The sequence below is a fragment of the Leucogemmata humicola genome (genome assembly GCF_055379415.1).
The window spans coordinates 1,205,527-1,263,197 of sequence record NZ_AP040875.1; the positions used below are offsets into that span (position 1 = coordinate 1,205,527).

Here is a 57,671-nt window from a genome sequence, read left to right on the forward strand (position 1 = left end):
GACGTTGCAAGACGGTCTCGAGGAACTCGGTGCCGTGGTCGATCACATCGTGATGTATCGCTCGACGGTCGACGGTGAGGGTGCGGCGACGCTCCGCGACCGTCTGCTGAATGGTGACGTCGACCTGGTGACGTTCACGTCGGCGTCGTCGGTCAATGCATTCGTGGATGCCGTAGGTGCTGACGCGGCTCAACGCGCGCCGGCCGTCACCATCGGACCGATCACGACTGCTGCGGCACGCGCTCGCGGCCTCGAAGTGCGAGCGGAAGCCGTGCATTCGACCATCTCTGGACTCGTTGATGCCACGCGATCATAGTCCGTTAATTATCGCGACGCGTGCGTCGGAGCTGGCGCTGCGGCAGGCGCGTCAGGTGCAGCGCGCACTCGACGCGCGTGGGATTGCGTCGGAGCTCAAGACCTACAACACAGTTGGCGATACGAAGCTCGACGTGCCGCTGAGCGCCATCGGCGGCAAGGGACTGTTTACCCGCGAGCTCGAGGTGGATCTGGCGAATGGCCGCGTGCACTGTTGCGTGCATTCGCTCAAGGATCTGCCCACGGAAATGCCGAGTGGTCTCGAGATCGTAGCGCTGCTGAAACGCGAAGACCCGCGCGACGTTCTCGTGGTGAATGGCGACATCAGCGCCGCCTCGATCGCCGAACTTCCGGCAGGCTCGCGTGTGGGGACGTCGAGCCTTCGCCGTCGCGCGCAGCTCGTGGCAACGCGCCGAGATCTCGACGTCGTCGAGCTGCGCGGTAACGTGCCGACGCGGATCAAGAAGGTCGATGACGGACGCGTTCACGCGGCGATTCTCGCTGCGGCCGGACTGCATCGCCTCGACGTAGCGCAGCGCATCACCGCGTATCTCGACGCGCCCCAATGGCTACCGGCTGCGGGGCAGGGCGCCATCGCGATTCAGATCCGCAGCGACGACGCGGAATCGCGCGCCGTGTTCGAAGCACTCGCCGACCGCGACACGATGATCGACACCACGGCCGAGCGTGCGTTCCTTGCGGGGCTCGAGGGCGGGTGTCAGGTGCCGATTGGCGCGCTGGTCGTTGGCGCCGGCACGTCGCGCGTGCTTCACGGCTTCATCGCCGACGTAAATGGCGAGCAGTCTTTGCGAGGCGAGTTGGCGGTCGACATCGCCCATCCGGAAATTACTGGAGCGCGACTCGCGAAAGATCTGCGTGAGCGCGGCGCCGCGGGGATTCTCGCCGGGCTACATCGGGCCGAGCAGGTGCCGTCGCCGCAGCCGGAGTAGCTAGCGAACGAAAACCGTTCGCGTTTCGATGGGCATGAGCGAGCCAAATACGCCCGTTGCTCCGTCGAGGTGCACGATCAGCCCTTCGCCGGTGAAGAAATCGCTGCCCTTTCGAAAGAAGTCGTAATAGTTGCGATCGACGGCGCTGACGACCACGCGATGCGTGATTCCCGCGTAGAACACCGGCTGATCTGATCCGCGCGCGGTTCCGGGAATCGTGATCGACGTGTCGGCGAAGAGATTGTACGTCGCACGACTCGACGACACCGTCACTTCGTATCCGATCGCACCAGCTACCCTGGGCCAGTTCAGGGACAGGGAGTCGCGCGCATGATCGAGTGAATCGACGACGCCCGAAGTCGCCACGGGCCCGCGCTGAGGCACCGTCGTGCTGCCGCTGACCTTTCGGCCGTCGGGCAGCGTGATCTTCAACGCGTAGGTGCCGCCGGGGATGATCGCGACGCCATATGCCGAGAGCGAAATGCGATAGACTGACGTAACGCGCGGCTCCGTCGAACGCACCGCGATGAGTGTGCTATCCTGGATCTCCTCGGCGACGAGCGCCCGCCCATCCGGTGCAAAGATGGTGACGGATGCGCCACTGACGGCCTTTTGCAGCCGAATGGCGCCGGTGGTCGTCTGAACGATGATGTATTGATCGCTCACCGACGGATCGAGCACCGCCTGCACGATGATCGCGTTCGCGCTGGGAGAAATGAACTCCTGATCGACACACCCCACGGCGATCAGCGACGCGAGAACGAGCATCGCGCCCCGCCAGTGACTAGTAGACAATGCGCACCCCGAACGTTGGAACGAACGGAAGATTCGGAAACGACGCTCGATCTGGTCGGCCAGTGAACGAATAGACGTAGGCTGCTGGATTGTGCGCGTTGAGAACGTTCATGACGCTCAGGTACGGCGCGACCGATGCGCCAAACGCGTGACCTGAGCGGGTGACGCTGAAGTCGATGCGGTCGTACCAGGGCAAGCGCGCCGAGTTACGTGCGCCCGGAAGGCTCTGCTCGTCCGTGTTGATTGGGTCGACGACCCACCGATGCGTCGCGGCGTCGTATCGCGGCCGCGCGAAATTGCCGAGCACCGGCGTCGTCGGAAGCCCGCTCGCGATGTTCGCTCGCGCGCCAATCGTGTACGAACCGGCGAGCCAGCTGCCCACGAGATTCAGGTTGTGTCGCCGGTCTTGTGTCGGGAAATATCGCCTACCATCGGGGTCGATCCGCGTATTGAAGGAATATGAATACGAGATCCATCCGCTGAACGGACCTCCGTCGAGCTGACGCAGAAGAACGTCCAAACCGTACGACGAGCCCTGAGTTGGGACAAACTCGTCGTTGGCGATTCGCGGATCGTCGTCGGTGTTCGGTGTGAGTAAATCGTGAAAGCGCTTGTAGAACGCTTCGACATGGAACAATCGCGTCGGCGTAGCCCATCGCTCGAGACCAACGGACACGTCCTGAGCGCGCGAGACCGGCGTGGCCGAGTCGCTGCCCACCCAGTACGAGAACGGCTGGATCGGCTCCTCCTCGCGTCCGAGCGAGTGGATCCACTGCGCGTAGCTTCCCGCTGCAGCGGTCACTGCCGTCGTAGGCGATACGAAGTACTTGGCCGAGAGGCGCGGCGACAATCCCGCCCATCCCACCGGGCTCACCGCATCGAAACGCAGCCCACCCTCGATGAGCAATGACGGCTTTGCGCGCCAGAGCTCATCGACGAATACACTCGCCGACTTGTCGATCATCGCGAGGGAGTCCGTCGGAATCAATCCGCCGAGATCTGAGAGTCCGACGGCGGAGTGATAGGCGATGTCCTGACGCCCAAGCTCGTAACCAACCGTATGCGTTAGCGTCTTGCTGTAGAACGTCGCGCTGCCTGCCACGCGATCGTCCGTAACGGCGTCGGACGCAAACGCCAACGAATTCCAGATGTCCGCACCATTCGCAAACCGCGTGTGCGAGAAACGCTGCTCGAGTTTGCTGCTGTCGAAGGCAAAGCCAAAGATGCGAGCATTGGCGGTCGACTTCGCGAGCGTCGCTCCAACGACGCTGTTGCCCCAATTGCCGCCCGTCGCTTTGCCCAGCGTGTCCGTCGACGCGGCGACGTCTAGGCCATCGTACGCAGTCAGCGAGAAGCGAAGTCCGTCGTCAAACCGCCGCGTCAGATGCCCTGGATATCCTGGAAGTGATACGGAAACCCATCCTTCTGGAAGAGATTGACGACTGCATCCGCGTAGGTGCGTCGACCCGCGACCATCCAGGTGCCGCGACCATCGGCGAAAGTGCGGCCGGTCGACCCGGTCGCCGAGGCGAGCGATACCTCCATCGTGCCGTGGTAGTCCGCGCTCGTCGGCTCGGCGGACGAGACGTCGAGCACGCTCGATAGTCGTCCGCCGAATCGCGCCGGGAGACCACCTTTGCGGAGGTCGACGCGGCCCACTGTCGGATCGATGAACGTGCTGAACATGCCGCCGAGGTGGAATGGGCTATAGATGGGATAGCCGTCCATCAGAATGAGATTCTGATCAGCCTCGCCGCCGCGCACGTTGAATCCAGCAGACCAGTCGCTTCGCGCTTCGATGCCAGGAAGCGTTTGCACTGCGCGCAAAACGTCGGGTTCGACGAACGACGGCGTGTTGCGAAGCGCATCTCCACCCATCGATACGTTGCCGATTGTCTCCGTCGACTCGAAGCGCTGTCGCTCGATCGAGCGTGCCTCAGAGCGAACCGGCGGCAGCGCCACTGCAGCGCGTGTTGTCGAGTCCGACGGCGGCGTCTTCGCCGTCACCGGCATCGTCGCGAGTTCACCAACCACGAGCTGCCCTCTCGACGATACGCGAACTCTCAAGCGGCTGTCAGTTGCAATCTCGATGAGTGCGACGGCTGCGGTGCGCGAGTGCGCCACGATTGTCAGTCGAGTCGAAAGGCCGCCGATGCGCGGATCGAAAGTGACATTCAGCCGCGCCAGTGTGGCGATGCGCGTGAATGCTGCCGCCGCCGTTTGGCCAGTAAAGCCATCGACGATGATCGTCCGCAGCTCGGGAATTCCGTTGCCGTCGCTGCGAAGATTCGTGAAGGCAGAGTCAGGCTGCTGCGCGAAGCTTGTTTGTGATAGAACTAGAAAGGCACCGCCGGCAACGGCAAGACGAATGGAGAGTCTCATTTGCCGCGCGGTGAGAGAGTAATCACGCGGCCAACCCGCTCGGCGCGGAGTCCGAGTGAAGCGCCCAGCGCTTCGAGCACACCCGATAGCGAAGGGTCGTTATACACCGCCGTCACTCGCCGCCGCGCAAGCGAATCTGCTGAGAATCGGATATCGACGTCGAACCACCGACCGAGTTCGGCCGAGACAGAACGCAATGATTGGTCGACAAAGACGAGTCGTCCTTCAGTCCATGCGGCGCGCGTCGAGGCACTGTTGTCGTTCCTCTGGGCGACGGAACCATCCAACGCGACGCGGCCGACGTCGCCAGCGCGAAGCTCTAGCGCGCTCCGTGAAGGCGTCGTCGCACTCGCGAGTGACACCGCGCCCGCGGTCACCGACACATCGACGGTGGAATCGCCGGGGTACGCACGCACGACGAAGTCGGTACCAAGATCGGTCGTGATCGCATTGCTTGCGCGCACGACGAATGGCCGAATCGAGTCGTGAACGACTTTGAACTCGGCGAGACCCTTCAGCTCGATCGAGCGCGCCGAACTGGTAAGCGTATACCGCACCGTCGACGACGGACCGAGAGTGACGACAGAATTGTCTGACAGCCGAATCGATGCGCGCTCACCAGCGGCGGTCGACGCCGTTCGCGTTTCCAGCCGTGGCGAGGACGCGAAGCGCCACGTCAGGCCCGCGACAATCACCAACGCAGCCGCGGCAAGCCACGGCGCGGTGCGTCGTCGCCATGACGGTGGCCTCAGCACCCTCGGCAATTCGGCGTCGAGGCCTTCGATTCGCGCGTGGAGGCGCGCCCACTCCTGATCGGTGCGCCAGGCACGCCGACGGGGAGTATCTGAGTCAGGCCCAGTATCGTGGTTCATGCAGCCACGACCCGGATGTGCGGAAAACCCCTACCTACTCGGGCAGGATCGTCGCTGCGTCGGCGTGAGACGCGAGCATTTCGCGCAGCTTTCGCTTTCCCGTCGCCACGAGCTTTTCCGCACCTTTGGCAGAAATGCCCATTGCCTCGGCCACACCGTCGATCGACATCTCGTGGTCCCACCGTAGTACCACGGCAAGCCGAGTGCGCGGCGGGAGGTTGTCGATCGCACGGCGAAGGGCTACGCGTCGCTCGTCGAGTTCCAGCGACTGATCGGGCCGTGGTGCTGGCGCAGCGATTCCGGCGACGTCCGGCCGGGCGTCGATCCACAGGGCCCAGCGTCGCACGACCGATCGATGCCGAAGATGGTGAAGGGCGCGATTGCGCGCCGCGGCGAAGAGGTACGCACGAAGCGACCTCGCCGCGAGCTCGCGCCGCTTGATCCACAGCACGAAGAAGAGATCCTGCACGATCTCCTCGGCGATGGCTTGGGATCGCACGTAGGTGTCTACGACCTCGCACAATGGCGCGTGAAAGGTTCGGAACAACTCCTCGAATGCCGTGGTATCGCCGGCCCGAATTCGATGAAGAAGCTCCTGGCCCATGTTCACCTAGATACGCCGAGTGGATTGGAGCAGCAATAGCAGCGGTTACCTTTTCAGGGTGCCAAAGTTCCCAGACTATCGTCCGCGACGCCTCCGTCGCACTGCCGCGCTCCGGAAGCTCGTTCGCGAGACCTCGTTACTTCCATCGCAGCTCGTCCTGCCGGTGTTCGTTCGCTCGGGCTCGGGCGTTCGCACGCCGGTGCCGTCGATGCCAGGCGTCGACCAGACGTCGATCGACGAAATGCTCCGCGATGCGCACGCTGCCGCGGAAGCAGGCGTCGGTGGAATTCTGTTATTCGGGATTCCTGATCGAAAGGACGCCACTGGGTCCCAGGCCTGGAACGACGAGGCGCCGGTGCAGCAGGCGGTCCGTGCGCTCAAGCGCGAGGTTCCGAAGCTCGTCGTGATCACCGACGTGTGCCTGTGCGAGTACACCGATCACGGGCACTGCGGCGTGATTCGCAATGGCGACGTCGACAATGACGCGACGCTCGAGCTCCTCGCGCGCGAGGCCGTCTCTCATGCGAAAGCGGGTGCGGACATCATTGCGCCGAGCGACATGATGGATGGACGCGTCGGCGCAATCCGACGTGCGCTCGACGCAAATGGCTTTGGCGACAATGCCATCATGAGCTACGCCGCCAAGTACGCGGGCCCATTCTACGGTCCATTTCGCGAAGCCGCGGAGTCGACGCCGCAGTTTGGCGATCGGCGCAGCTACCAGATGGACTCGGCGAATTCCGCGGAAGCGCTGCGTGAGGTCGCGCTCGACATCGACGAGGGCGCCGACATGATCATGGTCAAGCCGGCTGGTCCGTTTCTCGACGTGATTCATCGCGTGAAGCACGAGACCGGGTATCCGGTGGCCGCGTACCAGGTGAGTGGCGAGTACGCTATGATTCAGGCAGCCGCCGACCGCGGCTGGATCGATCGCGAGCGTGTGATGATGGACTCGCTGCTTGGAATCCGGCGCGCGGGAGCGGACATCATCATCACGTATTTCGCACGCGAAGCGGCTGCGCTGCTTCGGCGGGAGCTCTAGAGAATGAAGTACCGCACTTTCCCGGGAACCTCGATCCGCGTGAGCGAGATCGGTTTCGGAACGTGGACCATCTCGACCGGCTGGTGGGGCGAGAAGACCGACGACGAAGCTGTGTCGATGTTGCGCCGCGCGCTCGACGATCACGGCGTGACGTTCTTCGATGCCGCCGACGCGTATGGTAACGGGCGCTCGGAGCGTCAGCTCGCCGAAGCATTTCGTGGCCGTCGCGACGAGGTCGTACTGGCCACGAAGGTCGGTTACGACATCTACGACGAAGAGGCACAGAAGGCGCGGCGCGGGCAGAATGAACTGCCAATGCGTACGGATCCGGCATTCATTCGCTTCGCCGTCGACAAGTGTCTCGAACGTCTCGAGACGGACTACATCGACGTTTTGCAGCTGCACAACGCGAAGATGGAGCACGTGCGCGACGCCGAGCTGTGGGGCACGATGCGCGACCTGCAGCGCGAGGGAAAGATTCGCGCGTGGGGCGCGGCGTTCGGTCCGGCGATCGGTTGGCTATACGAAGCCGTGGAACTCGTCGAGCGTGAGCCGGACATCAATACCATTCAGATGATCTGGAACGTGCTCGAGCAGCATCCGGGCACACCAATGATCGAGGCGGCGAAGGAGCATGCACCGAACTGCTGCTTCAACGTTCGCGTGACGCACGCGTCGGGGATGTTGGAAGGGAAGTACACCGTCGACACGGTTTTCCCGGATAACGACCACCGTCGTCATCGTCCGCGGTCCTGGTTGATCAACGGCGTTGAGAAAGTTCGTACGCTCGACTTTCTCACTCGCGACATGACGTTGGGTCAGGCGTCGCTCAAGTGGCTGCTCGAGGAGCCGCGCATCGTGACGACCCTCCCGAACATTTACGACAACGAACAACTCGCCGAGTTCGCCCAGGCGAGTGATAAACGAGACCTTTCACCGCAGGAAATGGAACGCGTGGCCGAGTTGAACGAGCGGAATTTCGGGGTGACCGAGGAACCGATGTCGTACAAGGGCACGATGCATCGCGACCCCTCTTCCCGCTCACCGCTTCCCGCCTCCCACTCATGATCAATCTCTGGCGCGATCTTCCGCCCGGCCGTAGTGCCCCGGAAGAAGTCACTGCAGTCATCGAAATTCCGTTCGGTAGCCGCAACAAGTACGAGCTCGACAAGGCGACGGGCCTGATGAAGCTCGACCGCGTCCTCTATTCGGCGGTGCACTATCCCGGCGACTATGGCTTCATTCCGCGCACGCTGCACGAAGATGGCGATCCACTCGACGTCATTGTGCTCGTCAAGGAGCAGACGTTCTCGGGCTGCATGATCGACGTCCGCCCACTCGGCGTGCTGAAAATGCTCGACCGCGGCGAACCGGACGACAAGATCCTCGCGGTGCCGCTCCACGATCCGTACTACGAAGAGTTCTTCGACATCGCCGACATTCCGCGGCACGTGTTGAAGGAAGTCGAATACTTCTTCTCCACGTACAAGGATCTCGAGGGCAAGCGCGTTCAGATCCGCGGCTGGGAAAAGAGCGACGTCGCGATGCAGGTGATCAACGAGTCAATCGAGCGGTACGACACCACGTACCTGCGCGTTGGACCGTAAGGCGTCGGGCTGATTTTTTCGAGGCTCGCCGGCATTCCGAGTCAATGCGGAACGGAGCCCGCGCCGTTCCGCTAGTCGTCGTCATCCTCGAGGACCAGCGGATCCTCTCTCCGCCGAACGACGACGTTCACGTCGGCCATCAACGCGAAGCCGGTAAGGCGAATCGTCGGCGTATTCGCCGGAACGGGGAGCCCGCTCGCCACTTCATCGGCGCGACTTTGCACGCTGGCCATCACGGAGTGCGCGTCGACGATCACCCGCACTCCCGGCGGCACAATCACCTTGATCGACGCCATCACGGCGCGCATTTCGATCTCGGACACGCCCGGCTGCAGCACGGCGTTCGTCAAGTCGATGCGCGTGTCCGACATGACGGCGAGCAGCTCCAATTTCCGAGCGAGCGCCCATCGGCCAACGCGCTTGGTCGTGCTCATCAGCGAGAGCAGCCGCGCGTTCGGAACTTCGTACGTCGCCGGCACTCCGCCGCGACCCGGAACCACATTGGCTCGAACGAAATCCGCCGGCACCATCGCCGACTGCTTCAGGTCGGCGGTGATCGTCTCCAACTCGCCGACATTCGATGCGCGATAGACGCGCTCGATCCGCCGCTCGAGGTCTTCGATGGAGATGTCGTCATTGGCAAAGTGCGCGGAGAGCTCTTCGATCTTGAGCTCTCGCGCGCGCGATAGCGACGGAACGGGAACGTCTGCCATGGCTGTAAGATACTCGCCGCCGTGGCGACGCGGTTACGGCGGTCAGCCCTTTGCCGCGTCGAGCTCCGCTCCGTGGGGCATGAACAACTTGTCATACAGCAGCGCGGCCAGGCAGCCACCCAGCAGCGGTCCCACCCAGTAGGCGGTCTGTCCCTCGAAAATGTGCGTCACGACGGCCGGGCCGAACGAGCGAGCCGGGTTCATCGAGCCACCCGTCAGCGGTCCGATCGCCAAAATGCCCGCGGTCACGGTGAGTCCGATGGCAAAACCGCCAACCTTCGGTCCGCGCGGATCGACGGCCGTCGCAAACACGGTGAAAACGAGGAAGAACGTCGCAATCGCCTCGAGCAGAATCGCCTGGACCAGATTGATGTCCGCCGAGATGCTCTGGCCGCCGAGTCGAGTGACGGCGACGATGTTCGCCGGATAGAGCGCCTTGAGCGCGTAGGCCGCGATGATTGCACCGGTGAACTGAGCAATCCAGTAGACCACCGCCATCATGGGCTCTATGCGTCGCGTTACGAGGAAGCCGGCGGTGACCGCAGGATTGAGATGTCCCGAGATGCGCATTGTCCCGGTGACGAGGATCGCCAGGATGAGTCCATGCGCGAAGGCGATATTCACGACCGCGGCCTGCACCTGCAGCAGCGGACTCGTGATGATCGTGCCGCCACCGATGAACACGAGTGCGAAGGTGCCGATGAACTCGGCCATGAAGTAGCGCCAGGCGTCTTTCATGGAGGAAGAGGGAAGCGGGAAGAGGGAGCGGAAAACGGCGGCAGTTCTGTGCCGCACTCCGCTATTCGACGGTTCAAGATGCGCGGTCCTGGCGCCAACGCAACCTCGAAACCATCAACTTCTCACCTCTCCCGCTTCCGGCTAAACCCTATTCAGCACGATTGCCGCGTTGATTCCGCCGAAGCCAAAAGAATTCGACAGGATATGGTCGACCCTCGCTTCTCGCCCAGTCGACGGGATGTAGTCGAGGTCGCACCCATCGTCTGGCTGTTCGAGGTTGAGCGTTGGGGGGAGCCAGCCGCGTTCGATCGACAGCGCGCAGATGGCCGCCTCCATGGCGCCCGAGGCGCCGAGCGCGTGACCGTAGTACGCTTTCGTGCTACTCACCTGCAGCTTCGCAGAATGATCGCCGAAGACTGAACGAATGGCCCGCGTTTCCGTGGGATCGTTGAGCGGCGTGCTGCTGCCGTGCGCATTCACATACTGAATCTCGTGCGGCTGTACGTGCGCGTCGGCGAGTGCACCACGCATGGCGCGAGCAGCCTGTGAGCCGTCAGGACGGGGAGCGGTCATATGGTGCGCGTCGCTGGAAAACGCGTAACCGCTGATCTCGGCGTAAATATTCGCGCCGCGCGCCTTCGCGCGTTCATACTCTTCTAATACGAGAACCGCCGCGCCTTCGCCCATGACGAAGCCGTCGCGTTGGCGATCGAACGGTCGCGACGCGTGCGACGGATCGTCGTTCCGGGTCGACATCGCGCGGATGATCGCGAACGCCCCGAAGCAGAGCTGATTGAGTGGAGCTTCCGCGCCGCCACAGATCATCACGTCGGCATAGCCGTCGCGGATCTGACGAAAGCCTTCGCCGATAGCCATCGTGCCCGACGCGCAGCTCATGGCATTCGTGCTGTTCGGACCCTGCACACCGAACTCGATTGCCACGTTGCAACTCGCTGCGCCGGCGAAAACGTTGGTCGCGAGCGTTGCCGACACCGACTTGAGTCCCTGATTCTTGAAAACGAGGAACTGCTCCTCCGCGTAGCCAACGCCGCCGAGCGCACTGCCCATCATTGAGCCGATGCGCTCGCGATCTTCTGCTTCGAAGCGCAGCCCGGAATCTTCGACCGCGAGCCGCGCTGTTGCGACGGTGAATTGGCCAAATCGATCGAGGCGTTTGACGCGCCGGTCTTCCAGGAAATCGGCGGGTGCAAAATCGATTTCGGCCGCGATCTGGCTGCGATAGATCGACGCATCGAAGCGCGTCACCGCGCGCACCGCCGACCGCCGGCTCTGCAGTCCACTCCACAGCGCATCGCGCGTGATTCCGATTGGAGTCACCGCGCCAATTCCGGTGATTACCACGCGCCGCACCCCGCCCGCTCCGTTCCCGCGCTGGTCAGCCACTCGACACCTCGAGACGTGGTTCGTGCTACGACATGCCTTCCGCCGCTGCTGCGAGTCCGGCCAACGTGCGTGATGCGATACCGTGCACGAACACCGGACCAATCACTCCACGGGCTGCTGCGTCACCAATCAATGGCCACGCGGGTCCGTTCCATACGTGAACGATGCGCACGAAAGTGCCGCCGTCCATAGGCTCAAAAGTCCATTCGACATCCATTCCCGACGTCACGCCGCGAATGTGCCGAAATCGAATCGACGGTCCAACGGATGACCCCGGTTGGCTGACGGTCATCAACGACGTCCACCACGTTGGCCAATCGATCGCACCGAACGGCCGATTCGCCGACATCTCCACTGTTCCGCCTCCGTCGCTCCGTCGCTCGTGAAAGCGCACGAAGCGATAGTGGCCCAACACCAGCGGCCATCGCTCCACGTCCGCGGCGAGTCGAAAGATCGTCGCCAACGGCGCACGAACCTTCAGCTCATCGACGGTCGTCATTCGGCGATCCACCGGCATGGCGCCCAGATTGTGCGGCTCGCTCATGTGCCCCGCATCGGAGACCAGTGGACCGTCAGGCGGAAGCCAAGCCGTCGTTGCACGTGCGGTGCCACGCCGACGGCGTTCGTGACGAGATGACTGAGTTCGTGACTAGTAAACCCTCGCAGCACCGAAACGACACCATCATGGCGCGTCACTGGGTGAAAGCGTAAGGGAAATGAAACAAGCCAGAATCCGGCGGCTGCAAGCCAACTTCGCCGTAGATCGGAAATGATCACCGCGTGCCGAGCGACTCTATCGAGTTCACGAATGAGCGCTTCAGCGTCGGCGTCGTCGAAATGGTGAAGCAGCTGCGAGCACAGCACGACGTCGATGCTGTGGTCCGCGAAGGGTAGGGCATGCGCGTCCGCGCACACGCCATACGTCACCTGCCCGCGCGATGCATTGACCAATGACACCGCGCCGTCGATACCGATCGTCGTGAGCGATCGTCCAGCCGCGCTCGCTTCGTCGGCGAGTCGACGCGGAATGTCGCCGAGCCCGGATCCGACGTCGAGCAGCGTAGCCGACGCGCCGAGCGTCGACAGAATCTCTCGCGCTTCGAGCACCGCGGCCCGAAGCCCGCCAAGCCATCGATTGGACCGTGTCACGTCGCCGATCGACCGCTCCCGAATTCCGGGGTCGGTCGCCGGGTCGTCGAGAATCTCGACCCCTCGGCGCCGTGACGGCGTCAGCACGACGTCATCGCTCTAGTAGCGCGTATCCGCCGCGGTAGTACAACAACGGCCTGCCCTCGAGCGGCGTGGCCCGATCCACTTCGGCAATGAAGATCGTGTGATCTCCCGCTTCGAAGTGATGGAGTACGTGACACTCGAGGTGCGCCAGCGCGTCGGTCAGCAGCACCACGCCGTTCTCACCGCGCGTGTAGGCGATTGCATCGAAGCGCGTCGACCGTTCGGCGTCGGTCGCGGCAAAGCGCCGCGAGTACGCCTCCTGGCTCGATGAGAGAATACTGACGCCAAAGGTGGGATGTCCGAGCAGCAGCTCGTGCATCGACGCGGCGTGGTCTACACACACGAGCACGAGTGCCGGCTCCAGACTCACCGAGCAAAACGCGCTCACGGTCATGCCGTGATCGTTTCCCTCGTCGTCCCGCGACGTAATGATCGTGATTCCGGCGGCGAGTCGTCCGAGGACGGAGCGGAAGGTATCGGCGTCCAAAGAAGGAGGGTTTGAGGTTTTAAGGTCGTTGTCTTCCAAACACACCCCAAAGGTACGTCAGCCGAATAATCTCGCGAGGCGGCACGAAGTTGCCGGTCACACCAATGAGCAGATCGGCAAGGTCTTTCCTCGCCGACAACCCTCGCGCGGCCCGGTTGATGAGTGGCGCAGCGCCGACCACCGCGCCGATGACGCGTTCAACGAGCCACTTGCCGCCAAACTCTTTGCGGCGTGCGGCGTCATACTGTGCGAGCGCGCGATCGGCGAGCGCCGGAGCCGGCGCAGCGAGTGCTTCACGCACCCAGTCGGCGAGCATCTCGCCGCCGCGCAACGCGGCGTAAATGCCTTCACCGGTGAACGGATCGAAGAAGTCGGCCGCGTCGCCAACCAAGGCAGCTCCGGGGGCGAATGCACGTTTGGCGTGCGACGCGAAGGGCCCTGTAGCCACGACCGGAGTGGCCTGTGTCGCCCGCGTGAAGCGTGCCGCGAGGTGCGGATGTGCGCGAAGCCACGCATCGAGAAAGGCCGCGCGATCGCCGGAGAGCTCGTGCGATCGCGCCGCCGGAATCACGAGCGCCACCGTCGTGAGCCCATTCCCCACGTCGGCGATTCCGACGTACCCGTCGCGCTCGACGTGCATCTCGCCGTGCTCGCCTACATCGTCGACGTCGCGGTAGTGCGTGACGAGCGCCAGACGACGCGGCCACCGCAGTGAATGCGCGAGGCCAAGTCGCTTGGCAATGAGAGATCGCAGTCCGTCGGCGCCGACAATGACTCGCGCACGTTGTTCGCTTGTGCCATCTGGTCCGAGTGTCTGCACGTACATCTCACGACCACTCGGCGTACTCTCTGCGCGCACGCCCGTCACGCGCACGCCTTCGGTGACACGCGCTCCCGCGGCGCGCGCGCGGTCGAGCAGAATCGCATCGAGTACTTCTCGTCGGACGGAGAGTCCACGATCGCGAAAGCCGGAAAAACCATGGCCGGCCACGAAGTCGCCCGCGATCACCGCGCCGTTCGGTGCGCGGACGCGAACGCCAGACAGCGCTGCCGCCCCCGACGACTCGACCGCATCGAGCGCGCCCATGTCGAACAGAATCCGCGACGCCTCGGGACTCAGATACTCGGCGCAGGGCTTCGGACGCGGAAAGTGTGCGCGGTCGACGATCTGCACGTCGACGCCGGCGCGTGCCAGCGCAAACGCGAGCGACGAACCCGCCGGCCCTCCACCGACGATGAGAACGTCCGCGTCGACCATTCAGGAACTCTATCGTGACAGGAGCGCGGCCAGCAGGCCGCCCAACGCGCCGCTCAAAAAGTTGACGATGTCGTTGTCCAACCACCCGAGTCCGCGCAACGCGCGCGTTTCAGCGCCGCAGTCGTGCGTCAGGCGTTCGGTTTCACGGGTGCAGGTGTCACACCAACGACGCGCCTGCAGTGTGGCGCCGAGCACGGAGTCGGCGACTGCGCCGGCAACTCCGCCGATCATCACGCGGATGGCGACCTCGAGCGTCCAGCCGAACAGCGCGGTCAAGGCGCCGATGAATACCGCACCAGCGATCATGGCCAGCGTGCCTGCCAAAGACACGCCTCCGGACGTGCCGACCGGCACGCGTCGCCAATTCAGAATCGAGCGTGGTTCGCCGCCGGCGAGCGTACCGACTTCCGTCGCCCATGTATCGGCTGCCGACGCGGCCAATGCCCCCGCGCCGAGCGCGATCCAGCGCGCGTCGGGGCGAAGGAGCATCGCGAGGGCCGCGCCGGCAAACATTGCCCCGTTGGCGAGCACCTGTATCGCGTCGCGCTCGCCACCCTTAGCGACGATCGACGCGGTGCGCGCCTCCTTTCTGGCGCGCCCGAGGTGCGATAGCGCGGTCGACGATGCGAAATAGCTGATCAAGAGCGCGCCCCAGTTCCAACCCGCGGCAATCGCGAGCGTGCCGATCACCGTGGCGGTGCCTGCGCCCCCGTTCGACAGCGACCGCGTTCGACGGGCGAGCAGTGCTACGGCGGCCGCGATCACGAACCCGATAAGTGTTCGTGTTAGCAACGGTTTCCGCCTTGTAGGGTCCGCCGACTACGGCTAGCTTCGCTCCTTGCCCTGCTTCCGACGGAAATGCTTGCCACTGTTGACGCTCTCCTTCCGCTTAGTCTCCTCGAAGCCGTTCGTAATGTCGATACGCCGAGCGATCAGCTCGACACTGAGTACGTCGATGAACTTCGAAACAAGCGACTCGGCCTGAGCGACACGATTTACGCTCAGATCAAACGGCATAGCGAAGCGGTTCGACGGGGACAACGCACCGGACAGGACGAATCGATCGCGCTCGCGCGCTTGATCGGACGTCGCCCTGACGCCGAGGCGGTATTTCGCGCCGCTGGCCGGTACATGGCGCGCCAGTCGTACCACACGATCTCTCCGGTCACGCGGAAGTTCATTCGGCTCGTGCCGTCCGCGGCGGCTCGGCCCCTCGCCTATCGCCACGCGCGGAAGATCGCGGCGAGGTATCTCAACGGCAACGTGCGGCGAGTGGGAACGTTCCTGCTGTTCGACGTGCCGCGCTCGATCACGCTCGGCACCGCGCCGGGTGGCGTTGGCTGCACATACTACGAAGCATCGTTGCGCGAGCTCCTGCTGCTGCTGGTTGGTAGCATTGGTGGCGTCGAGCACGTTCGCTGCAGTGCACGCGGTGAAGGTGTGTGTGAATGGCGGGCCGACTGGCGATCGTTCGACCGTACTGCGGGCCTGACCTAACCCGAACCTCCAAGCGAGTTGGCAATGCTGACTTCTTCGACGCTTCCCGACGTACAACGCGCACTGGCCGATGCGGGCGTCGATGGTTGGTTGTTGTACGACTTCCGCGGCACCAATCCCATCGCGGCCGGGATGATGCGCCTCGAAGGTATGACATCCCGACGCGCCTTTGCGTTCGTGCCCACGCGCGGAACACCGGTGGCACTGACCCACGCGATCGAACAGGGACCGTGGCGCCATTGGCCGGCTGAGTGGTCGAAGGAGATCTACTCCTCGTGGAAGAGCCTCGAGGGCACGCTGGCCAAGCACATTGCCGGCAAGCGCGTCGCCATGGAGTACTCCGCGGGCGACGCCGTGCCGTATCTCGATCGAATTCCGGCGGGTGTGCTCGAGATGGTTCGCGCGACGGGCGCGACTGTCGTGTCGTCGGGCGAGCTCGTGTCGCGGTTCTACGCAACGTGGAACGCCGACAACATCGCATCGCATCTGCGCGCGGCCGAAGAGATCGCAGTGATCGGGCAGGACGCGTTGCGCCTCGCGGGCGAACGTTCACGCAGCGCGACGCCGATTACCGAACACGAGTTGATGGGTTGGATTCAGCAACGCTTTCAAAAGACAGGACTGGTCACCGATCATGGGCCGAACGTCTCGGCGGGTGCCAACGCCGCGAATCCGCACTATGAGCCGACCGCTGCATCGCCGCGCGTCATTCGCGATGGCGAGGTGTTGCTGATCGACCTTTGGGCGCACGAACCCAACGGCGGTGTGTGGGCCGACCAGACGTGGATGGCGACGCTCGGCCAGCCGTCGATGCAGGCGTTAGAGATCTGGGATGCGATTCGCGATGCACGCGACGCGGCGATCGCCCTCGTTGTCGAGAAGACGCGGGCCGGCGAGCCGTTGCGCGGTGCCGATGTCGACGACGCGGCGCGCAAGGTCATCGAGGAGCGCGGCTATGGTCAGTACTTCACCCACCGCACTGGCCACTCGATTGATCCGCGTGACCTGCACGGCTCCGGTCCGCACCTCGACAACCTCGAGACGCGCGAAGAACGGCTGCTCGTGCCAGGCGTCGGATTCTCGATCGAACCCGGGATCTACATCCCCGGCAAGATCGGCATGCGCACCGAGATCAACGTCTATCTCACGCCGGGCGAAGCAGTGGTGACGCCGAGAGAATATCAGCGGGATCTGCTGGTGGTCTGAACGGCGTCGGCCGCTCGCACCGTTTGCACAAAGATCTTCGTGATGCCACGACTGTGACGTGTCCGGCGTGTGGCGCGTCGTTTGCCCCCATAGCCGTCAGTCGCCCTTACACGTCGTTGGAGTCGTGATTCGTATCAGCGCTCGCTCGAGCATCGCCGTTCTGTTCGCTCTCTGTATCGCGAGCTGTTCCAAGGGTACGCCGTCCAAAGGCGACTCGGGGACGCGCGCCTCGTCCGGAACCGATCGGCGCGATTCAGCCGCCGGGAACGTTGACTTGAGCGCTACGTCGTACAAACCTGGCCCCATGAGCGCAGTGGGATCGGTTGAAGGCGTCATCAAGCTCGACGGCACGTCGCCCGCCGACACCGCTCCAACCGCCAGCGGTCAGCCGGCGTGCGATGTCGCGACCGAACCCGTCGGCGCGTCTGGCGATCACGCAAACACCGTCGTATGGATCGCCGATGCCAAAACCGGAAAGCCGCTTCCTATCGATCGGCGGATCGAGATCTCGACCGAACACTGCGTGATCGATCCGAGAATTCAGACCGCTGTCGTCGGTTCGGGCATCAACATCTTCAATGACGACCGGCTGCTGCACAAGCTCGTCTTCACTCGCTCGGGAACCAACGACACCGTTGCGGTGATGCCGTTCTTCAACGAGGGACAGCTCGTCGCGAGCACCGCGCTGGCGCAAAAGCCCGGCGTCATCGAAATCCGATGCACGCAGCACGCGTGGATGCACGGGTTCATTCTCGTGTTCGATCATCCGTACTACGCCGTGACGTCGAGCGACGGAAGCTTCAAGATCGATTCGCTGGCGCCGGGCTCGTACAAGCTGATGGTCTGGCACGAAGGGGCCGCCAAGCCGCTCGAGAAAACGATCAAGATCACGGCCGGCGGAACTGCGCGCGCGGACGCGTCGTTGGCTCTCGACGCGAACAAGTAGCCGGCGTCGACCTCAGGCCGACGCCGACCCCGCAGTCACTGGCTGGAAATCGCTCGCTCGGTACAGACGCGCATAGAGCCCGTCGCGCTCGATGAGTTCGTCGTGCGTGCCCGTTTCGACGATCACGCCGCGATCGAGCACGACGACACGATCGGCGCGCCGCACAGTGCTCAGCCGGTGTGCAATGATCAGCGTCGAGCGTCCGCGCAGCAGATCTTCCATCGCCGCCTCGATGGCGCGCTCGCTCTCAGTGTCGAGACTCGACGTGGCTTCGTCGAGCACGACGAACGCCGGGTTCTTGAGAAAGACTCGAGCGATCGCCAACCGCTGACGCTGGCCGCCGGACAGTTTGATGCCTCGCTCGCCAACGCGAGTATCGAAGCCGTTCGGCAACCGCTCGATGAACTCCAGCGCATGCGCGGCACGTGCAGCCGCAACGATGTCCGCCTCACTCGGCGCAGGGCCAACCTCGGCCGGTAGCGCGTACGCGATATTCTCGCGGATGGTGCCGCTGAACAGCGCGGGCTCCTGCGGCACCATGCCGATCGCGCCGCGAAGGTCGGCGAATGAGAGATCGCGAATGTCCGTTCCGTCGAGCGTGATCCGGCCGCTCGTCACATCCCAGAAACGCGGCAACAGCGATGCGACCGTCGTCTTCCCGGCGCCAGATGGTCCGACGAGTGCCACGACCTCGCCCGATCCAACGCGAAGGTCGATGCCGGTGATCGCGTCGGGAAGTTCAGGTGCGTAGCGAAAGCTGACCTGCTCGAGCGCGACTTCACCGCGCACCGGGCGAACCAGCGGGCGCGGACGCTCCGGCTCGGCAACGGTCGATTCCATATCGAGGAGCTCGAACACGCGCGATGACGCGCCGAGCGCTTCCTGATAGCTGCCGAAGAGTGCGGCCAGCGAGCCGACGGCCGCCGCGATCGTGATGGCGTAGAGCAAGAACGACACGAGTGCGCCGGGCGTGAGCGCGCCGTCGAGCACGAGCTGTCCGCCTTCCCAGAGCACGGCGACGACACCGCTGAACGCAATGAATCCAACGACGCCGAACAGCAGCGCGCGAAGTTTTGCGCGCGTTACTGCGGCTTCCACCACACCGGCCAACTGCGCGCCAAAGCGACGCGTTTCGTCGGCCTCACGATGAAAGCTCTGCACGGTGCGAACCTGCGAGAAGGCTTCATCGGCGCTGGCCATCGCTTCGGCGACGCGATCCTGCACGCCGGTGCTCGCGCGCCGGAGTCGCTTTCCGAAAATGAACGCGGCGCCAACGACTACCGGAACTACAGCAAGCGTCGTGGTGGTGAGCCTCGGGTGCGTCAGCGTGAGCAGTACGATGCCACCGATGAGGAACACGACCTGACGCGATAGCTCCGACACCCACGTGCTCATCAGGGACTGCAGCACGGCCAGGTCGGCCGAGAGGCGGCTCGTCAACTCACCGCTGCGGCGATCGGTGAAGAATCCCGGCGACAGTCGGATGAGGTGTGCGAATACCTCCTCACGTAGACCGGCAACGACGCGCTCCGTCGTGGACGTGAGCAGGTAGACCTGCACGAAGTTCATCAGGCCTTGCAGCGCGAAGAGCCCTACGAGTGCGATGGCAATCCGATCGAGCAACCCTCGATCGTGATTTTGAAAGGCGGCATCGAGCAGTCCGCGGACGATCTGCGGAAATGCGAGCCCCACGCCTGCCGCAACGAGCAGACAGATCGCGGCGACGACGAGTCGACCGCGAAACGGTCGCAGTCGTGGAAGCAGACGGCCCAGCGGTTTTGGAGAACGCAAACGCCGCGAACGCTCCGGCCGTGCGGCAATCCCCGTCAAGCGAGGAATCCGCGATCGACAACCATCGCGGCGAAGATCAGGGCGAGGTAGAGGAGTGAAAACTTATACAGGCGCCAGGCTGGCTTCGTCCACTCCGTGGCGCGCGTCACGCGCAGCACTTCGACGAGGAAGATCGCGCCGAGGATCGTGGCCGACGCGAGGTAGATCCATCCGAGCACGCCAAACGCGTACGGCAGCAGCGTGAGCGGAATGAGAATCAGCGTATACCAGAACATCTGCCGCTTCGTTTCCGCTTCACCCCACACGAGCGGAGCCATTGGCACGCCCGCCTTGCCGTAGTCCTTCTGCTTCAACAGGGCGAGCGCCCAGAAGTGCGGTGGCGTCCAGTAGAAGATGATCAAGAAGAGATAGACGGCGAGCAGGTCGATGCGATTCGTGACTGCTGCCCATCCAACCAGCGGTGGGAACGCGCCGGCAGCGCCGCCGATGACGATGTTCTGTGGCGTGCTTCGCTTGAGCCAACGCGTGTAGACGAATACGTAGAAGTAGAATCCCGCGAGCGCGAGCGCCGCTGTCAGAACATTTGCGGCCTGTGCGAGCAGCCACGTTGCCGTCGTCGACAGAAGGATCCCGAACGCGAGCACTTCCCGCGGCTGCATGCGGCCGCTCGGAATTGGACGAAGGCGCGTGCGCGACATGCGATCGTCGATATCGCGATCCATGTACATGTTCACGGCGTTCGCGCCACCGGCCATGAGGTAGCCGCCGACGAACACCGCCAGCACGAGTGTCCAACTCGGACTGCCGGCAACGAACATTGGAACGATTGTCGTAACGAGCAGCAGGGAGATGATGCGCGGCTTGGTCAGCGCGACGAGGTCGCGAACCAATGATCGTGAGCGCGTTTCCGCGACGACGGCGTCACTCATGATGGACGCGCCGCGAACCGCGGAGTCGACGTCGGGAGCGATCCACCAACCACGCCTGCCAACTGTTCAGCCGTCGGCGTTCGAGCGGCGCGACGGGCGAGATACGCCAGTACGAAACAGCTCAGCCAAATGCCGACGCCTGTCGCTTCGTGAAGCGATCGCAGAACCGGCGGAAGGTGCAAGAGGATCATTGAGGAGGCGACGACGAGTTGCAGGAGCACCATCGCCAGCGCGATTGCCGCGGCACGTACGACGACAGCGGCCTCTTCATCGCGTCGCTTTCGCAACATCATCACGACGCCAACGAGGTGAAGCACGAGGAGAACCGCAATCACGCGATGTGTGAGCTGCACGTGCACTGCGCCCGCGTCGACGGCCGCATTGGCGCCGCACATCGGCACCGTCGTGCATCCGACCGACGCCCCCGGATACTTTGCCGTGAGTCCGCCGAGTGCGACCGCGAAGATTGCCAGAATTGCCGCGACGCGCGCTGAACGTGCCGCGCGCATCGTCCCGCGTTGGGCGAGAGCACTCGCACCACCGAGCGCGCCGGCGCGAATCGCCGTGGTGGCGACGAGTGCGAGAAGCGTCATCGCGACCAGCCAGTGCGCTACTGTTGCCCAAGGGGCATTACCCATTTTCACGGTCACGCCGCCAAGGATCGCTGCGCTGAGCACTGCACCAACGGCTCCCATGGCCGATCGAAGCGCGCCACCTGGTCCGCTCACGCCGGGCTCGTTCCGACGCGCGAACGCCACGAGCGCGAGTGATACGACGGTGATCGTGAGAATCGACGCCAGATACCTGTGGCTTACTTCCACGATCAGGTCAGGGCGATTGAACGGCGGAAACCAATAGCCGTAACACTTCGGCCAGTGGTCGCCACAACCCATGCCCGATCCCGAAATTCGGACGATCGCGCCGAACACGAGATGTGTGCACGCCACGATGAGCGCGACGATCGACAGCCGACGAATCGCGTTCATGGCAGTGCGGCGGGAAGCTGGCTGCTGATCGCCGCTGTCGCCGTCGCAATGTGCGCCGGATGAATGGCACGCCAGGTCGCGGCGAATACGAACGCCAGCGCGACACCAGGGAGTACCGCCCAAGCGATCTCGGCCGTTCGGCGCGCCAACGAGGTTTCGTTGGTGGCCATGCGGGCGGGCGAAATGACGACGGAATGTAGGATCGCCAACTGGGCGACCGAGCAACACGCGACGGCGACCCAAAAGATCGCGTCAGCGAGGTGGATGGACATGACTATTTGGGTCGAGGTGCAACACCCAAAACTGACCCCGGACGCGGGCAGGGTCAACCGTCAGAGACGAAGGTTGGGAGTAAACCCGACACTCTAGACCGGTTTGTAGAGCAGCACCGGCATGCTTGCATCGTGCAGCACGCTCGACGCAACGCTGCCGGCCACGATTCGGCCGAGACCGCGCCGGCCGTGGGTGCTCATGGCGATGAGATCAACGCGATGCGACTCCGCATACTCCAAGATCGCCTTTGCCCGATCGCGCCCGACCACGACGCTCGTTTGCGTCGGAATGCGCTCATCGAGGAGTCCAACCGCGGCCTGATCGAGGACTGTTTTCGCGGCTTCCGTCGACGGCTCGATCGTCTCGAATGCCGCGAGGCCGGGCGGGGGCGGGACCACCGATTCCTCGGACACCGTGAGCAGCGTGATGCGCGCGTTCATCGTTTCCGCGATGGCGCGCGCGTGCGGAATGATCGACGCCGCGAGATCCGACCCGTCGATCGGAACGAGGATGTGTCTGATCATCACGCGCTGCGACAACGACGGGCGAACATGTGTCGCCGGCACCAGTAGCACGGGTGCATTCACGCGTCGCACCACCGACTCCGACACACTCCCCAGCACGAGGCGCTCGAGTCGAGAGTGATCGTGTGTCGTCATCACGAGCAGATCCGGCTTCGTTGCTTCAGCATGCTCGGCGATTGCATGCGCGACGTCCGAGCGATCGAGCACCGTTGTCTCGACCCGCACCTGGCCGGCGTGGACGGCCTCGTCGGCGATCGTCGCCAGATGCTCCACGGCGGTCGAGTGAATCTCCTCCGCCGATTCCATGTCGATGTTGGGCGGACCGTACAGCTCCATGCCCGCGGTACTCAACTGCGCCGCCATCGAGGGCGGCATCGCGACGTGCACGAGCTCGACGACCGCTTCTTCGCGCGCTGCAATGCTCAGCGCGAAGGGAATGGCGTGTTGGCAGTCGACCGTTCCGTCGAGCGGAACCATCAGACGGTGATACATCGGTGCACCTCCGCGGATTTCCGGAAGCGGTGCACCGCGTATGCCAAACGCCTACGCTAGAAGATTCTCAGATTGATGTACTTCTTCGGATTCGCTTTGAAGTCGGCGATCAGCGAATCGAGCGTTCCCATCAGACGCCGAGCGTCGGTGTAGAGCAGGGAATCGCTCAGCAATTTGCCAACGGTTCCGTTGCCGCGCTGAGCTTGGACCAACAGGCTGCGGATCTGCGCGTTCGTGGAGTCGATGTTCGCCACGAGCCGCGCGCCATTCTCGCTCGTCTGCCGCAGATTGGCGATCGTCACGGCGATCTGCGCAGAATCGACCACGTTGGCGACGTTGCCAAGGCGAGTGGCCGATTCACGAAACGAAGCCAGGGTCTGCGTGGCGTTCTTGTTCTGCTCGAGAACGACGGCCTGCAGCTGCAGGGAGAGTGCGGCCGTCGCAGCCATCGTTTTGTGCAGATCTTTCAACGTGCCGGCGTCGATGACTTCGCGTTGCAGTCCCTTCATCAGCACCGACACCGTCTGCCCAATCGAATCGACGCGGCTCATGATCTGGTCGACGTCGGCGGCGGGAGTGCCCGGGGGAACGGTGTCGCCGGCGGCGTACGAGGCGACGGGGACGGGCGTCGGCGGCGTGAGCGCGACTGCGACGTCGCCGAAGATGCCGATCGCTTTCACCGTGGCCTTCGACCCCTTCGGCACCGCGTACTTGTCGTCGATGCGCAGCAGAACGTCGAGATAGCCCTCGCGGCGGAGTGTCACGTCGCCCACGTTGCCGACGGTCACGCCCGCAAGCAGCACGGGCTGCCCCTGCTTGAGGTTCTGTCCCCACGCAAAGCGCGTGTACAGCGGGTATCCCGACTTCAGACCGCCGCGCGCGAGCCACAACGTCCCCAGCACGAGGACGATGACGGAAATCGTAATGAGAATCCCGACGCTGACTTCGTCGCGACGTTTCATGATTGAAGCAGAGGGGCCAGAACCGCTGCAGTGAGTGCGTCGAGCACGAGGACCGTCACCGACGTGATGACGACCGCACGCGCGGTCGATCGACCGACGCCCTCGGCGCCAGCCTCGGTAATGTAACCCTCATAGGAGCACACTAGCGCGATGGCGATGCCGAACATCATCGCCTTGAGCAGACTATAGACCACCTGGAACGTGCCGAATCCCAGACGGAGGCCGGTGATGAAATCCGCCGCCGTGACGTCCGTGACCTTGGTGGCCACGATGTACGCGCTCGTGAGCCCCACCGCGTCGGCGAGTACGACGAGAATCGGCAGCATGATCGTGGCCGCGAGCAGGCGCGGAACGATGAGAAATGCCACCGGATCGTAGGCCAGCGTCTCGAGTGCGTCGATCTGCTCCGTGACGCGCATCGTTCCAATCTCGGCCGTCATGCGACCGCCCACTCGGCCCGTGAGCACGAGGCCCGTGAGGAGCGGTCCAAGTTCCAGCATGAGCATCAGTCGCGCGGCGAGTCCGATGATCGACAGCTGAACGCCCGGCAGCAGCTGATAGCGCGTTTGAATCGCGATGACGCCGCCGATGAAGGCTGCGACGATGACCGTGAGTGGAACCGAGTCCACGCCAATCGTGCGCATCTGCCGGATCGTCTCCGGCACGTACGTCGCCGGATCGCCAAACGCGCGCGCGATGTCGCGCAGAAAATACGTGCGCAACCCGATGTCGCGGAACACGCCGACCCAGTAGCGCGTGACACGCCGGAAGAAGCGAATCGATGAGCGCTGGACGACCGGATAGGTCTCGGTCTGTCGCGACACCGAGCTCGGACCGGTCAAGTGCGCACTCGTGCGAGCAGTACGAGACCGATCAGTCCGAAAACGGCGCCTGGAATCCACGCCGCGAAGTCGGGTGGAATCACGCCTTTGCCGCCGATGGCTCTGGTGAGTTGGATCATCAACAGAAAGATCATCGTGGTCGCAAGGCTTACCGCAATTCCGTACGCTCCGCCCCCGCGCTGGGTGCTCGTGGCGAGTGGCGCGCCGAACAGGGCGATGATCACGCAGGTGAGCGGGACGGCGATTTTCAGCGCCCGTTCTACGCGCGACAGGTTGGCGTCGCCGCCCGATCGCTCGATGGCCGTGATGTACCGCGTGATGTCCCGATAACGCATGTTGTGCGGATCGGGCGACTTAGTCATCATCTCGATCGGACGCTCGGTAAAGTGATTGTCGCGCGCCGACGTGAATGCGATCGCGAAGTTCGGCCCGGTGTCGCTGACGATGTTCAGCTCTCCCCGATTGAGCGTCCACGGAGTGCGGTCACGCGCGTTGGCACGATAGCTGGCCGAGTCCGCCGTGAGCAAATACGTCGGGTACTTCGGCCCAGAGCCCTTTCGCTCGATTTGCAGATTCCGAATGCGACCGGAATCCGGCCGAAGCTCGTACGCCTTGTATACGCGGCCGTACTCGCCGGCGAACGCGAAGTTGTACCGGTTGGTGCCGATTTTTTCCTTGTCTTCCTGTAACAGTTCGCTGCGGCGCTGATTCGTAATTGGCGCGACATCGCCGAGTGCGAGATCGAGCCCGCACGCGAGGATCGCCCCTACGAACACGGGCAGGATCATGCGATAAAAGCTGATCCCCGACGCCTTGGCGGCTGTGAGCTCGGCGTGCCTGGTGAAGCTGCCAATGGAGAACACGGTCGCGAATAGGACGGCCGCTGGCAGCACCATGAACATCGAATCCGGAATCCAGTAGACATAGCTCAGGGCAATGTCCGACAGTGGAATCTTCTTGTTCAAATACGAATCGACGTGATCGGTCAGGTCGATCACGATCAACAGAATCGGAAAGCCGAGCGCGGTAACGACGAAGATTTTCCAGAATTCTCCGAACACGTACCGGTCGAGCGGTCGAAAGAGCCTCATGCCCGCGCGCGTTCGTGTCTACCAAGGCCGATTCGTCGGCCTTGGTTGGCGAACCAGTCGCGCGTCGCGTCCATGATCTCACCCATCTTGCCGCCGCGCGACGTGACGCCCTCGTTGCCCATGCGGGCAATGAGCACGAACCCGACGAGCAGGAAGATGATGTTGTCTGCCCACATCGCCCAGAAGGGCGAGATGATGTTTTTGTTTGCGAGGGACTCGCCGCCGATCAGGCCGATGTAATAGATCGCGAATACCAGAAAACTCACGCCGATCACGAGTCCGACTCCGCCGCGCGGAAAGCGCAGCGCGATCGGCGCACCGACCAGCACGAAGACGATGCACGCTGCCGCGAGCGAAAACTTCTTCTGGATCTCGACGCCATACCGATTGCTGCGGTGACGCGCCTCGTCGAGACGGACGCGTGCGTCGTTCAGCTCGACCGTCGAGACCATCGGACCAGTCCCGGTATCTGCAGTCGGCACCGGGACGGTTCCCGGTGTGACCACCGGTGGAATCGACGCCGACGTTCCCGGCACGGGTGCAGGCTGAGGCGGCGCGGCCCCGGGCGTTACAGGCGCGGCGCCACGTCCCGCCGCCGCAGCGGCCATGGCAATCGCGGCCTTCCCGGCCGGCGCGCCGCCGATGTAGTACGCACTGTCAGGGATGTGGAGCCGCGACACTTTGATGTACGCGCCATTCAACATCACGAATACCGATTCAGGCATCTGAGCCTGGTTCGGGACAGGCGTCTGCACACTCGGCTTTGCCACGGGGGGCTGCACGCCCTGCTTTGCGACGGGCGGCGTTGTTGCTTGCGGCGTCGGCGGAACGACCGGCTCCGGCCTTGGGGCAAAAACCTTTCGGCGAGATGTCGTGTCCTGCACCGGCACGCCCTGTCGCGGCAGTTCGGCGGCCTGTGCCTCGCTCACCTTGAGGAACTTCGACAGGTACTTCGCCACATACGAGCAATAGAGCGCGCCAATGCCGCCGGCCTTCGTCGGCGTCACGCCTTTCGGCATCGGACCCTGCTTCATGCCCTTCGCGTCGTTGTACCGCCACATCGCCATCACACTGTCGGCGACTGCGCGACGCACCGAGATACTCGCCGACTCGTAGCCCTTCTGCATTTCGCAGACGGACATTTCGCGGTCACCCTTCGACGCCGTGTCGGCGTTGATCGGATTGAACTGGTTCGCGACGTCTTTGACCTTGAGCTGATCCTCTTTGTAGTAGACGCGGCTCAATTGTCCGGGGCGATCCGAGGGCGCCGAGAGAATCATCCCGTGATTCAGGCGCATGTACAGATCGCGACGGTTGTCGGCGAATGCGAGCGTGCCGCTGTCCGCGTAAATCGTTCGACGCTTGTCGGCCGCGGAGAGATCGTAGATCGTCACGTCCTGCATGAGGCCCGTGGCGGGATCGATCTGACCAGCGCGCAGGTACAGCTGTCCCTCGCGAATCGTGTTGATCACCTGCGACTTCAGCGCGAACGTCGGCTTGGTGCGCAGAATGGCCATCTGCAGCGTGGCGAGTTCGTGATTCGCGCGCGGCAGCAACTGGTCGTTGAACCAGAGCATGAACAGCGCGAGGAACGTCGACGAGATGATGGCCGGCACCATGAGCGCGCGCGACGAAATGCCGCCCGCCTTGAGTGCCGTGATCTCGTTTTCCGACGCGAGACGGCTGAACGCGTAGAGCACGGCCACGAGCACCGCCATAGGCAGCGTCATCGCGAGCGTGAAGGGGATCGACAGCAGGAAGAATTCGGTGATGACCTGCCAAGAAAGCCCTCGGCCGACCAGATCCCCGAACCGCCGTGCGATGTATTGGAGCAGCAGCAACGACGTGAGCGCCGAGAGGGCGAACACGAACGGGCCGATGTGCTCTTTGAGGATGTAGCGATTGATTATTTTCACAAGTCAGTCTGGACTGTCGTACGACCGCGGAACTTCAAGCGCTCCACAGGGTTGTACGGCCGTGCCCGGCCTGTATATTCCACCGGCCACCCTCCTGATACAAGGCTTGCCTTGTGCCGGCCAGTGGCACGTGGCGCCGGCAGATTTGCAGGACGTCCGGCAGTGGCCCGTTCGCGGGCTCTTACCCCACCTGTAGGGTTTCGTGCGGTTCTCCCCCGGTCTCTGCTCAACACCGCTGCTCGTCCTGTGCGCGCTGCTGGCGCCGGCGCTATTGTATGCACAAACACCGCCGCGGGATACCTCGAAAGTATCGGACTCCACCCGCCGGGTCGTAACGAGGCGGATCGCGGCAGACACCGACAGCACCCACCGGGCGATCCCTCCCAACGTCCTCGGAATTCCGGGGATCGACGACCTGCCGATCCAGCTGAGCCTGCGGACCGAGGCCAAAGGCGAGCGCGACCGTAATCTGAGCTGCAATACGGTCGAGAACGCTCAAGTCAACGCTCTCACGGGCTGTCGCGGCGGGTTCATTCCCGCCTTCGACGCAAAGGCCGCGATCAAGGCGTCGGGCATGATCGGCCGCGTGAACGTCAACATCGACTACGACATGCAGCGCGAGTTCGACGCGTCCAACGCGTTCTCGCTGTCGTACCAAGGCCAGCCCGGGTCGCACCTCCAACGTGTCGATGTCGGCAACATTGTTTTTGCGCCGCCCGCGTCGCGCTTCATCACGCCCTCGCTGCCCGCGGGAAACTACGGCCTTCAGGCCGTCAACCAGTTCGGCAATCTGCAGGTTCGCTCGATCTTCGCCCGCCAAACGGGCAACGTCGTCCAGGACCGGCATTACACGATGGGCTCGCGAAGCCAGCAGCCCTCGGACCGCGAAGTCGAAGACCGCCAGATCGAACCGCGACGCTTCTTCTTCACCGTCGATCCGGCGCTGTTCGGCCGAGCGTATCCGAATATCGATATCCTCAACGGCGCGCAGCTCAGGTCACTGCGCAACGCGCTGCCCGATACGCTGCGTCCAACGCGCGTGCTCGTGTACCGCCTCCAGTTTGGCGCCCAGCCGCAGAACCCCAACGGGCCACAGTTCCGCATCCAGGGCGACAGCAGTGGCGGCGCGCAGACATACGATCTGCTGCGCGAAGGCGTCGATTACTATCTCGATCCGTCGCAGCTCTGGATCGCGCTCGTGCGCCCGCTCATCGAATCGAACGAGCGGCTTGTCGTCGCTTACAACGTGAAGCTTCGCGGGCGCGACACGGTGTGGACGAACACGGGTGGAACGCCGGACGATCGTCTCGTCCGCGCGCGTCCGCAGATCGCGAATCTCGTCTGGGAACCAAATCTGAGCCCGACGGCGCCGGCGTTCCGTCGCGAAATTCGCTCGGTGTACCGTATTGCGGGCGCCGAGCTCGTTCGCAGCTCTACGCGGGTGCGCGTCATCACGGGTAGCGGCCAGCTCGAGCACCCGATCGCCGGTTCCGACGCGACGTTCCTGCAGATGCTCGGCCTGTCGCAGTCGATGAATTCGGGTGAGTTCGACTACAACAACCGAATCTGGCCGCGTCTCGGCGACGCATTCAACACGGGGATTGGTGCCGCGGATGCGCGCAATCCGCTGTCGCTCGGGCTCGCGCAGGTCATTCGCGATCAGTTCCTGGTCTTTCCGTCGTTGCGCCCATTCGCCGAGCGAGGCTCAGCGGGCGGCGGCCTCGTGACGTCGGGCAATCCCACCAACGAACTCCTCTACACCACGCCCGGCGAGTATCTGTTCTCGCCGCAGCATCCGGCATCGGTCTATCGCCTTCGCCTGCAGTACGCCACGGCGATTGCCGACGAGCCAGGTTCGCTCACGCTCGGCGCCACGCAGATGCGTCCCGGTTCGGAGCGTGTGGTGCTCGACAAGCGCGTACTCACGCGCGATCTCGACTATAAGATCGACTACGATCTCGGCCGCATCGACTTCATGCGGCCCGACACGCTCTTTCGCGAGCAGCGCCAGGTCGATGTTCGGTACGAGGAAAATCCGGGCTACGCGTCAGCGTCGACGACCTTCGCTGGTATCGTATCCGAGCTCCCGGTGAGCCACGGCGTTCTCAATTTCACAGCGGTTAACCAATCGCAGGGCACTGCGGCCACGCGGCCGCAGCTGGGTTTCCAGAGCTCGTCGAGTCTGACGACCGGCGTGAGTGGCCAGTTCAATTGGTCGGCGCCTGCACTGTCGCGACTCGTTGGGCGGCTGCCATTCGGAAACTCGAATGTTGAATCGCACATTTCTCTCGCAGGCGAACTCGCGAGCAGCCATCCGCAATTCGGCGCGCGTGGCTCGGGCGAGGCCTTCGTCGAAGGATTCGACGGCAGTGGGGGCACGAGCATTCCGCTCGCCGACATTGCCTGGTACTACAGCAGCCTGCCCGCTTACGGAAATTCGCTGCGTTCATTCGGTGCCGGCCTGTTCGAGCCGAATCGCGCCGCGACGCTCGCGTGGCAGACGAACGCTCGTTCGGCGAACGGCGGCGGCGCGATCGTCTTCAAACAGAGTGGCATCGATCCACTCACCGCGCTCATTGGAACGGGCTTCGAGCCGAATGAACCAGTGCTGTGGCTGTCGCTGCTCCCAACTGGCCAAGCGGGACAGTTCAACCACACGACGCGCCAGTACGACTGGACCGTTGCGCAGGCGCCAACCGGCCGGCGCTTCCGCTCGATTCGCACGGTGCTCAGCCCTGCTGGTATCGATCTGTCACAAGGTCAATTCCTGGAATTCTGGACGCTCCTCGATACGACCATCGCCGGCAGCAAGAAGAACGGGACACTGATTTTCGACTTCGGCGACATCTCCGAGAACTCGCTCGTCTTCTCGCCCGAGACGCTGACTGTCAAGCACAATTCGAACGGGACGATCGACAGCGTCTTCACGGGAAAGAAGCTGCAGGGCTTCGATTCGTTGAACACCGAGCGCGATCCGTTCTCGCACGCGTTCAACTACGAAGTCAACGACAAGGGACTCCCCGGCGACGTCGTCGACTCGCTCGTCGTGATCGACGGCGCGTCGGTGCGACGTGAGTACAACGCGCACGTGTGCCGCGGAACGCTCGGCGCCCTCGAGGTGCTTGGCGATCCACGCGCCAACTGTACGTACGGAAACTTCCGGCTCGATGAGGAAGACATCGATCTCGACAACGCGATGAACTTCCGCAATTCGCAGCGTGAGAGCGAACGTCTGCTACGCTACGTCGTCGACCTGAGCCAGTCGGGCGTGTACAAGCGCCTCGGCGGCACGGTCACCGATTCCGTCCTCGTGCGCGGTGCGTTTCAACAACGCACGCGCCGCTGGGCCCTGATCAGCATTCCGTTCCAGACACCGACGGATTCACTCAACGCCGCCAACCGTCGTCGCATGCGCGCGCTGCGGCTTACGCTCGTTTCAGGCGCCGGGCAGAGCGACGACGAGCCAACACAGCTGCCACTCGCTGAGCTCCGTGTTACCGGCGCGCCCTGGCTCAATCGCTCGACCTCGACGCTCGCCGGTGTGGGCGGCATTCGTGCCGACGGCGGCTTCGTCATCACGTCGGCGATTGGAACGAACGACTCGAGCGCCACGCTCGTCTATCAACCGCCGCCGGGCGTCGTCAACGAGGCAGACATCAAGGGCGCGCAGTTCGGATCGGTTCGCATTCCGATCAACGAACGCTCAATGCGCATTCAGGCTGGAAATCTCCCGCTCTACCATCGCGCCGAGGCCTACTTCCGCTTTCCGTCGGGGCCGCAGTTCTACCAGGGCTTTCAACAGTTGCGTGTGTGGGGCCGAGGACGCGGGAACGGCTGGGGGCAGAACGGCGATCTTCAGATGTTCGTGAAGGTCGGACGCGATGAGAACAATTTCTACATGTATCGCTCGCCGATCAGCAATGGATCCACTCCCGCGGCGTGGACCGACTTGCCGATCGACTTCAGCCGATTCATCAGCCTGCGAAAGAAGATTCAGACGGATTATCTCGCGGGTAAGAAGGAGTCGATCACCTGCACCGGCAGCGACTCGGCGATCATCGCGGCGTCGCCGCTGCCCATCGGCGTCGTCTCACATCGTTTCGCGGCGTGCGACAACGGCTACATGGTGTACACCGTCGATCCCGCGGTCACAGCGCCGAACCTTGCCGCAGTGCAGGAACTCGCGGTCGGGTTCATTCGGACCGGCGCTACCGGCGGCACGTCGGCCATTCTTCCCGGCGACACGCTCGAACTTTGGGTAGACGACATTCGACTCGCGCGCCCCGTGAACGCGAGCGGCATGGCCGGTCAGGTGACGTTCGGACTCAATGCCGCCGACCTCGGCGACATTCGCGTCAATGTGGGCAATCGCGATCCGCAGTTTCGCCAGCTTGGTGAGCAGCCGACGTTCCTGTCGGAGCGCAACGTCGACATCGTTGGCACGATCAATCTCGATCGCATGTTGCCGCGCGGGCTTGGCCTTGCCCTTCCGCTTACGATCAACAAGGCGTCGTTGGCGAACGATCCGCTGTATCTGTCGCAGACGGATATTCCCGGCGCAGGTATTCCCGGCCTGCGAAAGCCGCGCAACGACATCACCACCTATTCGCTCACCGTCCGTCGCAGCACGCCGATGAACGCCGGAATACTCGGCACGTTGGTGAACAATTTGTCCGCGACGACGAGCTATGTGAGTGGCGTGGATCGAACCGAGTATCAGGACGGGAACGCGCGCAATTTCTCGTTCGCCCTCGACTATCTCGTCGCCGACGACAGTACACGCGTGTTCTACCTGCCCGGCTGGAGCAACGGCGCGCTTGGCGGCAACGCCTTCCGCTGGAATCCGACGCAGTTTCGCATCACGAGCGGCATGGTTCGATCCACGGATCGTCGAGTGTCATTCATCAAGCCGGCCGATGCGATCGACGATCAACCGTCGGTCAGCAACGCATTGAGTCGCCTGTGGCGCAACGGTAGTGTCTTGGAGTTCCGTCCGACCGGCGGGCTTACCGCGCGCTGGGAAGTCCAGTCCGTGCGCGACCTTCGCGACTACGGCGACACCACAGCGCTCACCGCCGTCGCGACGCGCGAGCGTCAGAGCGTGCTAGGTGCTAACGCCGGATTCGAACGCGAACGGTCCATGCTGACGAGCGTCTCGTGGCAACCGTCGTTCTCGTCGTGGCTCCGGCCGCGTGCTGAAGTGGGCACGCAGTACAACATGCTGCGCGATCCGAATGACCGTTCACTCATTCAGCTGCCGGGTGTCGTGGGCGTCGACAGCGTGTTGGCCGCGCGCGATTCGCTCTCCTTTGCGTCGTCGCTCACGTTGCCGCGACGCCTCACTGCGGCGCAAACGTCCAGCGTCGGTACGTCGATCGACATTGCGCGTGCGGTCCTGCTGCACACGAGCGATTCGACTTTCGTGCGTGGATTGGGCAATCGCTTCTCGCCGATCGACGTGTCGTATACGCGCAGCCTGCTGACGGCCCTGGACGCCGCCGCCGTCGACGCGCCGTTGAGCCTCCAGTTCGGACTCGGTGGACCGGCCGCATTTCGCACTGTGAGCGGTACAACCGCGACGACCGCTGGCCAGACCGGCGTTCTGAGTGCGTCGGGATCGCTGCTGCTTCCCTTCGGCGCATCGTTGGTGAATCGCTTCAGTCGCACGACGACCGCGAACTGGATCGATCGCATGGATGCGAGTCCCGCGCGCGTCGATGGTTCGCAGCGACAGTTTCCCGACGTGGCGCTCCGCTGGGCGTATCGGCCGTCGTATCTCACCGGAGTTCTGTCGAACGTCGATGCGAGCGCCGGGTACGTGCGCAGCGATGCCAACGTGTCGCTCCCGAGCCTCGCCGATGACGCGCCTGCCGAGATCCGGCATACCAACATCGAGAGCTTCCCACTTGCCGGCTCGATTGCCTGGGCAGGTCGCGGGCGGCTGAGCACTGGCGCCAAGTTTGCGCTCACGCGCCGGATCGACAGCCTCCCTGGGAGCGTCGCCCGCACGCGAGGCAACGACCTCAGTCTCGATGCCGGCCGAGTGTTCTTTGTTCCGGCGAGCTGGCAGCTTGGCATTCACGACGACTTGCGTGCGCGCATCAGCTATCAGCAAACTCACAACACCACATCGGTCTTCGACGAGAACGGCGGTGTTCGCGCTCGGCTGCAGGACAACGGCCGGCAGGCCTTTACGCTGACCGCCGATTCGAACATCAACGAGTTTGTGGTGTTGACACTGAATGGGTCGCACATCGTGACCTTCGACAACAACCTCAACCGGCGCTTCGCGTACACCGTCTTCTCGACGGCGTTTCAGATCCAGTTCTTCGGGGCGGGGAAGTAGCCCCGCGGCGGGCGTTTACCGCCAGGACTCGTGATACTGCGCTCGGCGGCTGACCCGGCTAAGCTTTACCCTATTCTCTGACGAGACTTTCCTGTGCGAATGCCCGTTCTTCCGGTTCTCCTCACCTCGCTGGTCCTGGCCTCCGGCTGCGACAAGGTGACGTCGCGCTTCTCGGGTCCCAAGACTGCGTTCGACGCCAAGGCTGCCCTGGCGTATGCGCAGGCACAGGTCGATTTCGGACCGCGTGTGCCTGGCACGCCAGCGCACGACAAAGCCGGTGACTGGATCATCGCGGAAATGAAGAAGCGCTCCGACAGCGTGATCGTGCAGAGCTGGACGCAGACCACGCCGAAGGGCGACAAGCTTCCGATGCGCAACATTCTGGCGCGCATCAACCCGTCCGCCACGCAGCGCGTTTTGTATCTCACGCATTGGGACACGCGCCCGACGGCCGACAACGATTCGAACCTCGGCAAGAGAGCGCAGTCGTTCCCCGGCGCTAACGACGGCGCCTCGGGCGTGGGATTGTTTGTCGCCCTCGCCGATCTGTGGAAGAAGACGCCACCATCAGTCGGCATCGATCTGCTCTTCGTTGACGGCGAAGATTGGGGCTCGTTCGACGCCGACAGCTCTGGTGCATACCCGGACGCGCTTTTCGGATCGCAGTATTTCGCGAACCACCTGCCGTCGCCCGACTACAAGCCGCTGTACGGCGTTCTGTTCGATATGATTGGCGACGCCGATCTCCAGATCTATCAGGAAGCCAACTCCGTCCAGAACGCGCCCGAAGTGGTTCGCCGAGTGTGGGACACGGCTGGGGAATTGGGCTACAGCCGCTATTTCCCGAGCGAAGTTGGCGAAGCAGTCACCGACGATCATCTGCCGTTGCAGAAGAAAGGTCTGCGCGTGATCGACTTGCTCGACATTCAGTACGGACCGTTGCCGTCGAACCACACCGGCTTTACGCATGCGAGCCCTGACTACCATCACACGAGTCAGGACACGATGGACAAGATCTCGACGCAGAGCCTACAGATTGTTGGCGACGTGGCGGCGACGTTGGTGAAGTGATAGGTCTCTGGTCTGAGGTGAAATAGGAGGTCTCTGGTCACTGGTCTGAGGTCTCTGGGGAACAGCAAGCAAAAGGCGGATCCATTGCGGACCCGCCTTTTGCTTTTCCCCCTGGGACCATGGACCAGAGACCTGTGACCTTTGATCAGGGCCGCGTCTTCGCGTTGCTCATCTGCTCGGCCATCTGGAGCGCGGCGTACGCGTTCACGATACCGCCCGTCACGGATAGCGAGCCAAAGTTCACCTTCTCGTCGTCTTTGCCCGGAAGCTTGACCTTCTGATCGGTGTGCCGTGAGGCGGACGCCATGATGATCTTCTTCACATCGGCGCCGGTCAGGTTCGGGTAGTAATCCATGATCAACGCGGCGAGTCCGCTCACGACTGGTGCGGCCATGCTCGTGCCGCTGTCGCGCTCATACTTGTTGCCGGGGATCGTCGAGAGAATGTCCACGCCAGGCGCGAATACGTCGACTTCGTTCTTGCCGTAGTTCGAGAAGTTTGCGGCGAGATCGTCGCCACCCTTCCACGACGACGCGCCCACTTCGATCCAGTGCTGCGGATGTCCGCCGTCGAGATACACCGGCGTTGGGAAGTTCTTACCCTTGCCGAGATCCTCGCCGTCGTTGCCCGCGGCGTGCACCATCAGCACGCCCTTGGAGTCGGCGTAGCGCACGGCATCGTCCACCGCGGCTTTGTACGGTGAATACGCCTTGCCGAAGCTCATGCTGATGATCTGAGCGCCATTGTCGACTGCGTAACGAATCGCGTTCGCCACGTCCTTGTCGCGCTCGTCGCCGTTCGGCACGGTACGAATCATCATGAACTTCACTGCGGGGGCGATACCGTCGATACCGACGCCATTTCCGCGCACTGCGCCGATGATGCCCGCCACGTGTGTTCCATGTTTCGCGTCGGGACCCATGACGTCGGAGTTGCCGTAGTGGTGCTCCGACGGATCGTTGTAGTGGTCGCCCACGATCGTGCGCGAGTCGTAGTCGGCGTTGAGGCTGTACTTCAACTGTCCCTCGAACGTCTGCAGCCCTTCGGCCAACGCTTCGGGCGTTGCGCCCTGCGATACGAATTCGATGTAGATCTGACGCGCCTGCGTAAGCTGCGGATTTGTCGGCGTGTAGGCGCGGACGCGCTCCAGCGTCAGGTCGCCGCCAACTGCTTGCTTCAACGCCGGCACAATCTGCTGCATTACCTGGTTGTACTTCCGGTAGTTGTCAGCCGCGCCCTGGATCTTGTTGCGCTGCTCCAGATAATCAGAGTCGATCTTCTTGCAGCGGTCGGCGTCGGTGATTGCAGGTGCTCCGCTTGCGGCGGCCTTTGCGTGGCAACGCGCGTATTCGCGCGTGACTTCGAACGTGTCGAAGTCCACATCCTTGCCGTCACGGCCGCCGATGAAATTCCAGCCGTGCATGTCATCGACGAACCCGTTGTTGTCGTCGTCCTTGCCGTTCCCGGCAACTTCCTTCGGATTCGTCCAGAGATTCGCCTTGAGGTCGACGTGCGCGGTGTCGATGCCGTTGTCGATGATCGCCACGAGCACCGTGCGCTTGGGCGTCTTGTCGGCCAACAATTCCTTCATCGCGCGTTCGGCGCTGATGCCAGGGATGTGATCGATCGACTCATCGAGCAGCTGCCAGTTTCTTGGCGCCTCGGCGAGTTTGACGGCGGGTACGATCGTCGACGCCGTAGGAGTCGGCGCGCTGACGGTAGGCGTCGAGGCCACCGGCGGTGGCGGACTCGCAATCGTCGTGGGAATGGTCGCTGGCGTACCACACGCCGCGAGCGTGAACGACGACAGGAGGGCGACGAAGGACATCGACTTCATGAGCGATCTCGCGTGAAGGATCATGGGGCGAAGAATAGCGCGCTCAGAAGCCGAGCGCTCGTTTTACAGCAGCATTGTCGAGAGACCGTACACCTGTACGGTCGAGTCGCCACTTGTCCATGTACTGTAGGGGTTTGATCAGTCGCACATTGGAGGCCGTCAGAATCCGCTCGGCGGCGGAGTCCGCGTACGGACGCAGTACACCGGCGGCGAACGGGACCCAATAATCGTCCCAGTGTACCGGGATGTAAGCTCGTGGGCGAAGCACCGGGACGAGGCGCTCCGCGATTGGCGCGCCACCCGCGCCGATCCAGAGATCGACTGACTGCAACTTCGCCGCTGCGAGCGCGGCCTTCAGATTCTCGATCGGCGCACCGTAGTCGTGCCCGTCGATGACAATGGGCACGTCGAGATCCACCGCACTCGCTGAGTTGTTGAAGAACCAGCTGAATCGGCCGTCAGCGCCGTCGACGACGAACAGAAATGCGCGATTCCCGCCGCCGTTCGGAAAGTCCTCGGCCAAGCCCGGGCGCAGTCCGCCGGTCGCATCCGGTCGCGGCGGCGCGTCGAGCTCGACGGCGTTGTGCTGGTCGGGATTCTTCGCTGGGTCACCGCTGTGGTTGAAGCGTACGACGTACATCGTGACGCCGTCGCCGAGGACGATGCGTTCGCCGCCATTCACGGCGCGGCATCGACTTGCCGGTATGCGCTGGGCTTCGACCTGAAAGCAGGTCGTCTTCGACCCAATCACTCTCGCGCCGGTGAGCGCGGACCAGAGTCCGGTGTCGAACGAGTGGTCGAAGTGGCTGTGGCCGGTCAGCAGAAGATTGACGCTCGACGGTCCGCCGAGCGCGTCGAGCACGCGCTTGACCGCAGCCGTGTCGGGCGTAAAACGCCGGTTGGTTTGCGCGGCGCCCGATCCGCCGCCGAAGAAGGCGTCCTTTGGAATCCGCGTGAAATATCCGTCGGTGAGGATTCTCTGATCCCCGATCTGATAGTACATGTTCGTGACGGACATCCACGTGATGTCGACGTACGTCGGTCGCGCGGGCATGCGCCGCGCAGCTACGGCGCCGGCCGACAGCGCTGCAAGCGCGACGCCGAGTGCGATGCGTTTCGCGTAAAGCTTTCCAAACGATCGGTGTAAGTGCGTCACAGCTCTCCGAATCTGAGATCTCTCCGAGGATGTCCGCTTCCGGGGGCAATCGTTGGCTGATCGAGGCAATCGAACGGTGGGGGATGTTCTACGACATCCCGTAGCTTCGCGCCATGTCTCTGCGTCCGGATCATAGAGCACTCGTGTTTCTCGGTGCGGTTGCGGTACTCGGTGCCGGTGTGCGCGTGGTGAGGGCCAGCAGTGCGCCCGCTGCCGCTGCGCAGCCCGAACTCGATCGACAGACGCAAGCCGCGGACTCGTCGGCGCGCGCGGGCCGCACGGCAGGCTCGGGACGTGGTGGCCGTGGCGGTCGCGGACGCGGTAGGGCGAGCGGCCACTCGGGCGGTGCCAAAGCCCAGCCTCGAGATAGCGCCCTGTCTCAGGCGCCAACGGGGGCCCTCGACCGACGCGGCTACATCAATGGGAAGCTGGACGTCGACGTTGCCACCGCAACGCAGATCGACGCGCTGCCTGGCGTGAGTTCCACGATGGCGCGACGCATAGTGGTCGATCGAACGCTCCGCGGGCCGTTCGTCACGCGCGATGGTTTTCGGCGGGTGACGGGCGTCGGCCCGGCGTTTCTGGCAAAGATCGATTCGCTGATCGTTTTCAGCGGCACCGTCGCGCAGCCAAGCGCGTCGGACACCGTGATCGCACGCAACAGAAAGGTACGCCCGAAGTCGGCTACGCCACCTGGGGGGCCGCGTACAGCGGTGCCGCGACCAACGCCGTCGCCCCTCGAAGTCGAGGATAGGTATTCGCAGGATCGGGAATCAGCGGCGTGTCCGCCGCCTGCTTCGTCAGCGCTCGTTCACCAATGACGCGTGCAATGACGGGTGAGAGCTGGTCCCACGCTTCGGTGATTTCGCCGCCGACAAAGATTTGCGCGGGATTGAGCGTGTTGATGATCACCGCCAATCCGCCTCCTAGATGTCGCGCTGTTTCCTCGAGCGCGGCGATCGCGTTTGCTTCGCCGTTGCGGGCCCGCGCAATGACATCCGCGATCGTCAGCCCCGACTCGTGGAGCAGTACACGCGCTTCGCTCGGTGAGAACTGGCGTCCGAGATATCGCGACAGCGTCGCAAGGTTCGACGTATACGCTTCGAGACATCCCTTCATTCCGCACAAGCACGGTGGTCCGGCGGGATCGATCGGGACGTGCCCAAATTCGCCGGCGGAGTTGTTATGGCCGCGAACTACCTCGCCGTTCACCACGACGCCGGCACCGACACCGTCGGATACAGTGACGTAGACGAAGTCGCGAGGAGCGTCGTCGCCGCGTTTGCCCAGCCACATATGGGCAAGCGCGCATGCGATCGGCGCATTCTCGATCTGAACGTCAAACCCCGTCGCCTTGGCGAGGGCGTCGCGGACATCGACGTCGCGCCAGCCGAGCTGCGGGGCGTTCAGCACGCGTCCATTGCGCTGATCGACCATGCCTGGGACCACGAGCCCGATCCCGTTGCACTTCCCGGTGGCATTGTGCGCCTTGAGTAGTCGTGGAATGAGTCGAGCAAGCTTGCTGACCAACCCCTCCGGATCTACGACGGTCTCAAACGTTTCCATCGCCAATGGATTACCGCTGAAATCCGTCAGCATCAGGTACGTGAGGCTGAATCGAACGTCGATCGCGATGACGAATCGGTCGGCGGTGCGGACGTAGAGCATCATCGGGCGGCGGCCGCGCGGCGCGTCGACCGTCGTGCCCTCATAGATCGAACCGTCGGTCAGCAGTTCACCGACGAGGGACGTGACCATGCCGCGGCCCACGCGCATGCGGCGCGCGAGGTCGGCCCGAGAGATCGGCTGATGCTCGCGGACGAGATTCAGCAGGATCTGCCGGTTGATATCGCGCGTCGTGGACCGGGTCGCGCGAACGAAGCTTCGAGTATTGATCTTCCGCATTGGGAGGAATATGGCGGAAAGGCGATATTGTTCTTAATTTGAACAAATGTGGCCAAGCTTCAAGTCGTCCCACCTGGCGGACGTGAGATGAGTCGAGGTTCCCAGCAGCCCCTCCTGCTGCACGAAGATCGCTTTTTTGCCCCGGATGCCAGTATCCGAGAGGCGGCCCGCTGTCTCTATGAAGAGACACGGAGTCTCCCCCTGGTCTGTCCCCACGGGCATGTCGAGCCAAGTCTCCTGGCCGACAACGATCCATTCCCGGAGCCCACGGCGCTCCTAATCATCCCGGATCACTACATCTTCCGGATGCTGTACTCGCGGGGCGTTTCCATGGAATCCCTTGGGATTCCGACGATCGATGGGACGCCGGTCGAAGGCGACCCACGCAAGATCTGGCAGCGGTTCGCGGAGCACTACTACCTCTTTCGCGGCACGCCAACCGGCGCGTGGTTCGACCACGAACTCTATGATTTGTTTGGGGTTAGGGTCCGGCTGAACGGCGACACGGCTTCCCACGTCTACGACCAGATCGCCGAGCGTTTGGCGTCCCCAGAATTTCGTCCGCGGGCGCTGTTCGACCGTTTCGGTATCGAAGTCCTCGCCACGACCGACCGCGCGAGCGATTCGCTCGACGCCCACCGCGCCATCCGCGATTCGGATTGGAACGGCCGCGTCATCCCGACGTTCCGTCCCGACGGTGTCTGTCGTATTGCGCTGCCGGGTTGGCGCGCTGAACTCGACGCGCTCGCCAAAGTCTCCGGTCGGGCAATTACAGATTTCTCATCGTTCGTCGTCGCGCTCGCCGAGCGTCGCCAGTTCTTCAAATCGCTCGGTGGAACCGCGACCGATCACGGTGTGCTCGAGCCGTACACGGTTCAACTCACGCCGGAAGCCGCCGATTCGTTGTTTGCGAAAGCACTCGCTGGCACGGCGACTCCTGCGGACCAGCGCGAATTCGAAGCGCACATGCTCGTCGAAATGGCGCGCATGTCGGCAGACGATGGTTTGGTCATGCAGTTGCACGCTGGTGCGCTACGCGATCACAATCACGCAGTCGCCAAGCGATTCGGTCCCGACAAGGGTGCCGACATTCCGGTTGCGACCGAGTACACGCGCAACCTCGCGCCGTTGCTCAACGCGTATGGCAACGATCCGCGCTTCACGCTGTTGCTCTTCACGCTCGACGAATCGAATTATGCGCGCGAGTTGGCGCCGCTCGCCGGACACTATCCGGCGGTTCGCCTCGGTCCGGCGTGGTGGTTCCACGATTCGATCGAAGGCATGACGCGCTTTCGTCAGCAGGTCACCGAGACCGCAGGCATCTATAACACCGCGGGCTTCAACGACGACACGCGCGCGTTCTGCTCCATTCCGGCGCGCCACGACCTATCTCGGCGCATCGATGCGAACTTCCTCGGCGGTCTGGTCGCGAGACACATGATCGACTTGGAGGATGCGCGACAGATGGCGCGCGCGTTGGCGTACGAACTCGTTCGCGATACGTATCGACTATGACTCTGGGTGCGACGCAGGAGCGCGAGAGCGCGGCGGTCTCCGTGGGACCGGCGGTCATTCGGATTCATGATGGCGATAACGTCGCCGTTGCGATTCGGCCAATTGCCGCCGGTACTCGCGTGGACGTCGACGGACAGTCCGTCGTCGCGCGCCAGGACATTCCTGCCGGTCACAAGGTCGCGCTGTCGCCGATCGACGTCGAGCAGACTGTCACGAAGTACGGTGTGCCGATTGGAATCGCTACGGCCGAAATCCAAACCGGCGACTGGATCCATTCGCACAACCTGCGCACGTCGCTCTCTGGGCTCCTCGAATACACCTACAGTCGCCCGAACTCACTGCCGCGCTCGGCCGCACCCGCTCAGCTTCCGACGTTCTCTGGCTACCGTCGCGCGAACGGGCGGGTCGGAACGCGTAACGAACTCTGGGTTCTCAACACGGTTGGGTGCGTCAATCACGCAGCCGAGCGAATCGCGAAGCAGGCGGGCGAGAAGTTCGCCGGCCAGATCGACGGCGTCCACGCCTTTGCGCACCCGTACGGCTGCAGCCAGCTCGGCGACGATTTAAAGAACACTCAGCAGGTATTGGCTGGTCTTCTGCGCCATCCGAACGCCGGCGGAGTGTTGATTCTCGGACTTGGCTGCGAGAACAATCAGCTCGACGAGTTGATGCGGCTCGCCGGTCCGATCGATCGCGAGCGCGTGGCGTTCTTCAACACGCAAGACGTGATCGACGAACTCGAAGAGGGAACGGGCGCCGTCGCCAAGCTCGTCGAGCGAATTCGCGCCGATCGTCGCACCGACTGTCCGGTGTCGGACCTCGTGCTGGGTCATAAGTGCGGCGGCTCCGATGGTTTCAGCGGCATCAGCGCAAACGCTCTACTCGGTCGCATCGCGGATCGCATGACCTCGATCGGTGGCAGCGTACTGCTCACCGAAGTGCCGGAGATGTTTGGCGCCGAGCAAATGTTAATGAATCGCGCGGTCGACGAAGGCGTATTCGGCGACATCGTCTCGATGATCAACGATTTCAAGGCGTACTTCCTTCGGCACAACCAGCCCGTCTACGAGAATCCGTCGCCCGGCAACAAAGCAGGCGGTCTCACGACGCTCGAAGAGAAATCACTCGGCGCCATTCAGAAGGGTGGACGCGCGCCGGTGTCGAGCGTTCTTCGCTATGGCAAGCCGCTTCAAGCATCAGGCTTGAATCTGTTGGAGTCGCCCGGCAACGATGGCGTTTCGTCGACGGCAATGGTCGTCAGCGGCGCTACGCTGCTGCTCTTCACGACTGGTCGCGGCACGCCACTGGGCTTCCCGGTGCCGACGATCAAAGTGTCGTCGAACAGCGAAATTGCGGCGAAGAAGCCACACTGGATCGACTTCAATGCCGGCGCGTTGCTCGACGGTTCCAAGCCGATGGCGCAGCTCGAAGACGATTTGTTCGCGCTCATCCTCGACGTTGCTTCAGGCACACGTTTGACGAACAACGAAAAAAACGGCTATCGCGAAATCGCGATTTGGAAGGAAGGAGTCACGCTGTAGATGGAAGCGTTGCCGAGGCTGTCTCGCGAGGTTCTAGCCACACTGCGGCGTGATGCCAGCGGCGTGGTCGACGTTCCACCGCCGCACGCAGTGGGATTGCCGGAACGGGTTGTCCAGTTTGGCACCGGCGCGTTTCTTCGCGGCTTCGTCGAGTACTTCGTCGATCAGGCGAACCGGCGAGAGAGTTTTTCTGGTTCGGTCGTCGCGGTATCGTCGACCGGAAGTACGCGCGATGCACGACTCAATGAGCAAGACGGGCTCTATACGCTCGTTACCCAGGGCATGGACGGCGCGCAGGCGGCCGAGCACCGGACCATCGTTGGTTCACTTAATCGCGCGCTTTCGGCGCGTGACGATTGGAACGCCGTGCTCGCCCTCGCGGCGGATCCGGCGATCGAAGTCATCGTCTCGAACACGACCGAAGTTGGTATCGTCCTCGACGAATCCGACTCGTTCGATGCGAACCCGCCGCAATCGTTTCCAGGAAAACTGACGCGCTTTCTGTTCGAGCGCGCGCGCGCCTTCGACTACGATTCGCATCGCGGTGTAGTCGTTCTCCCCTGCGAGCTGATCGAAGACAACGGCGACGTGCTCCGCCGAATCGTCGAGCAGTTGGTTCGACGTTGGCGGCTCGGCGCTCGCTTCGAGCACTGGCTGGATCACAGCGTCACGTTCTGCAACACGCTCGTCGATCGTATCGTTCCTGGCGCCGTCGACGCTGCTGACACTCAGCGGCTCGAGCGGCACCTCGGCTACCATGACGATCTGCTCATCGCGTCGGAGACCTACGCACTCTTCGCGATTCAAGGCGGCGAGGCATTACGCCAACGCCTCGGCTTTTCGATTGGAGAGCCGCGGATCATCGTTGCGCCGGACATTCGGCCCTACCGCGAGCGGAAGGTGCGGCTGCTGAACGGAACACACACGGCGTCGGTGTCGGTGGCGTTGCTGGCCGGTTTGGAGACGGTGCGCGATGCGGTATCCGACGAGCGCGTTGGGCGCTTGATTCGCCGCATGCTTTTCGATGAAATCGTGCCGTCGCTCGAAGCGCCAAACGCCGAGGCGTTCGCGGCCGACGTGATGGCGCGGTTTGCGAATCCGTACATCCGACACAGCCTGCTCGACATCACGCTGTACGGCACGACCAAGATGCGTGTTCGTGTCGTACCGTCGATCGTTGAATTCGCCGCGCGAACCGGGCGTACTCCAACGTCGCTGGCGTTTGGCTTTGCTGCGTACCTGGCGTTCATGCGCGGCGAAATGCACACGGCCCGCGCAACGGCCGGACTGGCAATGCCCGAGGATTCCGACGGCGCCCGCGTCCGGTCGGCGTGGGAGCACGTCGTCCTGTCGTCCGACGAATCGATTGGCGATTTTGTTCGCGCCATTTGTGACGACCGCGCGCTGTGGGGCGCTGAACTCGCAGACGTTCCCGGCTTCACCGACGCGATCAGCGATCATCTGATCAAAATTCTTCGACAAGGCGTCCTGGCCGCGATCGATGCACACCTTACCGAAACCGCACTGACATGACCAACGCACTCCCGTCTGCGGCCGAGGCGCTCGAGCGCTTGCGCGCGACGCGCGTCGTTCCCGTCATCGTGATCGACGATCCCGATGATGCCGTTCCTCTCGCCCGAGCGCTGCTCGCCGGCGGTCTGGCATGCGCCGAGATCACCTTCCGTACACCGCGCGCGAGTGAAGCGCTGCGTCGCATCGCGGCTGAAGTGCCCGAGATGTTCATCGGCGCTGGCACCGTGTTGACGCCCGAGCAGGCGAAGGCCGCACGCGACGCCGGCGCGCAGTTCATCGTCGCGCCTGGCTTCGGACCGCGAATGGTCGACTACTGTCTCGAGCACGGGCTGCCGGTGTATCCGGGCATCTGCACGCCGACCGAAGTCGAAGCCGCGCTCGAAAAGGGCCTGACGACACTCAAGTTCTTTCCGGCCGAGCAGAGCGGTGGGCTTGCGTTCCTCAAAGCGATTGCCGGCCCGTACGTCGGCGTGAACTTCATGCCGACCGGTGGGATCAACGCGAGCAACATTGCGACCTATCTGGCGTTCAATCGGATCGTGGCGTGCGGTGGTTCGTGGATGGCGCCGACCGAGTGGATCGCGGCCAAACAGTTCGATCGGATTCGCGATGAGTCGCGTCGCGCCGTGGACGCAGCGAGCGGCAAGCCGCAGTTGGTGAACGTATGACACGCGTCGTCACGTTCGGTGAAGTCATGCTTCGCCTCAAGTCGCCGGGCTTCGAGCGACTCTTCCAGTCGCCCATGCTCGAGGCGACGTTCGGTGGCGCCGAGGCGAATGTTGCTGCATCCCTCGCGCAGTTTGGGGTCGACGCGCGTTTCGTCTCGGCGATTCCCGCGAACAACGTCGGCGACTCGTGCGTTGCCACGCTCAAGTCGTTTGGCGTCGATACGTCGATGCTTCGGCGTCAGGGCGAGCGGCTCGGGATCTACTTCCTCGAGAATGGCGCGAACCAGCGTCCGTCGCGCGTCACGTATGATCGCGCAGGTTCGTCGATCTCGACCGCGAAGGTTGGCGACTTTGATTTCGACGCGATCTTCGATGGCGCCGATTGGTTCCACATCAGCGGTGTGACGCCCGCGATCAGCGCGTCGGCCGCCGAGCTGTCGATTGCCACGGCGAAAGCAGCGCGGGAGAAGGGACTGACCGTCTCGTGCGACTACAACTATCGCAAGAATCTCTGGCGCTACGGCAAGAAGGCGTCGGAAGTGATGCGCCAGCTCGTTGCCTACGCGACCGTGGGAATCGCCAACGAGGAAGACTGTCAGAAGGCACTCGGCATCGAGGTCGACGTCGATGTGAAGAGCGGTGAGCTCGAGCACGACAAGTACCGCGCCCTCGCTCAGCGTGTACTCAAAGAGTTTCCGAATCTCGAAAAGCAGGTCATCACGCTGCGCGAGAGCCACAGTGCCGATCGGAACGGCTGGAGCGCGGTGTTGTACAACGGCAACGATTTCCTCACGAGCCGTCACTACGACATCACCGACATTGTCGATCGTGTCGGCGGTGGCGATTCGTTTGCCGCGGGACTGATCTACGGACTGCGCGCGTACAAGGACGATCAGAAGGGCCTCGAGTTCGCGACCGCGGCCTCGTGTCTCAAACACTCGATCCTCGGCGACATCAACCGTGTGAGCGTTCCGGAAGTCGAGGCGCTCATGGGTGGTGACGCGAGCGGCCGCGTTCAGAGGTAGACAATGGAAACCACGATGGGCGTCGAGAGCACCATGGCTCGCATCGGTCGATACCGATGGACGATTTGCGCATTGCTCTTCTTTGCGACGACCATCAACTACATCGATCGCCAGATTCTCGGCCTTCTCGCTCCGTCGCTGTCGAAAGACATCGGTTGGAATGAGGAGCAGTATGGGGCGATCGTGTCGTGGTTCTCCGTAGCGTACGCGCTCGGGTTTCTCTTTGCCGGCCGGATCATGGATCGATTCGGTACGAAGCGCGGCTTCGCTGGCTCGATCGTCATCTGGAGCGTCGCAGCAATGTCGACGGCGTTCGCGAGAACGGCTACCGGGTTCAGCGCCGCGCGCTTTGCGCTCGGCCTAGGCGAATCGGGAAACTTTCCGGCGTCGATCAAGACCATCGCCGAGTGGTTTCCGGCACGTGAGCGGGCGTTTGCGACCGGCATCTTCAATGCCGGTTCGAACGTTGGCGCGATCGTCACGCCAATCCTCGTTCCATGGATCGCGTTGAACTGGGGATGGCGCGCGGCGTTCATCGCAACCGGCGCGCTGGGCTTTCTATGGCTTGGCGCTTGGCTGCTCGTCTATCAGCCGCCAGAGCGACACTCCAAAGTCAGCAGCGAGGAACTCGAACACATTCGCAGCGATCCAGCCGAGCCGCGCGTGGCGGTTCGTTGGGTTGAACTGCTGAAGCATCGCCAAACGTGGGCCTTCGCGATCGGAAAGTTCATGACCGATCCGATCTGGTGGTTCTATCTCTATTGGTTGCCGAAGTTTCTCGACGCGCGCTATGGCATCAAACTCGGATCGATCACCGCGCCGATCGTCGTGATCTATTTGATGGCCGACGGCGGATCGGTGTTCGGTGGCTGGCTGTCCGGTTTCTTCATCAATCGCGGCTGGTCGGTGAACGCCGCGCGCAAGACGGCGATGCTGATTGCCGCGTTGGCGATCGTGCCAACGATGTTTGCCCCTGCAGCGAGCAGCATGTGGATCGCCGTTGCGATCGTGAGCGTTGCGGCCGCCGCGCATCAGTGGTGGTCAGCCAACATTTTCACGCTGTCGAGCGACATGTTCCCACGGTCGGCGCTTGGATCGGTCGTGGGAATCGGTGGATTCTTCGGGGCCGCAGGCGGTGTGCTCTTTCAGCGCGCGACCGGCTGGGTGCTGCAAAACAACGGCAGCAACTACACGCCGATCTTCGTTGTCTGCGGGCTCGCGTACGTGAGTGCACTGATCGTGATTCAGCTGCTCGCGCCAACGCTCAAGCGGGCCGAGTTGTAGCCGTGCAGACCGACCGTCGCGACTTTCTCCGGATGGTTGGCGGCGGCGCGTTGCTCGCGTCGCCACTTGGCGCGCTCGCATGCAAGGCGACGAAAGGCTCTGAGGCACCGTCGCCGCGAACGCGCGGATGGGCGCAGATGCCGGACATTCTCGCGCGCATCGTCCCGCCGCGCTTTCCCGATCGCGCCTTCGACATCACTCGGTACGGCGCGCGCCCTGGTGGCGCCGATTGCACCGCGGCCATTCGTGCTGCGATTGCCGCGTGCAGTGCCGCTGGTGGCGGCCGTGTGGTGGTTCCCGCCGGTCGCTTTCTCACTGGCGCGGTTCATCTGGAGAGCAACGTCAATCTGCACGTCAGTCGCGATGCGACGCTGGCGTTCAGTCAGAATCCCGCGCACTTCCTGCCCGCCGTGCTCACGCGCTTCGAGGGCACGGAGCTGATGAACTACTCGCCGTTCATCTATGCGTATGAACGCGAGAACGTCGCGATCACCGGCGAGGGCACGCTCGATGGTCAGGCCGACCATGCGCATTGGTGGCCGTGGAAGGGGAGTGCGGATTTCGGCTGGACGAAAGGCGCGCCGAACTACAACGCAGCCCGTCAGCGATTGCTCGCGATGGGCGAAGACGGCACGCCGGTCGCACGGCGGCGATTCGGCGAGGGCGACTACATCCGGCCGAACTTCGTTCAGCCGTATCGGTGCAAGAACGTCCTCATCGAAGGCGTCACGATTCTGAACTCCCCGATGTGGGAGATCCATCCGGTGCTCTGCACGAACGTCACCGTGCGCGGCGTGACGATCAACACGCTTGGACCCAACAACGACGGATGCGATCCAGAGTCGTGCCGAGACGTGCTCATCGAACGGTGTGTGTTCAACACGGGTGACGATTGCATCGCGATCAAGTCGGGTCGCAATGGCGACGGCCGGCGATTGAACCTACCGAGCGAGAACATCATCGTCCGCCACTGTGAGATGCGGAACGGTCATGGCGGCGTGACGATTGGCAGCGAGATCTCCGGAGGCTGCTGGAACGTCTTCACGCACGATTGTCGCATGGACAGTCCGCTCCTCGACCGTGCGCTGCGTCTCAAGAACAACGCGATGCGAGGCGGTGTGCTCGAGCACATCTACATGCGTGATGTCGTCATTGGCCAGGTGGCCGATTCCGTCCTTTCGATCGACTTCTTCTACGAGGAAGGAGACAAGGGAAGCTTCACGCCCGTCGCGCGCGACGTCGAAATTCGCAACGTCACGAGTAAACGGAGTGCGTATGGTCTGTACCTCCGCGGGTTCCCGAACGCGCCCATCGAGAACATTCGCGTCGTCGACTGCCGCTTCGACAACGTCGCGAAGGGCAATGTCACCGATCACGTGCGCGGTTTGACGTTCACGAACACCACGATCAACGGCGTATCGGCCAAATGAAAGCGCGCGCACTCGGATTGCTCACGGCGCTGGCCGCAACGGCCGGGGCGCAAACCACCAAATCATGGTCGGTTCGCGTCGCCGAGTCGGTGATGCAGCGGAATGCCGTCGTCTACGAGAAGTGGGACTACACCGCCGGGCTGATGCTGACTGCGCTCGATCGGGTCGGCGTCACGACGAAGGATCCCAAATACGCGGCGTACGTGAAGAAGAGCATCGACTCGCTCGTTCGGGCCGATGGCAGTATTGCCACATACACGGCGAGCGAATACAACCTCGATCAGATCAACGAAGGCAGAGCGTTGTTTGCGCTCGCAGATCGAACGAAGGACTCGCGGTACATGCGCGCCGCCGACGCATTGCGCGAACAGTTGCGCACGCATCCGCGCACGGCCGAGGGTGGTTTCTGGCACAAGAAGATCTATCCGCAGCAGATGTGGCTCGATGGCCTGTATATGGCCGAGCCGTTTTATGCGGAATACGCGCTACGTCACCGCGATACCGTCGCGATGAATGACGTCGTGCGGCAGTTCCTGCTCGTCGCGCGCCATCTGCGTGATCCCAAGACGGGATTGTACTACCACGCGTGGGATTCGGTGCGTCAACAAGCCTGGGCGGATCCGGCGACTGGGCTCTCAAAGAATTTCTGGGGCCGCGCCGTCGGCTGGTATCTCATGGCCGCCGTCGACGTGCTCGACTACCTGCCCAAGACGCATCGCGATCGCGCCGAGTTGATTCGGATCGTCCAGCAACTTTCCGAAGCCGTCGCGAGTGTCCGCGATCCCGTAAGCGGCGTGTGGTGGCAGGTGCTCGATCAGCCGAATCGCACCAAGAACTATCTCGAGGCATCGGGCTCGTCGATGTTCGTCTACGCGTTCGCGAAGGGCGCGCGCATGGGCTATTTGTCGCCGACGTACCGCGCGCTGGCGGAGCGTGGCTTCGATGGGATGGTTGCCAACTTCGTTTCGGTCGAGCCGAACGGGCTCGTGTCGATCAACAGTATTTGCAAGGTCGCTGGACTCGGTGGTGATCCGCCGCGCGACGGCACCTATGAGTACTACGTCAGCGAGCCTGTGGTCTCGAACGACTACAAGGGAGTCGGCGCGTTCATCCTTGCTGCGCACGAGTTGGGACGATGAGCGTTATGGATCTCTTTTCGCTGAGTGGCAAGGTTGCGCTCGTGACGGGTGCCAGTCGTGGGCTGGGGCAGGCGATGGCCATCGCACTCGCAGAAGCCGGCGCTGACGTCGTGTGTGCGAGCTCCAAGCCGAATGGCGCATCTGAAACGGCAGATGCTGTTCGTGCACTCGGTCGACGAGCGTGGACCGCGTCGGCGGATCTTGCGAATCGCGACGAGCTTCAAGCGATGGTTGCGGATGCCGAGCGCAACGCGGGCTCGATCGATATTCTCGTCAACAACGGCGGCTCTATCGCCCGATTTCCGGCGGTGGACTTTCCGGCCGACGAGTGGGATCGCGTGATGCGCACCAACCTCGACGCGGTGTTCTTCCTGAGCCAGCATCTGGGCCGGAAGATGATCGAGCGGCGCGCGGGAAAGATCATCAACGTCGCCTCGCTGCTGTCGTTCAGTGGCGGCATCACGGTGCCCGCCTATACGGCAAGCAAACACGCCGTCGCAGGACTTACGAAGGCGCTCGCGAACGAGTGGGCCAAGCACGACGTCCAGATCAACGCGATCGCGCCGGGCTACTTCTCGACCGACAACACCCAACGACTGCGCGACGACGCTCAGCGCTACACCGACATCAGCGCTCGCATTCCCGCCGGTCGGTGGGGCGAGCCCTCCGACCTCGCTGGCGCCGTGGTGTTTCTCGCGTCGCCAGCCAGCAATTACATCAACGGCCACGTCCTCGTCGTCGACGGCGGATGGATGGCTCGATAGGACACGGGATGCAATACACGCCAGACGCACAGCGCACAAAGCAGCTCACGACCGATGAACTCCGTGAGGGCTTTCTCGTTCAGGGCCTATTCAAGTCGGGCGAGATCACGCTCCGCCACATCGACCTCGATCGCGTCGTACTCGGCGGGGCTATTCCGCTGAACACGCCGCTGAGACTCGATGCGCCGCCGTCGTTTGCGGCGCAGTACTTCACCGAGCGTCGCGAGTTGGGTGTCTTGAACATCGGCGGCCCTGGGACGATCACGGTCGACGGTAAGACGCATCCGATGCAATCGCGCGACGTGTTGTACATCGGCCGCGGCAGCCTCGACATCGCATTCGCGAGCGACGACGCGAGCACGCCGGCGCGATACTATCTCGTGAGCTATCCGGCACACGCGTCACATCCGGTCGCGCACGCCCCGGCCGCGTCTGCAGACGTTGCGGAGCTCGGAACGACCGAACGCGCGAATCGCCGCAAACTCGCGAAGTTCATTCACGGTGGCGGCGCCAAGAGCGCGCAGCTCGTCATGGGCGTCACTGAGCTGATGCCGGGCAGCGTGTGGAACACGATGCCGTCGCACACGCATCATCGTCGCACCGAGGTCTATCTGTATTTCAACATCCCCGACGATGCCGTGGTCGTGCACCTCATGGGTGAGCCGACCGAAACACGTCACGTCGTCGTGCGCAACGAAGAGGTCGTGCTCTCCCCGTCGTGGTCGATTCACTCGGGCTCCGGCACGACCAACTACGCGTTCTGTTGGGCCATGGGCGGCGAGAACCAGGACTTTACCGACATGCAACCGGTCGACATGAGGGAACTGAAATGAGCGCAAGAACAATCGTTAGCCCCGCTGCGGTGCGTTCGCTGTTGGCAATCGCCGGCCTCCTCGTCGCATCGCCCGTGGTCGCGCAAGTCGCTTCGCTGCAAGTGCGGGCCGAGAACACGCTGACGTTCACGCGTGTCGACGAGACGCTTGCGCTCAAGTGGTCCGATGTCGTCGGCAAGCTGCCGTCGGCCTCGCCGACGAAAGTGCGCGTCGTCGACCTGGCGTCGGGCAACGAGGTCGTGTCGCAGGTAGTCGACAACGAGGGCGACGGCACGATGGACGAACTGATCTTCCAGGCAACATTTGCTCCTGGCGAGATCAAATCATTCGTCGTCGAACCCGAGGCGGCGAAAGCGAAGCCGGCGAAGGTGCGCGTCTATGCCGCGCACATGATGCCGCGCGACGACGTGGCGTGGGAAAGCGATCGCATCGCGTACCGCATCTATGGTCAGGGTCTCTGGAAGGTCGACTCGCTCCTCAGCAGCGGCGTCGATATCTGGGTCAAGCGCGTTCGCGATCCGATCGTCGAGAAGTGGTACGAGAAGGGACACGACAACTATCACCGTGATACGGGCGAAGGCGCCGACTTCTTCGACGTTGGTCAGACGCTCGGTGCCGGCGGCACGGCCATTTGGAAGAACGACACGCTCTATCGCGCGTGGAACTTCAAGAGCCAGCGCATCATCGCCAACGGTCCGGTTCGCGCGATTTTCGAGTTGCAGTATCAGCCGTGGGACGCACCCGGCATGCGTGTCACCGAAACGAAGCGCGTTGCGATCGACGCCGGGCAGAATCTCAATCATGTCACGAGCATCTTCCGCGCCGAGAACGGCGTCACCGACATTCCGTGGGCGACGGGCATCGTGAAGCGAAAGAGCGTCGTCGGTTCCGAGAGCAAGGCGAACGCGTGGGCCTGGCTGTCGATGTGGGGACCGCTCCTTCCAAAGGATGGCGGTCACGGCGACTTGGGCATCGGCATCTTGATGCCGCGCAATTCCGTGCTCGATTGGAAAGAGACGAGCGACCACTATCTAGCGATCTCGCGCGCCAAGTCTGGGCAGCCAGTGAGCTACTACATCGGCGCTGGTTGGACGGACAGTGGCGACTTCCGCGACGTGCGCGATTGGTGGACGTATCTCGATCAGTCTGCGCAGCGCGTGGGCACTCCGATTGCGCTCACGTTCGTCACCGGCACACGTTCGGCGAGTCGCTAACGATGCGCGCGTACCTCGCCCTTTCGCTCGCGGCCGCGCTTCCGCTCGCGTCGCACCTCGCGGCGCAGGATACGCGTACCGTCACTGAACCAAAGTTTCCCGCGGCCTGCGCAACGATCACCGCATTGCTCGCGCCGGTCGCCGACACCACGCTCGCTGACGCTGACGAGCGCAAGCTGGATACGAAGCGTATCCAGGATGCGATCGACCGCTGTACTGGCGGTCGGGCGGTGGTGCTCAAGGCCAGCGGTGCTCAACGTGCCTTTCTCACAGGTCCGTTGACGCTCAAGCGGGGCGTGACGCTCGTCGTCGACACGAACGCGATTCTCTTTGCGTCGCGCGACCCACGCGAGTACGACATCGATCAGTCGAAGCGCTGCGGCACCGTTGACGAAAAGGGTCATGCGTGCAAGGCGCTCATCACCACCGAGCGTGCCAACGGCTCTGGTGTCATGGGTCCCGGCACGATCGATGGCCGCGGCTGGGCAAAGCTCGTCGGCCGTGATTCGTCGTGGTGGGATCTCGCGCAGTTCGCCAAGGTGAAGAACCAGAGCCAAAGCTGCCCGCGACTGCTCCAGATCAATCGCACCGACGACTTCACGCTCTACAAGATCACACTCCGCAACTCGCCGAACTTCCACGTTGTCTACGATCGCGGCAACGGCTTCACGGCGTGGGGCGTGGTGATCAACACGCCGGATCCCCGCGCGCGAAATACCGACGGAATCGATCCCGCAAGCGCGACCAACGTCACGATCACCCACAGCTACATCAACACGGGCGATGACGACGTTGCCATCAAGGCAGGCAACACCGGCCCCAGCTCGAACATCACGATTTCGCACAATCGCTTCTATCGCGGTCATGGTGTTTCGATCGGTAGTGAAACCGACGGCGGCGCGCACGCCATTCGTGTTTTCGACCTGTCGATCGACGGTGCGGACAACGGGCTCCGGATCAAGTCGAACGCGAGCCGCGGCGGTCTCGTGCACGACATCGAGTATCGCGACGTCTGCATTCAGAATACGAAGAACGTGATCGAGATGGATACACACTACACGGCGAGTGCCCAGACGACAGGCAATCTGATTCCCGAGTTCCGCGACATTCGCCTCAAGGGCGTTCGCGTGCTCGACGGCGGCAAGGTGATTCTCGATGGGTACGATGCCGCGCGCATGCTCCGAATGTCCTGGGACGACGTCGTGTTCGACAAACCGAGCGCGATCAAGGTGCAGGCGTCGTTTGCGGCAATCACCAAAGGCCCAGGCCCATCGAATCTCGCAATCACTGGCGAGAACGTTCAGCTCACTGGAACGACGACCGAAGCACCGCGTCTCGATTGCGAAAAGAAGTTCGTTCCTTTCCCCGGTAGCGCTGCCACGCTGCCGCTCGGTGGCGGAGAATATGCCGCGATCGTCGATGCGAAGTTCAACGGCGCCGACGGCGCAATCTCCAACGGCGCACCGACGTATCGCAGCGTCGGCGCGGCGCTCACGGGCCTTCCGGCGAATGGCTCGTCGCGCGCAATCGTGTTTCTCCGCAACGGCCGCTACCGCGAAAAGCTCACGGTCGATCGTCCGCGCGTCACGCTGCTCGGCGAGTCACGCGACGGCGCCGTACTCACCTTCGACGCCGCGTCCGATACGCCGACGCCGACGGGTGGCACGTACGGAACGCGCGGAAGCTTCACGCTTCGCATCGTTGCTCCGGACTTTCGCGCCGAGAACATGACGATCGAAAATTCGTTCGACTATCCGGCGAACATGGTGAAGCCCGACAGCGACCGGACGAAGTTCAAGAACGCGCAGGGAGTCGCGCTGATGACCGACCTCGGCAGCGATCGGGCGACGTTCGTGAACGTGAAGATCACCGGCTATCAGGACACTCTGTTCCCAAACTCCGGCCGGAGCTACTTCTACAAATGTGAAGTCTGGGGCAACGTCGACTTCATCTTCGGGGCAGGGCAGACGGTGTTCGACGAATGCGACATCGTATCGCGCGATCGAGGCAGTGCGACGAACAACGGCTACATCACGGCGCCGAGCACCAAGGGCGATCATCCGTATGGCTTTCTGTTCGTCCGGAGTCGCTTGAAGAAAGAGAACGCGCAGATGGCGAAGAACTCCGTCACGCTCGGACGACCCTGGCATCCCTTCGCTGACGCGACGGTCAATAGCGCGGTTGCATTCGTCGATTGCTGGATGGACGACCACATAGGCGAGAAGGGCTGGGACCGCATGTCGTCCGTCGATTCGACGGGCACGCGGACCTGGTACGAACCCTCGGCCGCACGCTTCGTGGAATTCCGCGCGACGGGACCTGGCGCAGTGCAGAGCGGATCGCGTCGTGTGCTCACTGCCGACGAAGCGAAGCAGTTCACGCCGTCGAATGTGCTCGGCGGTTGGGTTCCGGTCGCCATCGCCTCCGCGAGTCGCTGACGACGATGCGCGCACGATTCGCTGCGATCGTGGGCATCGCGTTCGGCGCGTTCGCGCCGCAGCCGGGCACCATCGCGGTGCACATGATCGGCGACTCGACCATGGCCGAGAAGCCGAACCCCGATACGAATCCCGAGCGCGGCTGGGGAATGGAGTTTCAGCGCTTCTTCGATGACCAGGTCGTCGTGAAGAATCACGCGCTCAATGGCCGCAGCACCAAGAGCTTCATCGACGAGCGAAAGTGGAGTGCCGTCCTGGCCGAGCTGCACACGGGCGACTACGTGCTGATCGAGTTTGGCCACAACGACGAAAAGAAAGAAGATTCTACCCGCTACACGAATCCGGAGACGACCTTCAGGCAGAATCTCGAACGATTCGTTCGTGAGTCGCGGGCGAAGGGCGCGATCCCTGTGTTGTTCACGCCAATCGCTCGCAGAAAGTTCTCGGCTGCGGGAAAGCTGCAAGCCACGCACGGTGCGTATCCGGCCGCGGTGCGCGCAGTCGCGACCTCTCTCGATGTTCCATTCATCGATCTCGAGTCGCTTACGTCGGCGCTCGTTCAGGATGCCGGTGTGGACGGATCGAAGAAGCTCTACAACTGGACCGCGCCCGGAGAGTTCGCGATGTATCCCGACGGTCACCAGGACGACACGCATCTCAACACTGCGGGAGCGACGGCGGTTGCGCGTCTTGCATCACGCGCGCTTCATGATGCCGTGCCGACCCTCGGAAAACACATTACGCACGCCGAGTAGCGCCCGGGAGCGCGCTACTCGACGTGCGTGTGTGGGGGTGGGACCCCGTCCTTACGCTGCTTCTGACGCGCGCACGACGACCTTCGCCGTCGTGGGAATGAATACTGGTTCGTTGATGCCCAAGCCGCCGGTACCGGCGAGACCCGACATCTCTCCGTCGTCGTAGGCGTGCTCGCCATGCTCGCTCACGTCGACGCCAGACATCTCGTTCGGCAGCGGAATGCGTAGCGAACCAACCGCGCGAAGTCGCGCGAGCGCGAGGGCCGTCACCGGTGCGGTGAACGCGATCGTGCATACGACGGCGAGCACCTGAACGCCGAAGAGCTTGGCGTTGCCGAACAGCAAGCCGTCGGCGCCTGATGGATTCACGGCCTTCGACGCGAACACGCCGGTGAGCACGGCACCAACGATGCCCGCCACGCCGTGGCAGGCGAATACATCGAGTGCGTCGTCGATCGACGTCCGGCCGCGATATTGTACGGCTGCGTAGCTCGCACAGGCACCGAGAATGCCAATCAGGATCGCCGAAAGCGGTGAGACGTATCCGGCGGCGGGCGTAATCGCCACGAGTCCGACCACGGCGCCTGTCGCTGCGCCCACAGCTGTCGCTTGACCACCGCGCACGAAGTCGATCGTCAACCACGCGAGCAGTGCAGCAGCAGCGGCGGCGTGCGAGTTCACGAGCGCGAGTGAAGCAATGCCATCGGCGGCGAGCGACGAACCAGCGTTGAAGCCGAGCCAGCCAACCCAGAGCAGGGCAGCGCCGGTGAGCGTGAACACCACGTTGTGCGGCCGAAGCGGCGTGCGCCCAAAATCTCGGCGCTTGCCGAGCATTGCTGCGGCGACGAGCGCGGCGGTGCCCGCGCTAATGTGTACGACTGTTCCGCCGGCAAAGTCGAGTGCGCCGAGCTTGTGCAGCCACCCGTCGGTCGCCCAGACCCAGTGCGCGAGTGGATCGTAGACGAACGTCGTCCACAGCAGCGCGAACAGGATGTACGCGTGGAAGCGAATTCGCTCGACCATTGCGCCGGAAATGAGCGCGACGGTGATGCCTGCGAACATCGCTTGAAAGCCGACGAAGGCGAGATGCGGAATCGTCGCGCTGTATGGGCCTGCTGCGACACCGACGCCGAGGAGGCCGGCCCACGACAACGAGCCGATGATTCGTCCCGGGCCAAAGGCGAGCGAGTATCCGCCGAGCACCCACTGAACACCGACCACCGCGAGCGCAGCGACACTCATCATGAACGTGTTGAGGACGGCGCGCGTGCGAACAAGTCCACCATAGAACAGCGCCAGCCCGGGCACCATGAGCAGCACTAGTGCGGTGGATACGAGTACCCACGCAGTATCGCCGGCAGA

General features: G+C 63.2%; 50 protein-coding genes and 1 pseudogene (2 of these 51 only partly in view). 25 read left to right on the plus strand and 26 right to left on the minus strand.

Translation table 11 applies throughout. From position 1 onward, the window contains the following. Both cobA and hemC read left to right on the plus strand, forming a co-directional pair. Window positions 1-316 carry the 3' end of a uroporphyrinogen-III C-methyltransferase gene (gene cobA / locus AC6H4Z_RS05035; protein ID WP_497545642.1) on the plus strand. The gene continues 1,196 nt to the left of window position 1, outside the view, so only the last 316 of its 1,512 coding nucleotides appear in the window; its start codon lies off the left edge, out of view; its stop codon occupies window positions 314-316. Continuing rightward, complete coding sequence (gene hemC / locus AC6H4Z_RS05040; RefSeq protein ID WP_497545643.1) at window positions 300-1,265, plus strand: hydroxymethylbilane synthase; 966 nt, start codon at window positions 300-302, stop codon at window positions 1,263-1,265. Before cobA ends, hemC begins: the two co-directional genes overlap by 17 nt. On the opposite strand, the gene AC6H4Z_RS05045 is transcribed toward hemC, so the two are convergent. Both AC6H4Z_RS05045 and AC6H4Z_RS05050 read right to left on the minus strand, forming a co-directional pair. Then, a complete protein-coding gene (locus tag AC6H4Z_RS05045) occupies window positions 1,266-2,033 on the minus strand; it encodes a DUF4249 family protein (RefSeq protein WP_497545644.1) in 768 nt (255 codons plus the stop codon). It lies immediately after the preceding gene. 16 nt (window positions 2,034-2,049) lie between these two features. Continuing rightward, window positions 2,050-3,162, minus strand: coding sequence for a TonB-dependent receptor (locus AC6H4Z_RS05050; protein WP_497545645.1), 1,113 nt, complete (start codon window positions 3,160-3,162; stop codon window positions 2,050-2,052). A 72-nt stretch (window positions 3,163-3,234) separates the two neighbouring features. Between AC6H4Z_RS05050 and AC6H4Z_RS05055 the strand changes: the two genes are divergently transcribed. Next, entirely contained in the window at window positions 3,235-3,390 is a 156-nt protein-coding gene (locus AC6H4Z_RS05055; RefSeq protein WP_497545646.1) for a hypothetical protein, read from the plus strand. 50 nt (window positions 3,391-3,440) lie between these two features. On the opposite strand, the gene AC6H4Z_RS05060 is transcribed toward AC6H4Z_RS05055, so the two are convergent. From AC6H4Z_RS05060 to AC6H4Z_RS05070, 3 genes are read right to left on the minus strand one after another with little or no spacing between them, the layout of a single operon-like run. Beyond that, window positions 3,441-4,442: a TonB-dependent receptor plug domain-containing protein gene (locus tag AC6H4Z_RS05060; protein WP_497545647.1), complete on the minus strand. Its 1,002-nt coding sequence runs from the start codon at window positions 4,440-4,442 to the stop codon at window positions 3,441-3,443. After that, the gene (locus AC6H4Z_RS05065; RefSeq protein ID WP_497545648.1) at window positions 4,439-5,314 is read right to left on the minus strand and encodes a FecR family protein; all 876 of its coding nucleotides are present in this window, start codon (window positions 5,312-5,314) and stop codon (window positions 4,439-4,441) included. The genes AC6H4Z_RS05060 and AC6H4Z_RS05065 overlap by 4 nt, the downstream gene beginning before the upstream one ends. 34 nt (window positions 5,315-5,348) lie before the next feature. Then, window positions 5,349-5,918, minus strand: a complete 570-nt coding sequence (locus AC6H4Z_RS05070; protein ID WP_497545649.1) for an RNA polymerase sigma factor — start codon at window positions 5,916-5,918, stop codon at window positions 5,349-5,351. 58 nt (window positions 5,919-5,976) lie between these two features. On the opposite strand from AC6H4Z_RS05070, the gene hemB reads away from it, so the two are divergent. From hemB to AC6H4Z_RS05085, 3 genes are read left to right on the plus strand one after another with little or no spacing between them, the layout of a single operon-like run. Next, a complete protein-coding gene (gene hemB, locus AC6H4Z_RS05075; RefSeq protein ID WP_497545650.1) occupies window positions 5,977-6,960 on the plus strand; it encodes a porphobilinogen synthase in 984 nt (327 codons plus the stop codon). 3 nt (window positions 6,961-6,963) lie between these two features. After that, window positions 6,964-8,028: an aldo/keto reductase gene (locus AC6H4Z_RS05080; RefSeq protein ID WP_497545651.1), complete on the plus strand. Its 1,065-nt coding sequence runs from the start codon at window positions 6,964-6,966 to the stop codon at window positions 8,026-8,028. Then, window positions 8,025-8,567, plus strand: coding sequence for an inorganic diphosphatase (locus tag AC6H4Z_RS05085; protein WP_497545652.1), 543 nt, complete (start codon window positions 8,025-8,027; stop codon window positions 8,565-8,567). Before AC6H4Z_RS05080 ends, AC6H4Z_RS05085 begins: the two co-directional genes overlap by 4 nt. 71 nt (window positions 8,568-8,638) lie before the next feature. On the opposite strand, the gene AC6H4Z_RS05090 is transcribed toward AC6H4Z_RS05085, so the two are convergent. The 8 genes from AC6H4Z_RS05090 to AC6H4Z_RS05125 all read right to left on the minus strand — a co-directional run bounded on the left by AC6H4Z_RS05090 (window position 8,639) and on the right by AC6H4Z_RS05125 (window position 15,165). Next, on the minus strand, window positions 8,639-9,280 hold the full coding sequence (locus AC6H4Z_RS05090) for a DUF1707 SHOCT-like domain-containing protein (protein WP_497545653.1): 642 nt from the start codon (window positions 9,278-9,280) through the stop codon (window positions 8,639-8,641). A 42-nt stretch (window positions 9,281-9,322) separates the two neighbouring features. After that, on the minus strand, window positions 9,323-10,018 hold the full coding sequence (locus AC6H4Z_RS05095) for an aquaporin (RefSeq protein WP_497545654.1): 696 nt from the start codon (window positions 10,016-10,018) through the stop codon (window positions 9,323-9,325). A 141-nt stretch (window positions 10,019-10,159) separates the two neighbouring features. Then, window positions 10,160-11,422 carry a beta-ketoacyl-ACP synthase II gene (gene fabF, locus AC6H4Z_RS05100; RefSeq protein ID WP_497545655.1) on the minus strand — a complete coding sequence of 421 codons (1,263 nt, stop codon included), beginning with the start codon at window positions 11,420-11,422 and terminating at the stop codon, window positions 10,160-10,162. Between the two features lie 25 nt (window positions 11,423-11,447). Beyond that, window positions 11,448-11,966, minus strand: coding sequence for an SRPBCC family protein (locus AC6H4Z_RS05105; protein ID WP_497545656.1), 519 nt, complete (start codon window positions 11,964-11,966; stop codon window positions 11,448-11,450). Beyond that, complete coding sequence (locus tag AC6H4Z_RS05110; RefSeq protein WP_497545657.1) at window positions 11,963-12,658, minus strand: methyltransferase domain-containing protein; 696 nt, start codon at window positions 12,656-12,658, stop codon at window positions 11,963-11,965. The genes AC6H4Z_RS05105 and AC6H4Z_RS05110 overlap by 4 nt, the downstream gene beginning before the upstream one ends. A gap of 4 nt (window positions 12,659-12,662) precedes the next feature. Beyond that, window positions 12,663-13,142 carry a flavin reductase family protein gene (locus AC6H4Z_RS05115; protein WP_497545658.1) on the minus strand — a complete coding sequence of 160 codons (480 nt, stop codon included), beginning with the start codon at window positions 13,140-13,142 and terminating at the stop codon, window positions 12,663-12,665. Between the two features lie 19 nt (window positions 13,143-13,161). Continuing rightward, a complete protein-coding gene (locus AC6H4Z_RS05120; protein ID WP_497545659.1) occupies window positions 13,162-14,400 on the minus strand; it encodes an NAD(P)/FAD-dependent oxidoreductase in 1,239 nt (412 codons plus the stop codon). Window positions 14,401-14,409: 9 nt separating this feature from the next. Then, window positions 14,410-15,165, minus strand: coding sequence for a DUF92 domain-containing protein (locus tag AC6H4Z_RS05125; RefSeq protein ID WP_497545660.1), 756 nt, complete (start codon window positions 15,163-15,165; stop codon window positions 14,410-14,412). Between the two features lie 93 nt (window positions 15,166-15,258). Here AC6H4Z_RS05125 and AC6H4Z_RS05130 point away from each other — a divergent pair, with 93 nt between their 5' ends. From AC6H4Z_RS05130 to AC6H4Z_RS05140, 3 genes are all read left to right on the plus strand, one after another. Next, window positions 15,259-15,897 (plus strand): hypothetical protein, encoded by a 639-nt coding sequence (locus AC6H4Z_RS05130; RefSeq protein ID WP_497545661.1) that lies wholly within the window; start codon window positions 15,259-15,261, stop codon window positions 15,895-15,897. 24 nt (window positions 15,898-15,921) lie between these two features. Further along, a complete protein-coding gene (locus tag AC6H4Z_RS05135; protein WP_497545662.1) occupies window positions 15,922-17,103 on the plus strand; it encodes a M24 family metallopeptidase in 1,182 nt (393 codons plus the stop codon). Between the two features lie 304 nt (window positions 17,104-17,407). Then, on the plus strand, window positions 17,408-18,049 hold the full coding sequence (locus AC6H4Z_RS05140) for a carboxypeptidase regulatory-like domain-containing protein (protein WP_497545663.1): 642 nt from the start codon (window positions 17,408-17,410) through the stop codon (window positions 18,047-18,049). A gap of 12 nt (window positions 18,050-18,061) precedes the next feature. On the opposite strand, the gene AC6H4Z_RS05145 is transcribed toward AC6H4Z_RS05140, so the two are convergent. From AC6H4Z_RS05145 to AC6H4Z_RS05185, 9 genes are all read right to left on the minus strand, one after another. Then, a complete protein-coding gene (locus AC6H4Z_RS05145) occupies window positions 18,062-19,840 on the minus strand; it encodes an ABC transporter ATP-binding protein (RefSeq protein ID WP_497545664.1) in 1,779 nt (592 codons plus the stop codon). A 35-nt stretch (window positions 19,841-19,875) separates the two neighbouring features. Then, window positions 19,876-20,769, minus strand: coding sequence for a heme o synthase (locus AC6H4Z_RS05150; protein ID WP_497545665.1), 894 nt, complete (start codon window positions 20,767-20,769; stop codon window positions 19,876-19,878). Then, a complete protein-coding gene (locus AC6H4Z_RS05155) occupies window positions 20,766-21,755 on the minus strand; it encodes a COX15/CtaA family protein (protein WP_497545666.1) in 990 nt (329 codons plus the stop codon). Before AC6H4Z_RS05155 ends, AC6H4Z_RS05150 begins: the two co-directional genes overlap by 4 nt. Beyond that, window positions 21,752-22,027, minus strand: a complete 276-nt coding sequence (locus tag AC6H4Z_RS05160) for a hypothetical protein (protein WP_497545667.1) — start codon at window positions 22,025-22,027, stop codon at window positions 21,752-21,754. Before AC6H4Z_RS05160 ends, AC6H4Z_RS05155 begins: the two co-directional genes overlap by 4 nt. Before the next feature lie 93 nt (window positions 22,028-22,120). Next, window positions 22,121-23,044, minus strand: coding sequence for a universal stress protein (locus tag AC6H4Z_RS05165; protein ID WP_497545668.1), 924 nt, complete (start codon window positions 23,042-23,044; stop codon window positions 22,121-22,123). Window positions 23,045-23,100: 56 nt separating this feature from the next. Continuing rightward, a complete protein-coding gene (locus AC6H4Z_RS05170) occupies window positions 23,101-24,006 on the minus strand; it encodes an MlaD family protein (RefSeq protein ID WP_497545669.1) in 906 nt (301 codons plus the stop codon). Beyond that, window positions 24,003-24,848 (minus strand): MlaE family ABC transporter permease, encoded by an 846-nt coding sequence (locus AC6H4Z_RS05175; RefSeq protein ID WP_497545670.1) that lies wholly within the window; start codon window positions 24,846-24,848, stop codon window positions 24,003-24,005. The genes AC6H4Z_RS05170 and AC6H4Z_RS05175 overlap by 4 nt, the downstream gene beginning before the upstream one ends. Beyond that, the gene (locus tag AC6H4Z_RS05180) at window positions 24,845-25,939 is read right to left on the minus strand and encodes an LptF/LptG family permease (protein WP_497545671.1); all 1,095 of its coding nucleotides are present in this window, start codon (window positions 25,937-25,939) and stop codon (window positions 24,845-24,847) included. Before AC6H4Z_RS05180 ends, AC6H4Z_RS05175 begins: the two co-directional genes overlap by 4 nt. Further along, window positions 25,936-27,855, minus strand: coding sequence for an LptF/LptG family permease (locus tag AC6H4Z_RS05185; protein ID WP_497545672.1), 1,920 nt, complete (start codon window positions 27,853-27,855; stop codon window positions 25,936-25,938). The genes AC6H4Z_RS05180 and AC6H4Z_RS05185 overlap by 4 nt, the downstream gene beginning before the upstream one ends. A 202-nt stretch (window positions 27,856-28,057) precedes the next feature. Between AC6H4Z_RS05185 and sov the strand changes: the two genes are divergently transcribed. After that, window positions 28,058-34,201: a T9SS outer membrane translocon Sov/SprA gene (sov, locus tag AC6H4Z_RS05190; RefSeq protein WP_497545673.1), complete on the plus strand. Its 6,144-nt coding sequence runs from the start codon at window positions 28,058-28,060 to the stop codon at window positions 34,199-34,201. A 99-nt stretch (window positions 34,202-34,300) separates the two neighbouring features. After that, complete coding sequence (locus AC6H4Z_RS05195; protein WP_497545674.1) at window positions 34,301-35,272, plus strand: M28 family peptidase; 972 nt, start codon at window positions 34,301-34,303, stop codon at window positions 35,270-35,272. Window positions 35,273-35,417: 145 nt separating this feature from the next. Here the strand turns inward: AC6H4Z_RS05195 and AC6H4Z_RS05200 are convergent, their stop codons facing one another. Together AC6H4Z_RS05200 and AC6H4Z_RS05205 are read right to left on the minus strand one after the other, a co-directional pair. Further along, complete coding sequence (locus AC6H4Z_RS05200; protein WP_497545675.1) at window positions 35,418-37,133, minus strand: S8 family peptidase; 1,716 nt, start codon at window positions 37,131-37,133, stop codon at window positions 35,418-35,420. 19 nt (window positions 37,134-37,152) lie between these two features. Next, complete coding sequence (locus tag AC6H4Z_RS05205; RefSeq protein WP_497545676.1) at window positions 37,153-38,265, minus strand: MBL fold metallo-hydrolase; 1,113 nt, start codon at window positions 38,263-38,265, stop codon at window positions 37,153-37,155. 113 nt (window positions 38,266-38,378) lie between these two features. Here AC6H4Z_RS05205 and AC6H4Z_RS05210 point away from each other — a divergent pair. Continuing rightward, a pseudogene (locus tag AC6H4Z_RS05210) lies at window positions 38,379-38,804 on the plus strand (ComEA family DNA-binding protein); the annotation flags it as partial. 145 nt (window positions 38,805-38,949) lie between these two features. On the opposite strand, the gene AC6H4Z_RS05215 reads toward AC6H4Z_RS05210, so the two are convergent. After that, entirely contained in the window at window positions 38,950-40,170 is a 1,221-nt protein-coding gene (locus AC6H4Z_RS05215) for an ROK family protein (protein WP_497545677.1), read from the minus strand. Window positions 40,171-40,257: 87 nt separating this feature from the next. Between AC6H4Z_RS05215 and uxaC the strand changes: the two genes are divergently transcribed. Genes uxaC through AC6H4Z_RS05280 form a run of 13 tightly spaced genes read left to right on the plus strand, consistent with a single transcriptional unit; the run spans window position 40,258 to window position 56,309 of the window. After that, complete coding sequence (gene uxaC / locus AC6H4Z_RS05220) at window positions 40,258-41,685, plus strand: glucuronate isomerase (protein WP_497545678.1); 1,428 nt, start codon at window positions 40,258-40,260, stop codon at window positions 41,683-41,685. Further along, window positions 41,682-43,226, plus strand: a complete 1,545-nt coding sequence (locus AC6H4Z_RS05225) for a UxaA family hydrolase (protein ID WP_497545679.1) — start codon at window positions 41,682-41,684, stop codon at window positions 43,224-43,226. The genes uxaC and AC6H4Z_RS05225 overlap by 4 nt, the downstream gene beginning before the upstream one ends. Further along, the gene (locus AC6H4Z_RS05230) at window positions 43,227-44,759 is read left to right on the plus strand and encodes a tagaturonate reductase (RefSeq protein ID WP_497545680.1); all 1,533 of its coding nucleotides are present in this window, start codon (window positions 43,227-43,229) and stop codon (window positions 44,757-44,759) included. It begins immediately after the preceding gene. Further along, window positions 44,756-45,427, plus strand: coding sequence for a bifunctional 4-hydroxy-2-oxoglutarate aldolase/2-dehydro-3-deoxy-phosphogluconate aldolase (locus tag AC6H4Z_RS05235; RefSeq protein ID WP_497545681.1), 672 nt, complete (start codon window positions 44,756-44,758; stop codon window positions 45,425-45,427). Before AC6H4Z_RS05230 ends, AC6H4Z_RS05235 begins: the two co-directional genes overlap by 4 nt. Continuing rightward, a complete protein-coding gene (locus AC6H4Z_RS05240; protein WP_497545682.1) occupies window positions 45,424-46,452 on the plus strand; it encodes a PfkB family carbohydrate kinase in 1,029 nt (342 codons plus the stop codon). The genes AC6H4Z_RS05235 and AC6H4Z_RS05240 overlap by 4 nt, the downstream gene beginning before the upstream one ends. Window positions 46,453-46,455: 3 nt before the next feature. After that, on the plus strand, window positions 46,456-47,736 hold the full coding sequence (locus AC6H4Z_RS05245; protein WP_497545683.1) for an MFS transporter: 1,281 nt from the start codon (window positions 46,456-46,458) through the stop codon (window positions 47,734-47,736). Between the two features lie 32 nt (window positions 47,737-47,768). Then, window positions 47,769-49,166 (plus strand): glycoside hydrolase family 28 protein, encoded by a 1,398-nt coding sequence (locus AC6H4Z_RS05250; protein ID WP_497547018.1) that lies wholly within the window; start codon window positions 47,769-47,771, stop codon window positions 49,164-49,166. Further along, a complete protein-coding gene (locus AC6H4Z_RS05255; RefSeq protein WP_497545684.1) occupies window positions 49,163-50,305 on the plus strand; it encodes a glycoside hydrolase family 88/105 protein in 1,143 nt (380 codons plus the stop codon). The genes AC6H4Z_RS05250 and AC6H4Z_RS05255 overlap by 4 nt, the downstream gene beginning before the upstream one ends. After that, window positions 50,302-51,069 carry a 2-dehydro-3-deoxy-D-gluconate 5-dehydrogenase KduD gene (kduD, locus tag AC6H4Z_RS05260; RefSeq protein ID WP_497545685.1) on the plus strand — a complete coding sequence of 256 codons (768 nt, stop codon included), beginning with the start codon at window positions 50,302-50,304 and terminating at the stop codon, window positions 51,067-51,069. The genes AC6H4Z_RS05255 and kduD overlap by 4 nt, the downstream gene beginning before the upstream one ends. 8 nt (window positions 51,070-51,077) lie before the next feature. After that, the gene (gene kduI, locus AC6H4Z_RS05265; protein WP_497545686.1) at window positions 51,078-51,902 is read left to right on the plus strand and encodes a 5-dehydro-4-deoxy-D-glucuronate isomerase; all 825 of its coding nucleotides are present in this window, start codon (window positions 51,078-51,080) and stop codon (window positions 51,900-51,902) included. Continuing rightward, window positions 51,899-53,116, plus strand: a complete 1,218-nt coding sequence (locus tag AC6H4Z_RS05270) for a DUF4861 domain-containing protein (RefSeq protein WP_497545687.1) — start codon at window positions 51,899-51,901, stop codon at window positions 53,114-53,116. Before kduI ends, AC6H4Z_RS05270 begins: the two co-directional genes overlap by 4 nt. 2 nt (window positions 53,117-53,118) lie before the next feature. Next, window positions 53,119-55,554: a pectinesterase family protein gene (locus AC6H4Z_RS05275; RefSeq protein WP_497545688.1), complete on the plus strand. Its 2,436-nt coding sequence runs from the start codon at window positions 53,119-53,121 to the stop codon at window positions 55,552-55,554. Window positions 55,555-55,559: 5 nt separating this feature from the next. Next, on the plus strand, window positions 55,560-56,309 hold the full coding sequence (locus tag AC6H4Z_RS05280) for a rhamnogalacturonan acetylesterase (RefSeq protein WP_497545689.1): 750 nt from the start codon (window positions 55,560-55,562) through the stop codon (window positions 56,307-56,309). Window positions 56,310-56,360: 51 nt separating this feature from the next. Here the strand turns inward: AC6H4Z_RS05280 and AC6H4Z_RS05285 are convergent, their stop codons facing one another. Beyond that, on the minus strand, window positions 56,361-57,671 hold the 3' portion of the coding sequence (locus AC6H4Z_RS05285; RefSeq protein ID WP_497545690.1) for an ammonium transporter. Its footprint extends 18 nt past the window's final position; only the last 1,311 of its 1,329 coding nucleotides appear in the window; its start codon lies beyond the right edge, outside the window; its stop codon occupies window positions 56,361-56,363.

Excerpts from the sequence above, each read along its gene's own strand:
- hemC (WP_497545643.1), top strand. The coding sequence starts at position 300 with ATGCCACGCGATCATAGTCCGTTAATTATCGCGACGCGTGCGTCGGAG.
- AC6H4Z_RS05045 (WP_497545644.1), bottom strand. The coding sequence starts at position 2,033 with ATGCTCGTTCTCGCGTCGCTGATCGCCGTGGGGTGTGTCGATCAGGAG.
- AC6H4Z_RS05060 (WP_497545647.1), bottom strand. The coding sequence starts at position 4,442 with ATGAGACTCTCCATTCGTCTTGCCGTTGCCGGCGGTGCCTTTCTAGTT.
- AC6H4Z_RS05065 (WP_497545648.1), bottom strand. The coding sequence starts at position 5,314 with ATGAACCACGATACTGGGCCTGACTCAGATACTCCCCGTCGGCGTGCC.
- AC6H4Z_RS05070 (WP_497545649.1), bottom strand. The coding sequence starts at position 5,918 with ATGGGCCAGGAGCTTCTTCATCGAATTCGGGCCGGCGATACCACGGCA.
- AC6H4Z_RS05080 (WP_497545651.1), top strand. The coding sequence starts at position 6,964 with ATGAAGTACCGCACTTTCCCGGGAACCTCGATCCGCGTGAGCGAGATC.
- AC6H4Z_RS05085 (WP_497545652.1), top strand. The coding sequence starts at position 8,025 with ATGATCAATCTCTGGCGCGATCTTCCGCCCGGCCGTAGTGCCCCGGAA.
- AC6H4Z_RS05090 (WP_497545653.1), bottom strand. The coding sequence starts at position 9,280 with ATGGCAGACGTTCCCGTTCCGTCGCTATCGCGCGCGCGAGAGCTCAAG.
- AC6H4Z_RS05095 (WP_497545654.1), bottom strand. The coding sequence starts at position 10,018 with ATGAAAGACGCCTGGCGCTACTTCATGGCCGAGTTCATCGGCACCTTC.
- AC6H4Z_RS05105 (WP_497545656.1), bottom strand. The coding sequence starts at position 11,966 with ATGAGCGAGCCGCACAATCTGGGCGCCATGCCGGTGGATCGCCGAATG.
- AC6H4Z_RS05120 (WP_497545659.1), bottom strand. The coding sequence starts at position 14,400 with ATGGTCGACGCGGACGTTCTCATCGTCGGTGGAGGGCCGGCGGGTTCG.
- AC6H4Z_RS05130 (WP_497545661.1), top strand. The coding sequence starts at position 15,259 with ATGCTTGCCACTGTTGACGCTCTCCTTCCGCTTAGTCTCCTCGAAGCC.
- AC6H4Z_RS05135 (WP_497545662.1), top strand. The coding sequence starts at position 15,922 with ATGCTGACTTCTTCGACGCTTCCCGACGTACAACGCGCACTGGCCGAT.
- AC6H4Z_RS05140 (WP_497545663.1), top strand. The coding sequence starts at position 17,408 with ATGAGCGCAGTGGGATCGGTTGAAGGCGTCATCAAGCTCGACGGCACG.
- AC6H4Z_RS05150 (WP_497545665.1), bottom strand. The coding sequence starts at position 20,769 with ATGAGTGACGCCGTCGTCGCGGAAACGCGCTCACGATCATTGGTTCGC.
- AC6H4Z_RS05155 (WP_497545666.1), bottom strand. The coding sequence starts at position 21,755 with ATGAACGCGATTCGTCGGCTGTCGATCGTCGCGCTCATCGTGGCGTGC.
- AC6H4Z_RS05160 (WP_497545667.1), bottom strand. The coding sequence starts at position 22,027 with ATGTCCATCCACCTCGCTGACGCGATCTTTTGGGTCGCCGTCGCGTGT.
- AC6H4Z_RS05165 (WP_497545668.1), bottom strand. The coding sequence starts at position 23,044 with ATGTATCACCGTCTGATGGTTCCGCTCGACGGAACGGTCGACTGCCAA.
- AC6H4Z_RS05170 (WP_497545669.1), bottom strand. The coding sequence starts at position 24,006 with ATGAAACGTCGCGACGAAGTCAGCGTCGGGATTCTCATTACGATTTCC.
- AC6H4Z_RS05180 (WP_497545671.1), bottom strand. The coding sequence starts at position 25,939 with ATGAGGCTCTTTCGACCGCTCGACCGGTACGTGTTCGGAGAATTCTGG.
- AC6H4Z_RS05195 (WP_497545674.1), top strand. The coding sequence starts at position 34,301 with ATGCCCGTTCTTCCGGTTCTCCTCACCTCGCTGGTCCTGGCCTCCGGC.
- AC6H4Z_RS05200 (WP_497545675.1), bottom strand. The coding sequence starts at position 37,133 with ATGATCCTTCACGCGAGATCGCTCATGAAGTCGATGTCCTTCGTCGCC.
- AC6H4Z_RS05215 (WP_497545677.1), bottom strand. The coding sequence starts at position 40,170 with ATGCGGAAGATCAATACTCGAAGCTTCGTTCGCGCGACCCGGTCCACG.
- uxaC (WP_497545678.1), top strand. The coding sequence starts at position 40,258 with ATGAGTCGAGGTTCCCAGCAGCCCCTCCTGCTGCACGAAGATCGCTTT.
- AC6H4Z_RS05225 (WP_497545679.1), top strand. The coding sequence starts at position 41,682 with ATGACTCTGGGTGCGACGCAGGAGCGCGAGAGCGCGGCGGTCTCCGTG.
- AC6H4Z_RS05230 (WP_497545680.1), top strand. The coding sequence starts at position 43,227 with ATGGAAGCGTTGCCGAGGCTGTCTCGCGAGGTTCTAGCCACACTGCGG.
- AC6H4Z_RS05235 (WP_497545681.1), top strand. The coding sequence starts at position 44,756 with ATGACCAACGCACTCCCGTCTGCGGCCGAGGCGCTCGAGCGCTTGCGC.
- AC6H4Z_RS05240 (WP_497545682.1), top strand. The coding sequence starts at position 45,424 with ATGACACGCGTCGTCACGTTCGGTGAAGTCATGCTTCGCCTCAAGTCG.
- AC6H4Z_RS05245 (WP_497545683.1), top strand. The coding sequence starts at position 46,456 with ATGGAAACCACGATGGGCGTCGAGAGCACCATGGCTCGCATCGGTCGA.
- AC6H4Z_RS05250 (WP_497547018.1), top strand. The coding sequence starts at position 47,769 with ATGGTTGGCGGCGGCGCGTTGCTCGCGTCGCCACTTGGCGCGCTCGCA.
- AC6H4Z_RS05255 (WP_497545684.1), top strand. The coding sequence starts at position 49,163 with ATGAAAGCGCGCGCACTCGGATTGCTCACGGCGCTGGCCGCAACGGCC.
- kduD (WP_497545685.1), top strand. The coding sequence starts at position 50,302 with ATGAGCGTTATGGATCTCTTTTCGCTGAGTGGCAAGGTTGCGCTCGTG.
- kduI (WP_497545686.1), top strand. The coding sequence starts at position 51,078 with ATGCAATACACGCCAGACGCACAGCGCACAAAGCAGCTCACGACCGAT.
- AC6H4Z_RS05270 (WP_497545687.1), top strand. The coding sequence starts at position 51,899 with ATGAGCGCAAGAACAATCGTTAGCCCCGCTGCGGTGCGTTCGCTGTTG.
- AC6H4Z_RS05275 (WP_497545688.1), top strand. The coding sequence starts at position 53,119 with ATGCGCGCGTACCTCGCCCTTTCGCTCGCGGCCGCGCTTCCGCTCGCG.
- AC6H4Z_RS05280 (WP_497545689.1), top strand. The coding sequence starts at position 55,560 with ATGCGCGCACGATTCGCTGCGATCGTGGGCATCGCGTTCGGCGCGTTC.